53 protein-coding genes (2 of these 53 running past the window's edge) are annotated in these 56,377 nt (G+C 66.6%); 18 read left to right on the top strand and 35 right to left on the bottom strand.

Features of this window, described 5'->3' with window-relative positions; translation table 11 throughout:
• Window positions 1-818: the 5' portion of an LOG family protein gene (locus J2X01_RS08040; RefSeq protein ID WP_374724951.1), read on the bottom strand. It extends 151 nt beyond the left edge of the window; 818 of the gene's 969 nt are visible here — the first part of the coding sequence; it begins with the start codon at window positions 816-818; its stop codon lies beyond the left edge, outside the window.
• A 198-nt stretch (window positions 819-1,016) separates the two neighbouring features.
• Between J2X01_RS08040 and J2X01_RS08035 the strand changes: the two genes are divergently transcribed.
• The 4 genes from J2X01_RS08035 (at window position 1,017) to J2X01_RS08020 (ending at window position 4,318) form a co-directional block, all read left to right on the top strand.
• Entirely contained in the window at window positions 1,017-1,772 is a 756-nt protein-coding gene (locus J2X01_RS08035) for an amino acid ABC transporter ATP-binding protein (protein ID WP_310055361.1), read from the top strand.
• Between the two features lie 79 nt (window positions 1,773-1,851).
• A complete protein-coding gene (locus tag J2X01_RS08030) occupies window positions 1,852-2,739 on the top strand; it encodes a glutamate ABC transporter substrate-binding protein (RefSeq protein WP_310055358.1) in 888 nt (295 codons plus the stop codon).
• Window positions 2,740-2,837: 98 nt separating this feature from the next.
• Window positions 2,838-3,488 (top strand): amino acid ABC transporter permease, encoded by a 651-nt coding sequence (locus tag J2X01_RS08025; RefSeq protein WP_310055356.1) that lies wholly within the window; start codon window positions 2,838-2,840, stop codon window positions 3,486-3,488.
• Complete coding sequence (locus J2X01_RS08020; RefSeq protein WP_310055353.1) at window positions 3,485-4,318, top strand: amino acid ABC transporter permease; 834 nt, start codon at window positions 3,485-3,487, stop codon at window positions 4,316-4,318. The genes J2X01_RS08025 and J2X01_RS08020 overlap by 4 nt, the downstream gene beginning before the upstream one ends.
• Window positions 4,319-4,433: 115 nt before the next feature.
• Here J2X01_RS08020 and dapE read toward each other — a convergent pair whose 3' ends face one another.
• Complete coding sequence (dapE, locus tag J2X01_RS08015) at window positions 4,434-5,588, bottom strand: succinyl-diaminopimelate desuccinylase (RefSeq protein WP_310055351.1); 1,155 nt, start codon at window positions 5,586-5,588, stop codon at window positions 4,434-4,436.
• An 89-nt stretch (window positions 5,589-5,677) separates the two neighbouring features.
• Between dapE and dapD the strand changes: the two genes are divergently transcribed.
• Window positions 5,678-6,688, top strand: a complete 1,011-nt coding sequence (gene dapD / locus J2X01_RS08010; RefSeq protein WP_310055346.1) for a 2,3,4,5-tetrahydropyridine-2,6-dicarboxylate N-succinyltransferase — start codon at window positions 5,678-5,680, stop codon at window positions 6,686-6,688.
• Window positions 6,689-6,756: 68 nt separating this feature from the next.
• Window positions 6,757-7,608 carry a hypothetical protein gene (locus tag J2X01_RS08005; protein WP_374724950.1) on the top strand — a complete coding sequence of 284 codons (852 nt, stop codon included), beginning with the start codon at window positions 6,757-6,759 and terminating at the stop codon, window positions 7,606-7,608.
• Between the two features lie 55 nt (window positions 7,609-7,663).
• Here J2X01_RS08005 and J2X01_RS08000 read toward each other — a convergent pair whose 3' ends face one another.
• The 5 genes from J2X01_RS08000 to fdxA form a co-directional block, all read right to left on the bottom strand.
• Window positions 7,664-8,275 (bottom strand): hypothetical protein, encoded by a 612-nt coding sequence (locus tag J2X01_RS08000; protein WP_310055342.1) that lies wholly within the window; start codon window positions 8,273-8,275, stop codon window positions 7,664-7,666.
• 42 nt (window positions 8,276-8,317) lie between these two features.
• The gene (locus tag J2X01_RS07995) at window positions 8,318-8,977 is read right to left on the bottom strand and encodes a TetR/AcrR family transcriptional regulator (RefSeq protein ID WP_310055340.1); all 660 of its coding nucleotides are present in this window, start codon (window positions 8,975-8,977) and stop codon (window positions 8,318-8,320) included.
• Window positions 8,978-9,156: 179 nt separating this feature from the next.
• Window positions 9,157-10,440 (bottom strand): citrate synthase, encoded by a 1,284-nt coding sequence (locus J2X01_RS07990; protein ID WP_310055337.1) that lies wholly within the window; start codon window positions 10,438-10,440, stop codon window positions 9,157-9,159.
• A 228-nt stretch (window positions 10,441-10,668) separates the two neighbouring features.
• Window positions 10,669-11,817 carry a succinyldiaminopimelate transaminase gene (gene dapC / locus J2X01_RS07985; protein ID WP_310055336.1) on the bottom strand — a complete coding sequence of 383 codons (1,149 nt, stop codon included), beginning with the start codon at window positions 11,815-11,817 and terminating at the stop codon, window positions 10,669-10,671.
• A gap of 12 nt (window positions 11,818-11,829) precedes the next feature.
• Window positions 11,830-12,156, bottom strand: a complete 327-nt coding sequence (gene fdxA / locus J2X01_RS07980) for a ferredoxin (RefSeq protein ID WP_310055334.1) — start codon at window positions 12,154-12,156, stop codon at window positions 11,830-11,832.
• 167 nt (window positions 12,157-12,323) lie between these two features.
• Here fdxA and J2X01_RS07975 point away from each other — a divergent pair, with 167 nt between their 5' ends.
• Entirely contained in the window at window positions 12,324-12,575 is a 252-nt protein-coding gene (locus J2X01_RS07975) for a putative acetyltransferase (RefSeq protein WP_310055332.1), read from the top strand.
• Window positions 12,576-12,864: 289 nt separating this feature from the next.
• Here the strand turns inward: J2X01_RS07975 and J2X01_RS07970 are convergent, their stop codons facing one another.
• From J2X01_RS07970 to typA, 3 genes are all read right to left on the bottom strand, one after another.
• Window positions 12,865-13,674 carry a type IV toxin-antitoxin system AbiEi family antitoxin domain-containing protein gene (locus J2X01_RS07970; RefSeq protein WP_310055329.1) on the bottom strand — a complete coding sequence of 270 codons (810 nt, stop codon included), beginning with the start codon at window positions 13,672-13,674 and terminating at the stop codon, window positions 12,865-12,867.
• Between the two features lie 466 nt (window positions 13,675-14,140).
• Window positions 14,141-14,518, bottom strand: a complete 378-nt coding sequence (locus J2X01_RS07965) for a hypothetical protein (RefSeq protein WP_310055326.1) — start codon at window positions 14,516-14,518, stop codon at window positions 14,141-14,143.
• A 34-nt stretch (window positions 14,519-14,552) separates the two neighbouring features.
• On the bottom strand, window positions 14,553-16,481 hold the full coding sequence (typA, locus tag J2X01_RS07960) for a translational GTPase TypA (protein ID WP_310055321.1): 1,929 nt from the start codon (window positions 16,479-16,481) through the stop codon (window positions 14,553-14,555).
• A gap of 272 nt (window positions 16,482-16,753) precedes the next feature.
• Here typA and J2X01_RS07955 point away from each other — a divergent pair, with 272 nt between their 5' ends.
• On the top strand, window positions 16,754-17,650 hold the full coding sequence (locus J2X01_RS07955; RefSeq protein ID WP_310055318.1) for an SGNH/GDSL hydrolase family protein: 897 nt from the start codon (window positions 16,754-16,756) through the stop codon (window positions 17,648-17,650).
• Window positions 17,651-17,772: 122 nt separating this feature from the next.
• Here the strand turns inward: J2X01_RS07955 and J2X01_RS07950 are convergent, their stop codons facing one another.
• The 5 genes from J2X01_RS07950 to J2X01_RS07930 form a co-directional block, all read right to left on the bottom strand.
• The gene (locus tag J2X01_RS07950; RefSeq protein ID WP_310055315.1) at window positions 17,773-19,491 is read right to left on the bottom strand and encodes an ABC transporter ATP-binding protein; all 1,719 of its coding nucleotides are present in this window, start codon (window positions 19,489-19,491) and stop codon (window positions 17,773-17,775) included.
• Window positions 19,492-19,502: 11 nt separating this feature from the next.
• The gene (locus J2X01_RS07945; RefSeq protein ID WP_310055313.1) at window positions 19,503-20,453 is read right to left on the bottom strand and encodes an ABC transporter permease; all 951 of its coding nucleotides are present in this window, start codon (window positions 20,451-20,453) and stop codon (window positions 19,503-19,505) included.
• Window positions 20,443-21,372: an ABC transporter permease gene (locus J2X01_RS07940; protein ID WP_310055310.1), complete on the bottom strand. Its 930-nt coding sequence runs from the start codon at window positions 21,370-21,372 to the stop codon at window positions 20,443-20,445. The genes J2X01_RS07945 and J2X01_RS07940 overlap by 11 nt, the downstream gene beginning before the upstream one ends.
• Before the next feature lie 139 nt (window positions 21,373-21,511).
• The gene (locus J2X01_RS07935) at window positions 21,512-23,197 is read right to left on the bottom strand and encodes a peptide ABC transporter substrate-binding protein (protein WP_310055307.1); all 1,686 of its coding nucleotides are present in this window, start codon (window positions 23,195-23,197) and stop codon (window positions 21,512-21,514) included.
• Window positions 23,198-23,446: 249 nt separating this feature from the next.
• The gene (locus J2X01_RS07930; protein ID WP_310055304.1) at window positions 23,447-25,276 is read right to left on the bottom strand and encodes an ABC transporter ATP-binding protein; all 1,830 of its coding nucleotides are present in this window, start codon (window positions 25,274-25,276) and stop codon (window positions 23,447-23,449) included.
• A 79-nt stretch (window positions 25,277-25,355) separates the two neighbouring features.
• Between J2X01_RS07930 and J2X01_RS07925 the strand changes: the two genes are divergently transcribed.
• Window positions 25,356-25,985, top strand: coding sequence for a PH domain-containing protein (locus J2X01_RS07925; protein ID WP_310055302.1), 630 nt, complete (start codon window positions 25,356-25,358; stop codon window positions 25,983-25,985).
• Window positions 25,986-26,018: 33 nt separating this feature from the next.
• Here J2X01_RS07925 and J2X01_RS07920 read toward each other — a convergent pair whose 3' ends face one another.
• The 4 genes from J2X01_RS07920 to J2X01_RS07905 all read right to left on the bottom strand — a co-directional run bounded on the left by J2X01_RS07920 (window position 26,019) and on the right by J2X01_RS07905 (window position 31,550).
• The gene (locus tag J2X01_RS07920; RefSeq protein WP_310055300.1) at window positions 26,019-27,116 is read right to left on the bottom strand and encodes an ABC transporter permease; all 1,098 of its coding nucleotides are present in this window, start codon (window positions 27,114-27,116) and stop codon (window positions 26,019-26,021) included.
• Window positions 27,113-28,654: an ABC transporter permease gene (locus tag J2X01_RS07915; RefSeq protein ID WP_310055298.1), complete on the bottom strand. Its 1,542-nt coding sequence runs from the start codon at window positions 28,652-28,654 to the stop codon at window positions 27,113-27,115. The genes J2X01_RS07920 and J2X01_RS07915 overlap by 4 nt, the downstream gene beginning before the upstream one ends.
• Window positions 28,655-28,838: 184 nt before the next feature.
• A complete protein-coding gene (locus tag J2X01_RS07910; protein ID WP_374724949.1) occupies window positions 28,839-30,617 on the bottom strand; it encodes an ABC transporter family substrate-binding protein in 1,779 nt (592 codons plus the stop codon).
• A gap of 504 nt (window positions 30,618-31,121) precedes the next feature.
• Entirely contained in the window at window positions 31,122-31,550 is a 429-nt protein-coding gene (locus J2X01_RS07905) for a hypothetical protein (protein ID WP_310055292.1), read from the bottom strand.
• Between the two features lie 359 nt (window positions 31,551-31,909).
• On the opposite strand from J2X01_RS07905, the gene J2X01_RS07900 reads away from it, so the two are divergent.
• On the top strand, window positions 31,910-32,173 hold the full coding sequence (locus J2X01_RS07900) for a hypothetical protein (protein WP_310055289.1): 264 nt from the start codon (window positions 31,910-31,912) through the stop codon (window positions 32,171-32,173).
• A 98-nt stretch (window positions 32,174-32,271) separates the two neighbouring features.
• Here J2X01_RS07900 and J2X01_RS07895 read toward each other — a convergent pair whose 3' ends face one another.
• Window positions 32,272-32,535 carry a hypothetical protein gene (locus tag J2X01_RS07895; protein WP_310055286.1) on the bottom strand — a complete coding sequence of 88 codons (264 nt, stop codon included), beginning with the start codon at window positions 32,533-32,535 and terminating at the stop codon, window positions 32,272-32,274.
• A gap of 303 nt (window positions 32,536-32,838) precedes the next feature.
• The gene (gene ychF, locus J2X01_RS07890) at window positions 32,839-33,924 is read right to left on the bottom strand and encodes a redox-regulated ATPase YchF (protein WP_310055283.1); all 1,086 of its coding nucleotides are present in this window, start codon (window positions 33,922-33,924) and stop codon (window positions 32,839-32,841) included.
• A gap of 117 nt (window positions 33,925-34,041) precedes the next feature.
• Between ychF and J2X01_RS07885 the strand changes: the two genes are divergently transcribed.
• Window positions 34,042-35,352 (top strand): DNA recombination protein RmuC, encoded by a 1,311-nt coding sequence (locus J2X01_RS07885; RefSeq protein ID WP_310055280.1) that lies wholly within the window; start codon window positions 34,042-34,044, stop codon window positions 35,350-35,352.
• A 21-nt stretch (window positions 35,353-35,373) separates the two neighbouring features.
• Here the strand turns inward: J2X01_RS07885 and J2X01_RS07880 are convergent, their stop codons facing one another.
• The gene (locus J2X01_RS07880; RefSeq protein WP_310055278.1) at window positions 35,374-36,465 is read right to left on the bottom strand and encodes a 4-hydroxy-3-methylbut-2-enyl diphosphate reductase; all 1,092 of its coding nucleotides are present in this window, start codon (window positions 36,463-36,465) and stop codon (window positions 35,374-35,376) included.
• A 30-nt stretch (window positions 36,466-36,495) separates the two neighbouring features.
• Complete coding sequence (locus J2X01_RS07875) at window positions 36,496-37,356, bottom strand: hypothetical protein (protein ID WP_310055275.1); 861 nt, start codon at window positions 37,354-37,356, stop codon at window positions 36,496-36,498.
• Window positions 37,357-37,581: 225 nt separating this feature from the next.
• Here J2X01_RS07875 and xseA point away from each other — a divergent pair, with 225 nt between their 5' ends.
• A complete protein-coding gene (gene xseA / locus J2X01_RS07870) occupies window positions 37,582-38,868 on the top strand; it encodes an exodeoxyribonuclease VII large subunit (protein ID WP_310055273.1) in 1,287 nt (428 codons plus the stop codon).
• Window positions 38,869-38,922: 54 nt separating this feature from the next.
• Window positions 38,923-39,153 (top strand): exodeoxyribonuclease VII small subunit, encoded by a 231-nt coding sequence (locus J2X01_RS07865; RefSeq protein WP_310055271.1) that lies wholly within the window; start codon window positions 38,923-38,925, stop codon window positions 39,151-39,153.
• A 13-nt stretch (window positions 39,154-39,166) separates the two neighbouring features.
• Here J2X01_RS07865 and J2X01_RS07860 read toward each other — a convergent pair whose 3' ends face one another.
• The 9 genes from J2X01_RS07860 to J2X01_RS07820 form a co-directional block, all read right to left on the bottom strand.
• Window positions 39,167-40,021, bottom strand: a complete 855-nt coding sequence (locus tag J2X01_RS07860; protein WP_310055268.1) for a polyphosphate kinase 2 family protein — start codon at window positions 40,019-40,021, stop codon at window positions 39,167-39,169.
• Between the two features lie 77 nt (window positions 40,022-40,098).
• Entirely contained in the window at window positions 40,099-41,319 is a 1,221-nt protein-coding gene (locus tag J2X01_RS07855) for a pyridoxal phosphate-dependent aminotransferase (RefSeq protein WP_310055265.1), read from the bottom strand.
• A gap of 162 nt (window positions 41,320-41,481) precedes the next feature.
• Window positions 41,482-42,444: an ABC transporter substrate-binding protein gene (locus J2X01_RS07850; protein WP_310055262.1), complete on the bottom strand. Its 963-nt coding sequence runs from the start codon at window positions 42,442-42,444 to the stop codon at window positions 41,482-41,484.
• Window positions 42,441-43,187, bottom strand: a complete 747-nt coding sequence (locus J2X01_RS07845; RefSeq protein ID WP_310055259.1) for an ABC transporter permease — start codon at window positions 43,185-43,187, stop codon at window positions 42,441-42,443. The genes J2X01_RS07850 and J2X01_RS07845 overlap by 4 nt, the downstream gene beginning before the upstream one ends.
• Window positions 43,184-43,921, bottom strand: a complete 738-nt coding sequence (locus J2X01_RS07840; RefSeq protein WP_310055256.1) for an ABC transporter permease — start codon at window positions 43,919-43,921, stop codon at window positions 43,184-43,186. Before J2X01_RS07840 ends, J2X01_RS07845 begins: the two co-directional genes overlap by 4 nt.
• Window positions 43,921-45,015, bottom strand: coding sequence for an ABC transporter ATP-binding protein (locus tag J2X01_RS07835; protein WP_310055253.1), 1,095 nt, complete (start codon window positions 45,013-45,015; stop codon window positions 43,921-43,923). The genes J2X01_RS07840 and J2X01_RS07835 overlap by 1 nt, the downstream gene beginning before the upstream one ends.
• 316 nt (window positions 45,016-45,331) lie before the next feature.
• Window positions 45,332-46,570, bottom strand: coding sequence for a ribosome small subunit-dependent GTPase A (rsgA, locus tag J2X01_RS07830; protein WP_310055250.1), 1,239 nt, complete (start codon window positions 46,568-46,570; stop codon window positions 45,332-45,334).
• Window positions 46,571-46,874: 304 nt separating this feature from the next.
• On the bottom strand, window positions 46,875-47,327 hold the full coding sequence (locus tag J2X01_RS07825; RefSeq protein WP_310055247.1) for an NUDIX hydrolase: 453 nt from the start codon (window positions 47,325-47,327) through the stop codon (window positions 46,875-46,877).
• Between the two features lie 46 nt (window positions 47,328-47,373).
• Entirely contained in the window at window positions 47,374-48,312 is a 939-nt protein-coding gene (locus J2X01_RS07820) for an N-acetylglucosamine kinase (RefSeq protein WP_374724948.1), read from the bottom strand.
• Window positions 48,313-48,349: 37 nt separating this feature from the next.
• Here J2X01_RS07820 and J2X01_RS07815 point away from each other — a divergent pair, with 37 nt between their 5' ends.
• A complete protein-coding gene (locus J2X01_RS07815) occupies window positions 48,350-49,402 on the top strand; it encodes a nitronate monooxygenase (protein WP_310055243.1) in 1,053 nt (350 codons plus the stop codon).
• A 38-nt stretch (window positions 49,403-49,440) separates the two neighbouring features.
• Here J2X01_RS07815 and J2X01_RS07810 read toward each other — a convergent pair whose 3' ends face one another.
• Window positions 49,441-50,424 carry a LysR family transcriptional regulator gene (locus J2X01_RS07810; protein WP_310055598.1) on the bottom strand — a complete coding sequence of 328 codons (984 nt, stop codon included), beginning with the start codon at window positions 50,422-50,424 and terminating at the stop codon, window positions 49,441-49,443.
• Window positions 50,425-50,515: 91 nt separating this feature from the next.
• Here J2X01_RS07810 and J2X01_RS07805 point away from each other — a divergent pair, with 91 nt between their 5' ends.
• Window positions 50,516-51,835, top strand: a complete 1,320-nt coding sequence (locus J2X01_RS07805; protein ID WP_310055240.1) for an MFS transporter — start codon at window positions 50,516-50,518, stop codon at window positions 51,833-51,835.
• Here J2X01_RS07805 and J2X01_RS07800 read toward each other — a convergent pair.
• Window positions 51,825-52,988: a trans-sulfuration enzyme family protein gene (locus J2X01_RS07800; RefSeq protein WP_310055239.1), complete on the bottom strand. Its 1,164-nt coding sequence runs from the start codon at window positions 52,986-52,988 to the stop codon at window positions 51,825-51,827. The genes J2X01_RS07805 and J2X01_RS07800 overlap by 11 nt on opposite strands.
• 132 nt (window positions 52,989-53,120) lie before the next feature.
• Here J2X01_RS07800 and J2X01_RS07795 point away from each other — a divergent pair, with 132 nt between their 5' ends.
• Entirely contained in the window at window positions 53,121-53,624 is a 504-nt protein-coding gene (locus J2X01_RS07795; protein ID WP_310055237.1) for an Lrp/AsnC family transcriptional regulator, read from the top strand.
• On the opposite strand, the gene J2X01_RS07790 is transcribed toward J2X01_RS07795, so the two are convergent.
• The gene (locus J2X01_RS07790) at window positions 53,621-54,862 is read right to left on the bottom strand and encodes an MFS transporter (protein WP_310055232.1); all 1,242 of its coding nucleotides are present in this window, start codon (window positions 54,860-54,862) and stop codon (window positions 53,621-53,623) included. The two genes, J2X01_RS07795 and J2X01_RS07790, sit on opposite strands and share 4 nt — an antisense overlap.
• 174 nt (window positions 54,863-55,036) lie before the next feature.
• On the opposite strand from J2X01_RS07790, the gene J2X01_RS07785 reads away from it, so the two are divergent.
• Window positions 55,037-55,534, top strand: a complete 498-nt coding sequence (locus J2X01_RS07785) for an Lrp/AsnC family transcriptional regulator (protein WP_310055230.1) — start codon at window positions 55,037-55,039, stop codon at window positions 55,532-55,534.
• A gap of 84 nt (window positions 55,535-55,618) precedes the next feature.
• Window positions 55,619-56,377, top strand: the 5' portion of a protein-coding gene (corA, locus tag J2X01_RS07780; protein ID WP_310055227.1) for a magnesium/cobalt transporter CorA. The gene runs 237 nt beyond the window's last position; the window shows 759 of its 996 coding nt (coding positions 1-759); it begins with the start codon at window positions 55,619-55,621; its stop codon lies beyond the right edge, outside the window.

Raw genomic sequence — 56,377 nt, 5'->3', positions numbered from 1 at the left:
ATGCCCTCGGCCACCAGCGTGGTCTGGATCCATTCCACCATCGGGCTCCAGAAGGCTGTTCCGATCAGGACGATCGGGAATGAGGTCACCTTCCGGGTCTGGACCAGGACCATCGCCTCGAAGAGTTCGTCCAGGGTCCCGAGGCCGCCCGGCAGCACGATAAACCCCTGGGCGTACTTCACGAACATGGTCTTCCGGGCGAAGAAGTACCGGAAGTTGATCCCCAGGTCCACCCACTGGTTCATCCCCTGCTCGAAGGGCAGTTCGATGCCGAGGCCCACCGACACGCCGTTGCCCTGCACCGCACCCTTGTTGGCTGCCTCCATCGAGCCGGGACCACCGCCGGTGATCACCGCCAGCCCGGCTTCGGCCAGTTGGCGGCCCACGTCCACGGCGAGTTCGTAGTTCGGGCTGCCGGGCAGGGTCCGTGCCGAGCCGAAGACGCTGACCGCCGGGCCCAGGTCGGCCAGCGCTCCGAAGCCTTCCACGAATTCGCTCTGGATCCTCAGGACGCGCCACGGGTCGGTATGGACAAACTGGCCGGGACCCTTCGTGTCCAGCAGGGTCCGGTCCGACATCGTGACCTTGGCGGCCTTGCGCCGCAGCTCCAGCGGGCCCTTGTGCCGGATCCCGGCCGCGGGCGGCGCGTCGCGGGGCTCGCCAGACGACTTGGCGGCGGGCTTTCCCGTGGCTTCTGCGGTTTTCTCACCGGCTGTCTTACCGCCCGTCTTACCGGCCGTTTTACCGGCTGTCTTCCCGGCTGTCTTCCCGGCGGCAGCCGGGCTTTCCTGTTGCTGCGGATCCGTACTCATGCCCACAGGTTAGCGCGGATGTCCGTCCGCGCCGGTCCGGCACGGCCCCGGCGCGCGGCCGCCGGGGCCGGCTCCCCCGGCGGCCGCGCAGGATACCGGCAGCACCCTCAAACAGTCTGACCTGCAGGTATCTCTTGAATCACGATCTCCAGGAAGTGGGAGTGATTGCGGTCATATTCCGGCAATGTTCGCTAGATTCTTCTTATGACTACTCAAGTGCCCGGCGACGCGCTCGTCTCCCTGAACGCCGTCAATAAGCATTACGGCCAGCTGCACGTCCTGAAGGACATCAACCTGAATGTCCGCAAGGGCGAGGTCGTTGTTGTCATCGGACCGTCGGGTTCCGGCAAGTCCACGCTTTGCCGGGCCATCAACCGCCTTGAGACGATCGACGACGGCGTCATCAAGATCGACGGCAAGGTGCTGCCCGAAGAGGGCAAGGAACTCGCCAAACTGCGCGCCGACGTCGGCATGGTCTTCCAGTCGTTCAACCTCTTCGCCCACAAGACGATCCTCGAGAACGTCACGTTGGGGCCCATCAAGGTCAAAGGCATCTCGAAGACCGAAGCCGACAAGGACGCAATGGCGCTGCTGGAGCGCGTCGGCGTCGGGCACCAGGCGCCCAAGCTGCCGGCCCAGCTGTCCGGCGGACAGCAGCAGCGTGTGGCGATCGCCCGCGCCCTGGCCATGAAGCCGAAGGTCATGCTCTTCGATGAGCCCACCTCCGCGCTCGACCCGGAAATGATCAACGAGGTCCTCGACGTCATGATCCAGCTGGCCAAGGAAGGCATGACCATGATCGTGGTCACGCACGAAATGGGCTTCGCCCGGAAGGCCGCGGACCGCGTGGTGTTCATGGACGGCGGCCAGATCGTCGAGGATGCCACGCCCGAAGAGTTCTTCACCAACCCCAAGAGCAGCCGCGCCAAAGACTTCCTCTCCAAGCTGCTGACCCACTAGGTTCCCCCTGACCCACTGAGTTCCCTCCGAGTTCGCACCCTGGCCGCCCGTGTGGCGGCCGTCCAATGAAAGGAATGTCATGAAGGCATTTTTCACCCGAAGGAATTCCCTTCTGGTTGCCGCCTCGGCAGCACTGGCCCTCAGCCTGAGCGCATGTGGCGGCAGCTCGTCCTCCACTAGCACCAACCCTCCTGTTGCCGAGAAGCCAAGCTTTGCTGCCGATTCCACCATGGCCAAGCTTTCATCCGCGGGCAAGATCGTCATCGGCACCAAGTTCGACCAGCCGCTCTTCGGCCAGAAGGGCCTCGACGGCAAGCCGATTGGCTTCGACGTCGAAATCGGCAAGCTGATTGCCGCCAAGCTGGGGATCCCCGCGGACAAGATCGAGTGGGTTGAAACGGTCTCCGCCAACCGCGAACAGTTCATCAAGCAGGGCAAGGTCGACCTCATCGTCGCCACCTACACGATCAACGACAAGCGCAAGACTGAAGTCGACTTCGCCGGCCCGTACTACGAGGCCGGCCAGGCGCTGATGGTGAACAAGGACAACACAACCATCACCAAGCCCGAAGACGTCAGGGGCAAGAACGTCTGCTCCGTGACCGGTTCGACGCCGGCCGCCACGATCGTCGAGAAGTACGGAGCAGTCCTCGTCCCGGCGGCAACCTACTCCGCCTGCCTGGAGCCGCTGCGCAACAAGCAGGTCGAAGCGATCACCACTGACAACGTCATCCTGGCCGGCTTCGTGGCCAAGGAACCGGATGCGTTCAAGCTGGCATCGGATGAGACCTTCACGAAGGAGCCGTACGGCATCGGCCTGAAGCTGGGCGACACGCCCTTCCGCATGTGGATCAACGACCAGCTGGAGGCCGCCGACAAGGACGGTTCCTACGCGAAGGCCTGGGAATCCACTGCCGGCACGGTCATCAAGACCACTCCCGCACTTCCCACGATCGACCGCTACTAGCCAGGTGTGGCGGTTGCCGGGGCACGCGCCCGACGCGGCCCCGGCAACCGCCATTCCCGTCTCCCGCTCCATTCCCGTCAAGGCAGCCTAAGGAACCTATGGACGTCATCATTGAAAACCTCCCCGCATATGTGGACGGTTTTCTCAGAACCCTCTTCCTGTCCGTGGTCTCGGGGATCTTCGCACTGATTTTCGGCACCCTGCTCGCGGCCGCCCGCGTCTCGCCCATCGCCGCACTGCGCGGGTTCAGCATGACGTACGTGGAGATCGTCCGGAACACCCCGCTGACCATCGCGTTCTTCTTCGCCGCCGTGGTCCTGCCCCGGCTCGGCGTGACGTTCCAGCAATTTGAAGTCGCCGCCATCATCGCCCTGAGCGCCTACACCTCGGCCTTCATCGCCGAGGCGGTGCGCTCCGGCGTCAACAGCGTCCCGGTCGGCCAGGCCGAGGCCGCCCGCAGCATCGGCATGAAGTTCAGCCAGGTCCTCTCCCTCATCATTCTTCCGCAGGCCCTGCGCACGGTGATCCCGCCGATGATCAACATCCTCATTGCCCTCGTGAAGAACTCCTCGGTGGCCGGCGCCTTCTACGTACTGGAACTCTTCGGTTACGGCCGCCAGCTCGCGAACGCCAATGGCGACGCGGTGCTGTGGGTCCTCGTCGGCGTCGCCTTCTTCTACCTGCTGATAACCGTCCCGCTTGGCTATGTGGCCACCCTGGTTGAACGAAAGGTGGCGATCGCCCGATGAGCTCGGTCCTCTACGATGTCCCCGGCCCCAAGGCCCGCCGTGTTTCGCTGATCGGCTCCATTGTCGGTGTCGTGGTGATTGCCGGTCTGCTCTGGTGGGCCATCACCATCCTTGCCCAGCAGGGCATATTCGAACCCGAACGCTGGGCTGTCTTCCAGATTCCCGATGTCTGGGTGCTGATCGGCAACGGTATCGGCGCCACGCTCACTGCGGCGGCGGTCGCCGCGGTCATCGCCTTTCCGCTGGGCCTGGTGCTTTGCCTCATGCGGATTTCCGACGTCGCCTGGATCCGGATCCCCACCCGGATCGTGCTGGAATTCCTCCGCGGCATGCCCGTCGTCCTGATGATGTTCTTCGTGCTGCTGGTGTTCGCGACCGGATCGTTCGTCGCCGTCGTCGCCGGCCTGGTGCTCTACAACTCCGCGATCTTCGCAGAGATCATCCGCGCCGGCATCCAGTCCCTGCCGAAGGGCCAGCGTGAAGCGGGCCTCGCGATCGGCCTCACCAGCTTCGCCTCCCGGCGCAGCATCGAACTGCCCCAGGCCATCCGGCGCATGCTGCCCTCCCTCGTCGCGCAGTTGGTGGTGCTGCTGAAGGACACCTCGCTGGGCTACATCGTGTCCTACGAGGAACTGCTGCGCAAAGTGCAGATTATGGCCGACTTCCTCGGCCCGGACTACCTGTTTCCGGTGTTCTTCGTGGCCGCGGCGATCTACATCGCCATTAACTTCTCGGTCTCCCGCCTGGCGATCTGGCTGGAGCGGCGCGGTTCCAAGAAGGCCGCCGGCGGCGTGGTGCACGTGCCCGTCGCCGGGATCCCCGTGAAGTAGCGTCCCGCCGCGCTGTCGGTCAGGGCAAAAGGTCCGGAATCCCTGGCGGGGTTCCGGACCTTTTGTATTGCCTTTTGTGTTGCCAGCTGCATTGCCGGCGGTATCGCCTGCGGCGCTACGCGGTGAGCCAGCTCCGCAGCACGCGCAGGCATTCGCGGACCGCATCGGCCTGGACGTGTTCGTTGTCCTTGTGCGCCAGCAGGGCGTCACCCGGCCCGAAGTTCACCGCCGGGATGCCCAGCTCGCTGAAGCGGGCGACGTCGGTCCAGCCGTATTTCGGCTTCGGCGCGGCGCCCACGGCGGCGACGAAGGAGGCCGCCGCCGGGTGGTTGAGTCCCGGCCGCGCGCCGGCGGCACTGTCGGTGCGGACGACGTCGAAGCCGTCCAACAGGTCCCGCACGTGCTGCTCCGCCTGGTCCGGGGTCTTGTCCGGCGCGAAACGGTAGTTGATTTCCACGACGCAGCGGTCGGGGATGACGTTGCCGGCGGTCCCCCCGTTGACCTTCACGGCGTTGAGGCTTTCCCGGTAGTCCAGGCCGTCCACGGTGATGGTCCGGGGCTCATATGCGGCGAGCCGGGCAAGGATCGGGGCCGCTGCATGGATCGCGTTGCTGCCCATCCAGGCCCGGGCGGAATGCGCGGCTTCACCCACCGTGGTGGCTTCGAAGCGGATCGTGCCGTTGCACCCGCCCTCCACCGTCCCGTCCGTGGGTTCCAGCAGGATCGCGAAGTCCCCGCCCAGCAGGCTGCCGTGGTTCCGGACGAGCCGGCCCAGCCCGCTCTTGACCGCTTCGACTTCCTCATGGTCGTAGAACACGAAGGTGACGTCCTTGTCCGGTTCCGCGCCGCCGTCGAACAGGCCGGCCGCCAGCGCCAGCTGAACCGCGACGCCGCCCTTCATGTCGGTGGCACCGCGGCCGTAGAGGATCCCCTCACCGGGCGCCCCCGAGGGCCAGTAGGAAGGGACGGTCCCGAGCGAGCCTTCCGTGGTCGGCAACGGCACGGTATCCAGGTGGCCGGCAAGGATGACCCGCTCGGCGCGGCCCAGATTCGTGCGGGCAATGATCGAGTCGCCGTCGCGGACCAGCTCCAGCTGGGGGACGGTGCGGAGGGCATGCTCCACGGCGTCGGCCAGTTCGGCCTCCGCACCGGAGACGCTGTAGATGTCGATGAGCGCTGCGGTCAGCAGCGCCACGTCCTGGCGCAGGTCCAGGTGGGCGGCGGCGCGGGGGCGGGTGGTCGTTGGCGCATTCAAATCCGGGGCAGTCACCGTCCCACTTTATCCGCTGGGCTCCCGAAGCGGCCCGAGGCGCTGTCACGGGTTTCGGCGAGCGCGGGCGCCGTCTATAGACTTGGGGCATGACTGAAACCGCTTCTTCCGCTGTGCCCGCAGACTCCCGCTCCGCCTATGGCTACGGCATCGCCACGATCGCCACCGGCAATGGTGCAGCCACCGTCCTGGACGTCTGGTTCCCTGCCCCCGCCCTCGGAACCGCGACGGCGGTCCTCCGCGACGTGGCCAACGCGGACCAGGCCCTGACCGACATCGCCGCGGCCGGAGCCGACGCGGACCGGGGCACCGAACAGAAGGTCGTGTTCGTCCAGATCCGCCTCGACGAGGCACCGGCCGACACCGCCGACGCCTACCTGCGCCTGCACCTGCTCTCGCACCGCCTGGTGCAGCCGAACAGCATCAACCTGGACGGCATTTTCGGCAACCTCCCCAACGTGGTGTGGACCAACTTCGGACCCGCCGCCGTCGAGGGCTTCGAACTGACCCGGGCCCGGCTGCGCAAACGCGGCGCTGTCACCGTCTACGGTGTGGACAAGTTCCCCCGGATGGTCGACTACGTCATCCCCTCCGGCGTGCGGATTGCCGACGCCGACCGGGTCCGCCTCGGCGCGCACCTGGCCGCGGGCACCACGGTCATGCACGAGGGCTTCGTCAACTTCAACGCCGGCACCCTGGGCGCGTCCATGGTGGAAGGCCGCATCTCGGCCGGTGTGGTCGTGGAGGACGGATCCGACGTCGGCGGTGGCGCCTCGATCATGGGGACACTGTCCGGCGGCGGCAAGGAAAAGATCTCCCTGGGCAAGCGGGTGCTGCTGGGCGCCAACTCGGGTGTGGGCATCAGCGTCGGCGACGACTCCGTCGTCGAGGCCGGGCTGTACGTGACGGCCGGCACCCGCGTCCGCGTGGTTGGCGCCAAGGACGCCGACGGCGAAGACACCAGCCAGATCGTCAAGGCCGTTGAGCTCTCCGGCGTCCCCAACCTGCTGTTCCGCCGCAACTCCTCCACCGGTGAAGTTGAGGTCCTCGCCCGCAAGGGACAGACCGTCGAGCTCAACGAGGCCCTGCACGCCAACTAGGCTTGGCTGCGGAAAGCCGAGTATTGGCAGAATGTACCGGGCCGCAAAGGGCCCAAGGGAGTAGTTACGTGGCACGCAGACGCAAGTGGCGCCATCGGATCGTGCTGCTGCTGACCCTGGCCATGGTCGCGGGCGGGATCTACACCGCGGTGGCGTTCGTGCAGCGGTCCGAGGTCCTCATCACTGAACGCTGCACGGCTGTGGGCGCCGGCAGCGCCGAGCTGGCCACGGATCAGGCCGCCAACGCCGGCCTGATCAGCGCCGTGGCCGTCCGCCGGGGCCTCCCGGCCAGGGCCGCGAGCATCGCGCTGGCCACGGCCATGCAGGAGTCCAAACTCCGGAATATCGGCCACGGTGACCAGGCCGGACCGGACTCCCGCGGGCTCTTCCAGCAGCGTCCCACCCAGGGCTGGGGCACCACGGAGCAGGTGATGGACCCCTACCACGCGAGCAACGCGTTCTACGATGCGCTCGTGAAGGTCGCCGGCTACGAAACGCTGGACATAACCGTCGCCGCGCAGCGGGTCCAGCGCTCCGCGTATCCTGACGCCTATGCCCAGCATGAGGCGATGGCCCGCGCTTTCGCCGCGTCGCTGACCGGCCAGACCGCTGCCGACCTCGACTGCACGCTGCGGGACCCGGACACCGCCGGCGATACGGCTGCCACGCAGGAGCGGCTGTCCGAGGATTTTGGCGTCCTTCCGGCGTCCACGGAGGGCAACACCCTCGTGCTGGACGCGGAGGGGACCCAGGCCTGGGCTGTGGCGCACTGGGCGGTTGCCAACGCCAAGGCGCTCTCCATCACGGAAGTCCAGACTGACGGACAGAGCTGGACACGGCAGGCCCGCAACGGCTGGCAGTCCGCCGAGGCACCCGCGGGACAGGTCAGGGTCACGGTCGCCGAGGCACCGAAGGCGTAGCCAGGCCCGTCCGGCGCCTGCCTGTCAGCCCTGCGCCCCCGGGAGCCCGGCGGTGTCAGACCAGCAGGTCGACGACGGGCTGCACATAGCTGCGGAACAGTTCAGGCTGGGACAGCAGATCGGTGCTCATGATGATCTTGTCGGGCTCCAGATACCAGGCCCGTGGCTCGGCGAGGGGCAGTTCGACGATGGTCAGGGTGAAGTCGTTGGCGGAGCGGCCCGCCTCAAGCAGCCGGTCGTCGACCATGTCCTGCAGCAGTTGCACCCCGTCGGCGGCCTCGCGTTCGGCCTCCAGGGCAAGGTACTCGGCGCGGCGTTCCCGCGCCCAGGACAGGGCCGCACCGAAGTGCGCCTGCAGCACGCGCCGGAGGGCCGGCGAATTGCTGAAGGCGCGGAACCCCGGCGGGCCCAGTTCCGGCGACATCTCGGGGTGCGCCTTCAGGAGCTGCTCCCACCAGGCTTCCCATTCAGTCTTGAGGGCGCTGAGCCCGCCCACCTCCGCGATGAGATGGGTGTGGTCGACAGGCCGGATCTTCGGTGCCGCGTGACAAAGCGCCGGGTGCCCCGCGCTGTCCAGGCCGGCGGCGTCGCGGACGTAAAGTGCAATGAGCATAGGACCCGAAGTGTCCATGGTGATCCGCCAGCCCGGCCCGACTGTGTGGTGCATCCGATTGCCTCCTTGGCATGACGTTCGTTTCCAGTGTATTCCTCAGGTTAACGAACGGTAATGGCCGCTGGCGGAGCTGCCCAGTTCGGTGAGATGGGCCTCCAGCACGTCGCGGCACATCTGCGCGGTCATCCATTCGGGCTGCAGCAGGGCGTGCATGGTGAGCCCGTCCAGAGTGGCCAGCAGCCGCTCCGCCTCGGTGACCAGCCGCTGCTGGTCCCTGCCCGCGTCCGTGTTATCGGGGTCGGCCGCCGCCAGGTCCATCACAAGCCGCCCGACGATCGCTGCCACGGCGCGGTGGCTCCGGTCGGCTGCGGGGGCGAGGAAGGGCCTGGTCCGGGCGGCGTTCTTAAACGCCATCCAGACGCAGGAGTCAACGGCGCGTTCCTCATCCAGCGGAAGAAACTCGCCCAGCAGGGTTAACACGTGCTGGTGGTGTTCCGGGGTGCCGGGCCGCGCCTCCGAGCGGCGCTCATCGGCTGCCGTCAACCGGCTGACGATCCGGTCCACGACGACTCCGAAGGAATGCAGCAGGAGTTCCTCGCTGCTGGCGAAGTAGTGCCGCACCGACCCGACCGCGAGCTCCGCCTCGTCGGCGACTTCGCGGAGCGATGCCCGTTCAAGTCCGTCCGCTGCAACGATCCGGAAGACCGCTTCGACCACTTCCTGGCGCCGCAATGCGGCGTCGACAAATTTCGGCATTAGTCTTTTTTAGCACGGATGTGCCCGAACGACGCCGGGCCACACCGGCGGAAGGGCTCCCCCACCTGCGTCGATGTCCACAGGCATTCGTCCAGGGCGCCGTCCCCGGACGCAAAACGACGCCGGCCGCCCACCCCAAAAGGTGCGCGGCCGGCGTCGTACTGCTGTGTCCTAGTGCACTACACCGAAGGGTAGTTGCGCTCCGGCTCACCGATGTAGAGCTGCCGCGGACGGCCGATCTTGGTGTTCGGGTCGCTGATCATTTCGCGCCACTGGGCGATCCACCCGGGCAGCCGGCCGATCGCGAAGAGCACGGTGAACATCTTCTCCGGGAAGCCCATGGCCTTGTAGATCAGGCCGGTGTAGAAGTCCACGTTCGGGTAGAGCTTGCGCTGGATGAAGTAGTCATCGTTCAGGGCCTTCTCTTCCAGGCGCAGGGCGATCTCCAGGAGCTCGTCGTTGCCGCCGAGCTTGGTGAGGATCTCGTGGGCCGTGGCCTTGACGATCTTGGCGCGCGGGTCGTAGTTCTTGTAGACGCGGTGTCCGAAGCCCATGAGGCGGACGCCGTCCTCCTTGTTCTTGACCTTCTCCATGTAGTCCTCGGGCTTGGTGCCGTCGGCCTGGATCTGGCGCAGCATCTTCAGCACGGCCTCGTTGGCGCCGCCGTGGGCGGGGCCGAAGAGGGCGTTGATGCCGGCGGACACGGAGGCGAACAGGTTGGCGTTGGACGAACCGACCAGCCGGACCGTGGAGGTCGAGCAGTTCTGCTCGTGGTCGGCGTGCAGGATCAGGAGCAGGTCCAGCGCCTTGGCGACGACCGGGTCCACTTCGTACTGTTCGGCGGGCAGGCCGAAGCTCAGCCGCAGGAAGTTTTCCACGAGGTTGTGGGAGTTGTCCGGGTAGAGCATGGGCTGGCCGATGCTCTTCTTCAGGGCGTAGGCGGCGATGACCGGCATCTTGGCCAGCAGCCGGTAGGTGGAGACTTCAACCTGCTCGGCGTTGAAGGGATCCAGCGAGTCCTGGTAGAACGTGGACAGCGCGGATACGGCCGAGGACAGCACCGGCATCGGGTGGGCGTCGCGCGGGAAGCCACTGAAGAAGCCCTTCAGCTCCTCGTGCAGCAGGGTGTGGTGACGGATCCGCTGATCGAAGGCTTCCAGCTCGGTGGCGCTCGGCAGGTTGCCGTAGATCAGCAGGTAGGAAACTTCCAGGAAGCTTGAGTGCTGGGCGAGCTGCTCGATCGGGTAGCCACGGTACCGCAGCACACCGGCGTCGCCGTCGATGTAGGTGATGGCGGAGGTGGTCGCTGCCGTGTTCATAAAGCCGGGGTCAAAAGCCACGGCGCCTGTCTGCTTCAGCAGCTTGGAAACGTCGTAGCCTTCGTTTCCTTCTACAACCTGGATGCGCGGGAGTTCGAGCTCGCCGCCGGCATGGCGCAGGGTTGCGCTGGTGGTCTCAGTCATGGAGTCTCCTCTGAGGCCTCGGGGCCTCTGTAGAAAGCTGGTCCAACTTCTGGTGAAGCCGCCCACGGAACCTGTTTTAGATACGGATTCCAACGGCTGCGCTGCCTTCTTGTGGAAAGCCACCATTGATAGTCAGTTAAAAACTACCGGCAGTTTCCGGGTGGCACTAATCCAAGGCCACCCGGAACGGCCCAAAACGCGCCAGTTGTGGCACGTGTCACAGCATTGTTACGGACCTTCGGCCAGACGGGAGGCCGCGGCGTCAATCCGCTCGTCGTTGGCCGTCAGCGCGACGCGGATGAATCCGTTGCCGGCGTCGCCGTAGAACACACCCGGGCCCACGACGATCCCGCGGTCCGCGAGCCGGGCGACCGTGACCCATGTGGCTTCGCCCGCGGTGGCCCACAGGTAAAGTCCGGCCCGGGAGTCGTGGATGGTCAGTCCAAAGCGCTCCAGGGCCGGCACGATCCGTTCCCGGCGCCCGCGGTAGATGTCCTTCTGCGCCAGGACGTGGGCATCGTCGCCAAGGGCAACCCGCATGGCTTCCTGAACCGGGTACGGGACGATCATGCCCGCGTGCTTGCGGCTGTTGACCAGGTTCGCCATGATGGCGGGATCACCGGCGACAAAGGCGGCACGGTAGCCGGCCAGGTTCGACTGCTTGCTCAGCGAGTACACGGCCAGGAGGCCCTGATGCGAGCCCTCCGCCACTTGGGGATCCAGGATGCTGGGCACCGGGGCTCCGCCCCGCTGGACGTCCCATTCGCCCCACCCGAGTTCGGCATAGCACTCGTCCGAGGCCACGACGGCGCCGAGCTCGCGGGCCTGCCGCACGATCCGGCGGAGCGATTCGGCGTCGCGGACGCTTCCGGTGGGGTTCGCCGGGGAGTTGACCCAGACCAGGCGCACCCGGGCCCGGGTGGCGGCGTCGAGCTCATCCAGGTCGTCCGCTGCGATGTGCTCCGCCCCGGCGAACGTGGCCCCGATGTCATAGGTGGGGTAGGCGACGGTGGGGCGGACGACGACGTCGCCGGGCTTGAGACCGAGCAGGAACGGGAGCCACGCCACGAGTTCCTTGGAGCCCACCGTGGGCATGATGGCCTGCGGATCCAGCCCCGGCACACCGCGGCGGCGTTCAAACCAGGCCGCAATCGCTTCCCGCAGCCCGGCTGTGCCGTGGACCGTGGGGTAGCCGGGGGCGTTTGCCGCCGCGCGCAGCGCCTCCTGGACCACCTCGGGGGTGGCGTCCACCGGGGTCCCGATGGACAGGTTCGCGACTCCCCCGGGGTGTTCGGCTGCCCTGGCGATGTACGGCGCCATGGCCTCCCACGGGTAGTCGGGCAGGCTGAGGCCGTAGCTGCGCAGCGCAGATGTCACCGACGCCCCGCCCTAGTTCTCTTGGTTCTGCGGCGGCAAGGCGGCGATCATCGGGTGGTCCGTGTGTGTGTTGCCGACCTTGGCAGCCCCGCCCGGGGCCCCCAGTTCATCGAAGAATTCAACGTTGGCCTTGTAGTAGTCGGCCCATTCCTCGGGGGTGTCATCCTCATAATAGATGGCTTCGACGGGGCAGACCGGCTCGCAGGCACCGCAGTCCACGCACTCGTCGGGGTGGATATACAGGGAACGCTCACCTTCATAGATGCAATCGACGGGGCACTCTTCAATACATGCCTTGTCTTTGACATCTACACACGGCTGCGCGATTACGTACGTCACGTCCCTGGCCTTTCCACGTTGGTTCCGGCGCCAGCCGGATAACTCCTCCCGGCCTGAGCGCCGGGCTGCTGACTACTGAGCCTATTATCTCCCAGCCCGTTCCCGCGAACCTAGCGGGGCGTCACACGGGTCCGAACTGTTGAATCCACCGGACCTAGGATGAAGGGGTGAGTTCCCCGAAGCCGTTGCCCCAAGTCCTCCTCGCTGCCGCTAACCTGGGAACCCGGGTCGTGGTCAGGTACCGGATTGAGGGCGGGCTGACGGATGCCCTGGGTGAGCTGGTGGCACGCACCGGCAGCGGATGCACGATCCGCACCCGCCGCTCCGACGTCGTGGTCCCTTATGCCCTGGTGGTCGCCGCCAAGCAGGTTCCGCCCGCCCCGCCCCGCCGCGCCCCCAGTGGACATGCCCTCCCCTGACCACCACCCCAACGGGACATGCCCTCCCCCGGCCACCACCCCACGGGACACGCCCTCCCCCGGCCACCACCCCACGGGACATGCCCTCCCCTGACTTCCACGGATGGACATAGTGCCACCATGTCCATCCCCCGCCGCGGGCGCCGGACATGTCCGGTGGTCTGGCCAGCAAAAAGTGGACATGTCCCGCGATCCTGGCGGCAACCCCTGGACATTTCCGGTGGAGGCCCGTGAACGCTGGACATGTCCAGCGTTCAGAAGAAGGTATCCCGCGTGCGCATGTCCGGTGCTACGCGGCAGCGGAGAGCTGGCTCAGGGCGTCGCGGACCATGGCGATGAACTCTTCGGGCCGGTTCAGGAGCAGCGGGTAGCTGACGACAAGGGTGGGGATTCCACGACGGGTCGTGACGTTCCACCGGCGACGGTCCTCCTCAAAGCTCGCGCGATCCATGTGGAATCCCGCCCCATCGGTCTCGATGCCGAGCCTGCCGTCGACCATAAGATCGACGTGGCCCATTCCGGGGATGTTGACCTGGGACTCAACATGGAAACCGGCCCTCCGCAGCCAGTAACGGGCCATGCACTCGATGATTGACTGCGATTGCGGGACGATCCTGGCCACTATCCGACGCTGCCTCATGTCGTTGCGGCCGGCCAGACGCTGCCGGAGTTCGGGGAGCGACAGTCCCTTGAGGACAACGGCGGCCTCGGCAATGACGAGACCGTCGAGATCCGGCAGGCATCTCAGGCTTTGCACGACGGTGTCCAGCAGGGTGGGCGGCGCAGCGGACCGATGGCAGACGAATCCTGGATAGCTGCGGCTGTGGGTAACCGAAATATGCGGTTGCGATGGCGATTCAAGAACCCAGAGGCCTCGGAACTGCGCCGCAGTGACACACGCGGGCTCCGCCGGGAGCGATCGGATGGAGACGAGCCCGGCGTCGGCGCCGGGGACCGCGTAAACGCCGCGCGCCACACGGGAGACGGCGCCCCGGGAGAGGGCCGACTGGAGCTGGAAGTCTGAGACGCCGGCTGCAGCGAGGTGTTTGGCGCGGGCGACACCGTCGTAGTTTGAAAGGACTTCAGTGATATTGACCATGCCGACATCGTGACGCCGAACCTGCGGTCCGGGCAGAGCCGAATCCCGCTATGTGCACAAGGGCGTGTCCCTCGCACCGGGCCCGGGAGGGACCTCTTCCACGGTCAACACTGGGCATGTTGCTCTGTGGTCGAGGTGCGAAGAAGGGGCATGCCCTGCCGCCGGCGCGGGCGGTGGGCATAGTGGCATCATGTCCAGCCGAAACCCCGAGGAATGGGCATGTCCCCGGCGAAGGGTTCGTACGAAAAGGAGGCGAAGAAGGGGCATGCCCTGCCGCCGGCGCCAGCTGTGGACATAGTGGCATCATGCCCACCAGCGACCTCAAGAACTGGGCATGTCCCGCCGGGCTGAGTGCGAGGAGTGGGCATGTCCCCTGCGGAGGGTGGAGGGACGGAAGGCGGAGTGCGAGGGGTGGGCATGTCCCTCCGGGCGGTGTGGGCGGCCGGAGTCCGGGACGTCCGCGCGCCTACGCCGGGGACGGGCGGTAGCGCCGGCACCATGCCAGCGTGCCGACCGTGACCACCGCGATGCCGTAGATCCAGAGATTTCCGGCCAGGTCGCCGATGATCAGGCGCTTGCCGTTCGCCAGGGTGGACCACCAGCCTGCGAGCGCGTAGCAGCCCGCGCCGCAGACCGCCGTCGGAAGCGCGGAACGGAACGCCGCGCCGAGCCACAGCTCGACGGCGCCCAGCAGCAGCAGCGCGGCGACGGCACCCCACGGCACGCCGACGCCGGCGACCAGGATGTCCTGCCGGTGCAGCGCCGTGCCCGCCAGGGCAGCAAAAAGAGCTGCCGGCACGGCGGCGGCCAGACCGCCTGCCATACCGGCAGCTCTCTTATTCACAAATGATCCGTTGTTTCAGCGCGGAGCGCGGAAACTAGACCTTCGCGCGGGCGCGGTTGGACTTGGCGCGCTGGTTGGCGTCCAGGATGAGCTTCCGGATCCGGATGGATTCCGGGGTGACCTCGACGCACTCGTCTTCGCGGGCGAATTCGAGTGACTCTTCGAGGGTCAGGTCACGCGGGGGCGTCAGGTTCTCGAAGGTGTCCGAGGAAGCGGCACGCATGTTGGTGAGCTTCTTTTCCTTCGTGATGTTGACGTCCATGTCATCCGCGCGGGAGTTCTCGCCGACGATCTGGCCTTCGTAGACCTCGGAGGTGGGCCGGACGAAGAAGGAGCCGCGCTCCTGCAGGTTGATCATGGCGAACGGCGTCACAACACCGGCGCGGTCGGCGATCATCGAACCGTTGGTGCGGTATTCGATCGGGCCGGCCCAGGGCTCGTAGCCCTCGGAGATGGAAGCTGCGATGCCGGCGCCGCGGGTGTCCGTGAGGAACTTGGTGCGGAAACCGATCAGGCCACGGGCCGGAACGATGAACTCCATGCGGCACCAGCCGGTGCCGTGGTTCGCCATGTTGGTCATGCGGCCCTTGCGGGCAGCCATGAGCTGCGTGACGGCGCCCAGGTACTCTTCGGGCACGTCGATGGTCATGTGCTCCATCGGCTCGTGGACCTTGCCGTCGACGGTCCTGGTGACAACCTGCGGCTTGCCGACGGTCAGCTCGAAGCCTTCGCGGCGCATCTGCTCGACCAGGATGGCCAGCGCGAGCTCGCCACGTCCCTGGACTTCCCAGGCATCCGGGCGCTCGGTCGGGAGCACCTTGAGGGAGACGTTACCGATCAGTTCCTTGTCCAGGCGGTCCTTGACCTGGCGGGCCGTGACCTTGGCGCCCTTGACCCGGCCGGCCAGCGGCGAGGTGTTGATACCGATGGTCATCGAGATGGCCGGGTCGTCAACGGTGATCAGCGGCAGCGGCTGCGGGTTGTCGACGTCGGTCAGGGTCTCACCGATGGTGATTTCCTCGATGCCGGCGACGGCGACGATCTCACCGGGGCCGGCGGACTCGGTCGGGACGCGGTCCAGCGCCTTGGTGGCCAGCAGTTCGGTGATCTTGACGTTCTTCAGTTCGCCGTTGGCACGGGCCCAGGCAACGGTCTGGCCCTTGCGCAGGGTGCCGTTGTAGATACGCAGCAGCGCCAGGCGGCCGAGGAACGGTGAGGCGTCCAGGTTGGTGACGTGTGCCTGCAGGACACCGTTCGGGTTGTAGGTCGGCGCCGGGATGTGCTCGATGATGGCCTTGAACAGCGGCTCGAGGTCCTCGTTGTCGGGAGCCGAACCGTCGGCGGGCTGCTCGAGGGACGCACGGCCAACCTTGGCGGCGGCGTAGACGACCGGGACGTTCAGGATCTTGTCCAGGTCCAGGTCCGGAACTTCGTCGGCGAGGTCGGAGGCCAGGCCCAGGAGCAGGTCCATGGACTCGTGCACGACTTCTTCGATCCGCGCGTCGGGACGGTCGGTCTTGTTGACCAGGAGGATCACCGGCAGGTGGGCGGCAAGGGCCTTACGGAGGACGAAGCGGGTCTGGGGCAGCGGGCCCTCAGAAGCGTCCACGAGGAGGACGACGCCGTCGACCATCGACAGGCCGCGCTCGACCTCGCCACCGAAGTCGGCGTGGCCGGGGGTGTCAATGACGTTGATGGTGATGGTCTCGCCCTCGGAGGACGGTCCGTTGTAGGCCACGGTGGTGTTCTTGGCCAGGATGGTGATGCCCTTTTCACGCTCGAGGTCACCGGAGTCCATGACTCGGTCTTCGAGGTGGTTGTGGGCGGCAAAGGAGTTGGTCTGCTTGAGCATGGCGTCGACCAGGGTGGTCTTGCCGTGGTCAACGTGGGCCACGATCGCGACGTTGCGCAGGTCACTGCGCGATGCAGTGGCTACCGCGGTGTTGGTGGTGGTTTCAGACATGCGTTATTGCTCGATTCAGTGGTGAAGTCAGCTGTTGTATCGCGACATTTCCAACCGGAACGCACGACGGTTACGCCCCTTTGGCACAGGGCACCTTCATCCATTCTAAACGCTAGGGCTTTTATTGGCCTAAAATCGCTCGATCCCCGCAGGCCGGCCGGTGTAGTCACGGCGGGAGATCGGCGCTTCAATGTGAGTAATATCACTGTCTTTTCCGGCGTGCATGCCCCATCATTGCTGGGACAGCAGCAGCAGCCGACCGGGAGACTTACATGCGCAACGCCCCGGCCCTGGCCCGCTTGATCGCACCGATGATCGCCGCAGGCATCCTTGTCGGCGGCTGCGCACAGACTCCCCCGGCGCGCACTGCCGACGCCGGCGCGTCCACTGTTTACGGCCTCACCGGCCCGGGCGCTCCCGCAGCTGCAGGAGCGCCCGGCGAGCCAGTGGCGGCGGGCTCCCCGGGCCACCGCAAAGTTCCTCAGGGGACCGACCCTGGAAGCCTGCCGGCGGGCAGCATCTACCGTAACCCCGGCAGCGGCCGCAACGAGGTGGTCGTGGAAGACATCGCCCGGACGGCTGTGCTGATCGGCGATTCCCAGTCCGAGCCCGCCATTTCCTGGCCGCGGAAAGCACTGGCCAGCCTGGGCTATGCGGTCCACTTCTGCGGCCGCGGCGGCACGGGCTTTGTCGCATCCAACGGCGCAACCGGCAACTATCCCGACGCCCTGCAGCGCGGCGACTGGCTGCTCCCCTACGGTTCGCCGCCGCTGGTCGTTATTGAGGGCGGCGGCAACGACGCGTCCCGCGGCGCAACCGACCGGCAGATTGCGGACAACGCCGAGCGGCTGATCGCCAGCGTCCGGCTACGCTACCCCGGGGCACGGCTGGCAATGGTCGGGACACTGGCCCGCGCCGCCGCCGACGGCGGCGGCCGCCGCACCGAGGTCGACGCGCTCCTGGGGGCCGTGGCAGCGCGGCATTCCATTCCCTTTGTGGGCGTCGGGGACTGGCTGACGCGCTACAACCTCACGAATTCGATGGCCGACGGCGTCCACATGGACCCGGCGGGGCACGCCGCACTGGCCGGACTGCTGGCCCAGCGGCTGGCCTCCTTCGGCCTCCAGGCCCCGGGCCCGCGGCCTGCGGAGTCAGCGGCCAACGGCTGAAGGCAGCGGCCAACGGCTGGTAGCCGCACGTTTGTTCAACGCCAGGAGCCGGCGCCCGCCCCGGGGGCGGACACCGGCTCCGGTGTCCTGCAGCTGATTCCAGTCAGCTCACTGCTGGCAGCTCAGGCGACTTCCGGCGGCAGCATCAGGCGCGCACCCGGGATGGCGTGGAGCAGTGCCTGGGTGTAGTCCCGCTGCGGGGCGTCGAAGACGTCATCGGTGGAGCCCGTCTCAACCAGCTTGCCCTTCTCCATGACGCACACGTGGTCGGCGATCTGCCGGACCACCGCGAGGTCGTGGGTGATGAACAGGTAGGTCAGGCCCAGCCGGGACTGCAGTTCGGCCAGCAGGTTCAGCACCTGCGCCTGCACCAGGACGTCCAGTGCGGACACGGCCTCGTCGCAGATGATCACTTCGGGGTCCAGCGCCAGGGCACGCGCGATCGCGACGCGCTGGCGCTGCCCGCCGGAGAGTTCGTTCGGGTACCGCTGCATGGTGGACTGCGGCAGCGACACCTGGTCCAGCAGTTCGCGGACCTTCTTCTCGCGGCTCGCCTTGTCCCCGATCTTGTGTACCCGCAGTGGCTCCTCAATGGTCCGGTAGATGTTGTACATCGGGTCCAGGGAGCCGTAGGGGTCCTGGAAGATCGGCTGCACCCGGCGGCGGAAAGCGAAGATCTCCTTGCTGTTCAGCGCGGAGGTGTCAACGCCGTCGAAGATGATCTTGCCCGACGTCGGTTCCAGCAGGTTCAACACCATCTGCGCCACGGTGGACTTGCCGGAACCCGACTCGCCCACGATCGCCGTCGTCGTTCCGCGCTTGACGTTGAAGGAGACGTCGTCGACGGCGGTGAAGTCGGTCGACTTGCCGAACCCGGCACGCAGCTTGAAGACCTTGCTCAGGTTCTGGACCTGCAGCACGTCTTTCGTCATCGCCGGTTCCACGGCCGCGGCCCCGGCGGGGGCCAGCACCTCGGTCGTCGAGACGCCAAGCTCCTTGGCCGCCTGGATGCGCCGTGACGCCAGCGACGGCGCCGAGGCAACCAGCCGCTGGGTGTAGGGGTGCTGCGGGTTTTGCAGCAGTTCCAGGGACGGACCGGCCTCGACGACGTTGCCCCGGTACATGACCACGACCTTGTCAGCACGCTCGGCGGCCAGGCCGAGGTCGTGCGTGATGAGCAGCACGGAAGTCCCCAGTTCCGAGGTCATCCGTTCAAGATGATCCAGGATCTGGCGCTGCACCGTGACATCCAGGGCCGACGTCGGCTCATCGGCGATGAGCAGGCGCGGCTGGCAGGACAAGCCGATGGCGATCAGTGCGCGCTGGCGCATGCCGCCGGAGAATTCATGCGGGTACTGCTTTGCCCGCCGGGCAGCGTCCGGCAGGCCGGCCTGGGCCAGGACCTGGGCGACGTCGTCCGGGCCGCTGGGGCGGCCGTTGGCCTTCAGCGTCTCCTTGACCTGGTCGCCGATCTTCCAGACCGGGTTCAGGTTGGACATCGGGTCCTGCGGGACCATGCCGATGGTGTTGCCGCGCAATTCGATCATGCGCTTTTCGGAAGCCTGCGCGATGTCTTCGCCGTCGAGCAGGATCTGCCCTCCGGCGACGCGGCCGTTGCCCGGCAGCAGGCCAATCGCGGCCAGCGCCGTCGTTGACTTGCCGGATCCGGACTCGCCCACAATGGCGACCGTCTCGCCGGGCATGATGGCCAGGTGTGCGTTGCGCACAGCCTGGACCTCGCCGCTGCCGGTCTTGAACGAGATCGCAAGATCGCGGATCTCCAGCAAGGGCAGGTCTGCCAGGGTTCCGGCCTCTTGAATCGTGACGTCGGAAGTTGTCATGTTTGCCTCCTTCATCGCTGACGGCTCTTCGGATCGAGGGCATCCCGGAGGGCATCGCCCAACATGATGAAGCTCAATACTGTGATGGACAGGGCTGTTGCCGGGTAAAGCAGCACAGCCGGGTTGGTGCGGATGGAGGACTGCGCGGCAGAGATGTCGTTGCCCCAGGACATCACGGAGCCCGGCATACCGATGCCGAGGAACGACAGCGTGGCTTCCGCGACGATGAAGACGCCGAGTTCCATGGTCGCGAGCACGATGATCGGTGCCAGCGCGTTCGGGAGCACATGGCTGAGAAGGGATCCCATTTTGGAGACACCCAGCGACCGGGCCGCCGTGACGAAGTCGGCGTTGCGCACCTCGATGACGGCGCCGCGGGTAATGCGGGCCATCTGCGGCCAGCCGAGCACCACAAGGACGAGGACCACTGTCCCGACTCCGCGGTTTTCACGCATCAGCGGAAGCTGGGTGAGGACCAAGGCACCGAGGACGATGGGCAGGGCGAAGAAAATGTCGCCGAGGCGGGCGAAGAATGTATCCACCCAGCCGCCGAAGAAGCCGGCCAGGGCGCCGAAGGTGACGCCGATGATCAGCACGGAAATCACGGAGAACACACCCACCATCAGCGATGCCTGGGTGCCGTGGATGATGCGCGAGTAAATGTCGCAGCCCTGGAAGGTGAAACCGAGGGGGTGCCCTTCAGTGGGTGCCCCGTTCGAGTTCGCGAGCTCGCAGCCGTTGTCCGGTGCAACCTGGGTGAAGAGCCCGGGGAAAACTGCCACCACGATGATCAGCGCGATCATGACCGCGGAAATGATGAAGAGCGGACGACGGCGGAGCTTGCGCCAGGCGTCTGCCCAAAGGCTCAGCGGGGCCTCGTCAACCTTGACGGCATCCGTCGCCAGCAGAGGGGTCTCCTCGACCGGGGCAACAAAGTGCTCGAATTTTCGATTAGTTTTCATAGCGGATCCTCGGGTCAAGCCAGGCATACAGCAGATCGACCAGCAAGTTGGCGAGCACGAAGACCAGCACCAGGACGCTCACAATGGCGACCACGGTGGGGCCTTCACTTCGGAGAATGGCCTGATACAGCTTCTGGCCAACACCGGGGACATTGAAGATGGCCTCGGTCACGATCGCGCCGCCCATGAGGGCGCCCAGGCTCGCGCCGAGGTACGTGACCACGGGAATCAGCGAGTTGCGCAGGACGTGGGTCGTCACCACCTGGCGACGGGCCAGGCCCTTGGCGGTGGCGGTGCGGACGTAGTCGGCGTTCATGTTCTCGATGACGGATGCCCGCGTCAGGCGCAGCACGTAGGCGAAGGACACCATGCCGAGGACGATCGCCGGAAGGATCAGGCTTCCCCAGGTGACGTTTGAGCCGACCGTGGGTTTGGCCCACCCCAGCTGGACACCGATCAGCAGCTGCAGCGCGAAACCGAGCACGAAGGTCGGAATGGCGATCACGACCAGCGACAGCACGAGGACAGTGCTGTCGAAGAAGCCGCCCTTGCGCAGACCGGCGACGAGGCCGAAGGCGATGCCGAACACGCCCTGGATGATGAGCGCTTCAATGGCGAGCATGGCCGTGACGGGGAACACGCGGGCCAGGGTGTCGGCAATCGGCTGGCCGGTGAAGTCGACACCAAGGTTGAAGGTGAAGAGGTTCTTGAGGAACAGCCCGTACTGGACCCAGAACGGCTCGTCCAGGTTGTACTGCTGGCGCAGCTGCGCGATGACCGCCTCGCTCGGCGGGCGGTCGCCGAAGAGCGCACGGATGGGGTCGCCCGGAAGGGCGAAGACCATGAAGTAGACGAGCAGGGTGGTTCCGAGGAAGACCGGAATGACCTGCAGCAGGCGCCGGAGGATGAACTGGATCACAGCAGCGCCTCCGGTGAGTTTGTGGAACGAAGGGGAATCATGGGGGACAGCTTCCTGCCGGTTTCAAGCATATGGGGGTCCGGCAAGGCCGGACCCCCAAGCTCTAGTGATGTGTGAATAAGTTTCAGGAACTCAGGAACTACTTGGCCGTGATGGCCCAGTACTGCAGAACGCCGTTCCAGCCGGAGTCAACGTTGCTGACATTCTGGCTCCAGACAGCCTGCCGTGCGGAGTACCACAGCGGCAGGTTGGGGAGGTCCTTGAACAGGACCTCCTGCGCCTGGGTGAACTTCTTGTTGGCGTCGTCCGTGGACTTGGCGCCCAGGCCTTCGGTGAGAAGCTGGTCGAACTCAGGGTTCGAGTAGCCCTCATAGTTGGCGCTGGCGCCGGTCTTCAGGAGCGGGCCCAGGAAGTTGTACAGCGACGGGTAGTCGGCCTGCCAGCCGGCGCGGGTCAGGCCTGGCAGTTCCTTGGCCGTGCGCAGCGTCAGGATTTCGGCGAACTTGGCGAACGGCTGGCCTTCGGCCTTGATTCCCAGGTTGTTCTTGAAGTTGTTGGCAACGGCGTCGATCCATTCCTTGTTGCCGCCATCAGTGTTGTACGCGAGCAGCAGGGTCTTGTCTGCGGGCCACGGGCTGATGGCGTCAGCCTGGGTCCAGAGGTCCTTCGCCTTGGCGGCGTCGAACTTCAGGACCTCGGAACCGGCGACGTTGTCGTTGTAGCCGTCAACAGCCGGGGAGGTGAAATCCTTGGCCGGGATGCGGGTGCCGGAGAAGATGACCTTGGTAATCTCATCGCGGTTGATCGCCATGGAGAGTGCCTGGCGGCGCAGCTTGCCCGCTTCGCCCTGGAACTCGGGCAGGTAGCCCGGGATGTTCAGGGTGGAGTTGCCGGCGTACGGCTTGTTCAGGTTGTTCTCCGGGAAGTCCATGGTGTAGGTCTTCAGGGCATTCGTGGGCAGAACGTCCGTGACGTCCAGGTTGTTGGCCTGGATGTCCGTGTAGGCCGGGGCCGGATCGGTGTAGAACTTGAAGGTCACGCCGCCGTTCTTGGCCTCACGGGAACCCTTGTAGTCAGCGTTCTTGACCAGGGCGATCTGGCTGTCGTGCTGCCAGGCGCCTTCCTTCTCCATCTTGTACGGGCCGTTGCCGATCGGGTTCTCGCCGTATTTCTTCGGGTCCTTGATGGCGTCGGCGGGCAGCGGCATGAATGCCGAGTAGCCCAGGCGCAGCGGCCAGTCGGCCTCCGGCTGCGTCAGCTTGACCGTGATCGTGGAATCGTCCGCCAGTACGAGGCCGGAGAGGGTCTCGGCGGTGGGGGCGGGAACCTCGGTTTCCTTGCCGTCCGCGCCTGTCTGCTTCGTGGTGGCACTGACGGCGTCATAACCTTCGACGGACTCAAAGAAGCTGCTGTTGCCCTGCGCGTTGGTGCTCAGTGCCGCAAAGTTCCAGGCATCAACAAAGCTCTTGGCGGTGACTTCCTCGCCGTTGGTGAACTTTGTGCCCTTCTTGACCTTGATGGTGTAGTTCTGGCCGTCCGGGGATTCGATGGACTCGGCCAGGGCGTTTACCGACTTGCCGCTGGGATCGTAGCTGGTCAGTCCCTCAAAAAGGAGTTCGACGACGCGGCCGCCGTAGACTTCGTTCGTGTTGGCCGGCATCAGGGGGTGCTGCGGTTCGTTGCTGTACGCGGTAATGACCTTGTTGGGGTCGCCGGCAGCCTGGCTGGCACCGCTTGAGGTGCCGCCCCCGGCACCGCATCCGGTCAGGGCGAGAGCGGCGATGGCCACCATGCCCAGTGCTTTGGAAGTGCGCGAAAAACGCATTCCGCCTCCTATTAGTTGTGGGAGTTAGTGAGGAAAGACTTATGCTTCCCAGCAGGCAGACACAGAGATATCCCTGTGACGTGGCCTACATGCACGAGTAGCCTAACCCCGGAATGTCCAGATATTGGAACTCTGTTGCCAAACCGTGACCGAACAATATTGTGGCCGGTGGCGTAAAGGGCAATGTATTTCAGGTCACATCCTACCGGCTGGTAATATTCGCCGCACGGTGAACACGGTTAAAGCTGCTTAACCCGTTCCGGCCTCGAGCAGCTGGGCGCGCAACTCGCGGCGCTCACGTTGTTTTTCCGGATCCGGCAGCGGCACCGCGGCGAGAAGCCGCTGGGTATAGGGCTCCTGCGGATTGCGCAGAATCTGGTCCCGGGAGCCCTGTTCCACGATCCGGCCGCGCTGCATCACGCAGATCCGGTCCGCCAGCACGTCCACCACGGCGAGGTCGTGAGTGACGAAGAGGCAGGCAAACCCGAGCTCCTTCTGCAGGTTCTGGAACAGGTCGAGCACCCTGGCCTGCACGGACACGTCCAGGGCCGAGGTGGGTTCGTCGGCCACCATCAGTTTCGGTTTGAGCGAGAGTGCCCGCGCGATGCCGACACGCTGTTTTTGGCCGCCGGAGAGCTCGTGCGGGTAACGGTTGCGGTAGTTCCGCGGGAGTTCCACCTGGTCCAGCAGCACCTCGATCCGCTTCTGCAGCTCGACGCCCTTCGCCACCCCCGCGAGGTACATCGGCTCCCCGATGCTCTCGCCGATCGGAAGCCTCGGGTTCAGCGACGACGACGGGTCCTGGAACACCATGCCCACGAGGCGCCGCATCTCGTGAAGCTGCCGGCCGTTCTTCTTGGCGTCGGAAATGTCCCGGCCGACCACCTTCATGGTGCCGGCCGCGACCGGCAGCAGCCCGACGGCGGCGCGGCCGATCGTGGTCTTGCCCGAGCCTGACTCCCCCACCAGCCCGACAACCTGTCCCGGATAGATCACCAGGTTGGCCCCTTCCACCGCCCGGAAGGCGGGCACGCGGCCCTGCTTCGGGTATTCGATGGCCACATCCTTGAGTTCCAGTACCGGCTGGCCGTGCGGCTTTGCGGCTTCCACGGCCGCCAGGGCCTCGGCGTTTTCACGCTCGCGCCGGAGGAGCTGTTCTTCCGGGATGGAGGTGAGCTCGGCGTGGGTGGCTGCCGCGAGGGCTGCGGTGACGTCCACTTCCTCGGCCGAGTCCGCGCCGCCCTGGCCCAAGTGCGGAACGGCGGCCAGCAGGGCTTTCGTGTATTCGTGCTGCGGATTGTGGAAAATCTCAGCTGCCGTTCCGGTTTCCACGATCACGCCGCGGCGCATGACGGCGATCCGGTCGGCCAGGTCGGCCACGACGCCCATGTCGTGGGTGATCAGGACGATGGCGCTGTCCAGCTTGTTCCGCAGGTTGCGCATGAGGTCCAGGATTTCGGCTTGGACCGTCACGTCGAGGGCCGTTGTGGGTTCGTCGGCAATGAGCAGCTTGGGGTCGCAGGACAGGGACTGCGCGATCATGGCGCGCTGCCGCTGCCCGCCGGAGAGCTGGTGGGGGTAGGACCGGAAGGCCTTCTCCGGATCCGGCAGCTCCACGAGCTCGAGCATGCGCAGGGCGCGCAGCCGGGCTTCGTCGGGAGAGACTTCGCTGTGCAGCCGCACGGTCTCCACGATCTGTGCGCCCACGGTGTAGACCGGGTTCAGGGCAGTCATCGGCTCCTGGAAAATTACTGCCACTTCTTTGCCCCGGACCGCCCGGATGTTGGCCTCGTTCGTCCCCAGCAGCTCCTGTCCTGTGAGCTTGACACTTCCACTCACACGGCTGTTACTGGGTAACAGCCCCAGCAGCGCCATCGAACTGGCGCTCTTGCCCGAGCCGGACTCCCCCACGATCGCCAGCACTTCACCGGCACTCACTTCATAGTTCAGGCCGATTGCGGCCGGCACCCATTTCTTGTCCACGCCGAAGTCGACGCTGAGGTCGCGGACCTCGAGTACGGGTTCGCTCTTGCCCGACGCAGCGGTAGCGGCCGGGTCGAGGGTGATGAAGTCAGTCATGATGGGGCTTTCCTTCCACCCGGGCCGCCGGTCCACCGGGGATTAGTGCTGCGGCTCGGAATACTGAATTATTAAGGGCATGAGCTCTGCGCCGCATGCCGGTACCGTTGAAGTCTTCAAGGCCCGGGCGAACGCCTGGTTCGCCTGGCTGTCCTGGTCGGTTGCCGCGCTGGGCATCGTGGTCACGGTGATCAGTGCCGGACCCGGGGCGCTGGCCGGAATAGCACCGCTGCTGCTCATCGCGTTCCTTGGCTGGCAGCTGTTCTGGATGCCCTCCGTCGTGGTGCATGACGGCGGCGTCACCCTGGAGAACCCGTTCCGGTCCGTCCTGGTGCCCTGGGAAGCGCTGGTGCATGTCGATACCCGCTTTGCCCTCACCCTGGTCACGGCCCACAAGAGCTACGCGGCCTGGGCCGCGCCGGCGCCCGGAATCTGGGGCGGGCGCCATGCCCAGCCGGACGACCTCCGGGGACTGCCGGCAACAACCTATGGTCCCGGCAGGTCCGTGCGGCCGGGGGATCTCAAGACCACGGACTCCGGCCAGGCCGCCCGGCTCGTGCGGGCGCGCTGGCATGAACTGGTGGAAAGCGGTGCGCTCGCGGCAGGCGATGCGGCCACCACGGCGGTGAAAGTGAGCTACCGCTGGGCGGCGGCCGGCGCCGTCGTACTGTTGCTGGCGGCCAGCATCTGGACGATCGCCGCCCGGTAGCTCGGCCGCACAGGCACTGCGGGGGGCAGGCATCTAGTCGTCCTTGGTTCCGTCGAACGCGGTGATGGGTGACGCTTCGACGGGATGCCCGCCGGTGTCCTTGGCTTTTTTGGCGTTGAATTTCTTCTGCCGCGGATCGAACGCGTCCCGCAGGCCGTCGCCGATGAAGTTGATGCTCAGGCAGATCAGCACGATGAACAGGCCGGGGAACCAGAACAGCCACGGCCGGGTGGCGAAGGCCTCCTGGTTCTGCGAGATCAGCAGGCCCAGGGAGGTGTCGGGCGATTTCACGCCGACGCCGAGGTAGCTCAGTGCGGTCTCCAGGAGGATCGCGGCGGACATGGTCAGCGTGACGTTCACGATGAGCACGCCTACGGCGTTGGGCAGGATGTGTTTGAAAATGATCCTGGCGTTGGACGCGCCGGAGATCCTGGCGGCGTCAACGAACTCGCGTTCGCGCAGGGTCAGGAACTCGCCGCGGACCAACCGCGCCAGGCCGACCCAGCTGACGAGGCCCAGGAAGACGCCCAGCACGAGTATCCCGTTGGAGTTGGCGAACCCGGAAAACCAGCTGCCTTCATCCCGGCGCCCGGCGATCTGTGCCACAACAGCCGCCAGGAGCAGAACGGGGACGATGATGATGACGTCGGTGATGCGCATCAGCACTGCTTCCACCCAGCCACGGAAGTACCCCGCCAGGCCGCCGATCACGGCCCCGAGGATGCCGGCGATGGCGCCTATCAGGACCATGATGGTGATCGACTGCTGCGCCCCGCGCATGGTCATCGCGAACAGGTCACGGCCGATCCGGTCCTGGCCGAAGGGGTGTTCGCCCCACGCCGGAGGCAACAGCCCCGCCGTCGGGGCGCCGTCGTTCACGAGCGGTGAGACGTCCAGATGGTTGTACTTCCACCACCCGGGGATGCCGGCAAAACCGACTGAGGTGAAGGCCATGATGAAAATCAGTGCGAACACGGCCAGGCCGATCAGCGCACCGGTGTGGCCGAAGAACCGTTTGCGGACAATCTGGCCCTGGCTGAGCCCTGCCGATTCCGGCTCAGCCGCCCCCGTGCCCGCGTCACGCAGCGCACGGTTCGCCACGATCTCTTCCTCCTGGGTTGGCTGGCTCATGCTTTGATCCTTACGCGCGGGTCGAGTGCGGAGTACGCAAGGTCCGCAATCAGGTTGAAGACCATGGCGGTGACGGCGACGCACAGGAAGACGCCCATGACCGGGTTCGGGTCGATGTGGGTGATGCCATCCAGGAACAGGAAGCCCATGCCCCGGACCGAGAACACGCTCTCCGTGATGACCGCGCCGCCGATCAGCGCACCGATATCGAACGCGACAATGGTGGCGATCGGGATCAGCGCGTTCCGGAACGCATGGCCCATGACGACCGACCGTTCCGAGAGACCCTTGGCCCGTGCGGTGCGGATGTAGTCCATGTTCATGATTTCCAGCATCGATGAACGTGTGAAGCGTGTGTAGCTTGCCAGTGACACGAGGATGAGGGCCACAGTCGGCAGGATCAGGTGGGTAAATGTGTCAGTTCCCAGCACCCAGAAATCGCCCTCGATATTCGGGGTGCCGGCGCCGATAGTGGCAATCGGCCGCCCGCGGACGCGGCTGTTGCTGAAATACGACGGCCAGGCCTGCATGAAGCGGTCCATCACCACCATGCCGCCGACGAGGAAGGCGGTGATCCCCGCCGCGCGCATCGACTGCCCCCGATCGTAGCCGCCCATGAAATACCCGACGGCGATCCCCACCCCTACAGTGGCGACCGCCAGCAGCGCGATCATAAGGGCCGTGGCCTGGTTGAGCAGTGGCTGCACGGCGAAGTAGGCCACGACGCCGATGCCCACCACGATGAGCGATGACTGCAGGGCCCGGCGGTTCTTCAGGCCAGCGACGAGCACCGTCACCGCGAACGCGAGGCCGACACCGGCGATGGCAATCACCACAGGTCCGAGACCCGGGTTCCTGAACCACTGGGTGATCGAAAAGTAGATCAGTACGACCGTGACGGCGGCAAATACCGTTCCGCCGGTAATGAGGCGTCGCCTGAGCTCGCCTCCTACCGCGACCGCGACCACCAGGCCTGCGATGGCGCCGATTCCCAGCGCCACGGGGATGGGTATTTCCGGGTTCCGCAGGAAATCGTTGAAGCCGATGGCGCCGTACTCCTTCAGGAGCACCGCGACCCAGAAGATCGGCAGCGAGAAGAAAAGGAACGCCATGAACGTGACGCCGTAGTCCAAGGCGCTGTACTGGCGCAGGGCCGTGACGATGCCCAGCGTGATGCCGATCAGGATGGCGAGGATGGTTGCGCCAGTGACCAGGGTCAGCGTCTGCACCAGCGCGATTCCCAGCGCTTCGGTGATCGGCTGGCCGGAAACGCTCTCCCCGAGATCACAGGAATTGGCGAACGGAATGAGGCACTGCGCGGCCCCGCCAAGCCATTTGAAATACCGCACGGGTGCAGGGGTGTCGAGGTCCAGCAGTTCAGTGCGCGCATCCATCAGCTGTTGTTTGTTGGGGGCGTTGCTCGCCCGCAAATCGGCCAGCGGGTCACCTGACGACGCTGTCAGGAGATAGACGAGGAAGGATGCTCCCAGAAGTATGAGCGCGGCCGTGACGAGCCGCCTGACGATATAGGTCACCATTGTGAATAAGCCTCAGGATCCAGGTCCGGGATCAATCCGGGCCCATTGCAGAATCACGCCGGGCCCGGGGGTCTTCTGGACGCCTGGGAGCCGGCAAGGTACCGGTGGGATAGTCGAAAGGCGCCGGGGCCATGGTTCTCGGCCCCGGCGCCCCCGCTAGGCGATGCGCTCGCTCAGCGTCGGATCACTTCCGCGACCAATCCCAGACATTCCACCACACGCCCGTCTGGTTCGGCATGGCGGTCACGCCGCTGATCTGGTCAGAGGATGCCTTCACATCCGGCGACTGGAACAGCGGAACACCGTAGGCGGACTGCCAGATGCTCGCATCGATCTTCGTCTGAAGTTCATCCTGCTTGGCTTTGTCCGTCGTAACGATCAGCTCGTCCATCGCCTTGTCCGCATCAGAGTCGGAGAAGACGTTGAAATTCGATCCACCCCCGGTCTTGAAGATCTGAGGAGTTCCTGAGACCCCGACACCCGAGTTGATCCAGCCGAAGATCGTGGCGTCGTAGGATCCGTCGCCCAGGCTCGAGCTCCAGTCCGCTTTCCCCAGACCGCCGTCGACGATCTTGAAACCGGCTTTGGTGGCGGACTCGCGGATCAGTGAGTAGGCGTCGACCCGGTTCGGGTTGTCCTTGTTGTACATGATGCGGATCTCCGGGGTGGCGCCGTTGAGGAGCTTCTTGGCGCCGTCGATGTCGACATCCTGGTACAGCGACGATCCGTTCTTTGCAGCAGAGTCAGCGTAAGCAGCCTGGGCCGGCACAAAGATCTGCGAATCGAGCGGCTTGGCCTCCGGATCGATCTTCTTGATAATTTTGTCCACGATGTCCTTGCGGGGCACCGTCTTCAGGAAAGCTTCGCGGACGCTCTGCTCTGCCAACGGGCCAGAGAAGTTCAGGTCAAGGTGATCGTAAGAGAGCTGGTTGCCCACGAGCAGATTGACACCGCTGAGCGCCTTGAGCTGGTCCACAGTGTCGGCCGACGCCTGCGGGTTGATGATGTCCACTTCGCCGTTCTTGAGGGCCTGCACCTGTGCCGGCGCTGCACCGATTGTCCGGACGACGATCTCGTCCAGCTTGGGGGTCGGGCCCCAGTTGTAGTCCTTGTTGCGGACCAAAGTCACGGACTGTTCCGGGACCACCGACTTGATGATGTAAGGACCATTTGAGAGGTACAGGTTGGGATCACTCGGCAGCGTCTTCGACTCAAACCCGGTGCTCCAGAAATCAGCCACAGCCATCAGTTCGGCGTTGGCAGGCTGCGGTGACGTGCTGTCTCCGCGCTTGATGCCTTTGAGCAGATCGACCAGTGCCTGTGCATCCTTCAAGCCGGCCTGTTTTGCAACCACATGGGCGGGGATGTCAACGCCGCCGTTACCGGGGAAGCTGTACGCCAGTTCCCAGTCCGCAAAGGGCTTGGAATACTTGAGCGTCAGGCTCCGCCCATCGGATCCCAGCTCGGGGAAGTCCGTCAGGTTCAGTCCGGACGTGTCGGCCGCTGTCTTGAAGTAGGTGGTGCCGGTCTTGGCCTCGGCATCATCGTAGTATCCGGAGCCCGATGCCCAGGAAAGCAGTAGATCGGCGGCGCTCACCTGCGTCCCGTCGGACCATTTGACGCCCTCGTTGACTGTGTATTTGACCGTCAGCGGATTGTCCGAGAGCTTCTCGTACTTGCCGAACTTTTCGTTTCTGACGATGTTCAGTTTGTCGTCGATGTAGATGAAGCTCGAGTGGGTGGCGTAGCCGATGTGTCCGTTGACGTCTGAGTTGCCGTCAGCGGTCCCCGGGTTGAAGCTACTGAAACCGTTCGTTTCGGCAACGGCGACAGAGCCGCCTTGTTGCCCTCCTGCCGCAGCAGTGGTCGGGGTTGTCCCGCCGCCGTTGCCTGCACAGGCGCTGAGGGCGAGGGCAGCTGCTGCTGCCACGCCCACTGCTTTGGAAATACGACCGAATCGCATTCCGCCTCCTTGTATCTGTGTGTGGATGAGACCGAGGCCGTAGGCGCCGGGCAGACGTCCACACTCCCCCAGCGGCAGTGTGGCCCGTCTCACATGGGATGAAGCGTAAACCCCAAAATCAGCGTACGGTACGGAAAGTTGACCAGCCGTAAAGTTCGTTACAGAGCTGCAACAATCGACGAATGCTCCCCGGTCGATTTCCGCCGCGACTATTGACGCCCAGCCCGCCCCACGCTAATGTTTTTGGGCACAGAAAAGCCCCGACTCTGCAATCGGGGCCTCTCCAGTTAATCCTTAATTACTTGATGAATTCATAATGCCGTCACACGTTGAAGCGGAACTCCACCACGTTCCGTCGCCGAATAACCTCTGCTTCACCACGACAGACCCCGAGACGAGACGTTTGCGTAGCGAACCTCGGAACGCCGGATTCGTCTCGGGAACACGCGCCGGGCGGGGGTCGAGTCGGCGATGTGTGCGTGGGCCCGTCAGGATTTCGTCGACCTAGGCCCGCTCTGCCAGCCGTTTGATCGTGACGATCGCCTCCAACCACATGCCGCGCATGTCGTCGGCCCACTCGTCGGGCACCTCGAGCTCGACGACGAGAGTCGTCACCCCGTCGGTCTCGCTGAACGAGTAGCTATCGTGCAGCCCGACGGCGGGCCCTTCGCGGTTCTCGACGTCGTTCTGGATATCGCCGAGATAGCGGATCGACACCAACTCGTGGGGCCAATTCTCGACGATGGTGCCGAAGAGACCGCTCGCCGTGGCGTCGTCGTTCGGGCCGAGGAAGCGGATCTCGTCGCCCTCGTTCCAGCCGTGCTGCGCGGAAGCGTCGACATCGACGCTTCGAAGATTCTCGGGTACCGATACATGGTGGTTCGGCTCGCCCAGACGATCTTCCCCATGTCCGGTTCCAGCAGTCAGGCCCATGGTTCTGTCACTCGAACATTGGCCAGTCATTCCTTGCGCGACAAAGTGCTGGCGGCATCATCATTTTGACTTGGCAACCGGTCGCAGAAAGCGCATGGCCGCCATGAACATGTGTTCTTAGCGGCCATCGCAAGGTCTCAGGAAGGCCAGGAACTACACGTTGAATCGGGACTCCACCACGTTCCTTCAGGAGGACCCCATCATCACGGCGGATCGAAGGATGAAGACCGAGGCAGGCTCCAAGCGACTGTTGCGGGAACAAGGGCTGCCGGCGCACCGTCGCACCCTCAGCCCCATCGCACTCCGTCCAGTTCCGAGCCCAGGCCGGCGGCGCGGGATTTGTACCTTTCGGGGCAGCCTTGGCGGCATTGGCCCCCGGTGCCGAACTCGACGAGCAAGCCACCCGGATGCACCGCCAGCTCCAGGAACCGCTCATCGAGACGCTCACAGAACTCGGGGTTCCCGATCCCGAATCACTGGCCGAAATGATCAACTCCGTCGTCCACGCCGGCACCCGCATGCTCGAATCCGGCCAAACGCCGGGCCAAGTCCACTCCCACCTCAAGACGCTGCTCGGGCCCTTCGTGGCAGAACGCCAAGCCGCCGAAGCCACCGGAAGTTAGGTTCCACGCCATCGAACTCCGGGCCAGGTTGATTTCCCCACGCAGGAGACCATGACCGGCCCGAATGCTCGCCGGTACGAGTTGACCCAACGGGCGCCCTAGGCTGTCACCTTGTTTGCCAGCTCGTGCTTCACCGGGGTGATCTCCACGGGCAGGTTTGGCCTGACGTTGTTGTCGAACCAGGCGTCGTGCTGCGCCGCTGCCTCCCAAATTTCCACAACGGTCATTCCGCCTTCGCTTTCATAGGCGTAATGGGCATTGAATCCGGGGGTGGCCACGAGCTTGTCCCTGAGGGCCGCAGCGATGCCTTCGTATTGTTCCCGGGTCAGGCCGGGTACAAGGTTTTGGACCAGAACAGTCATGGCGGACTCCTTCATAGGCGACTGCCGGCCGGGCGGACGGGTCCCACGGACAGAGCCGGCACAGCCGAAGCCTACGCCGGTGGCGGCTGCCGCGACAGGGCTGAGTGCTGCCCCGCTGGGCTGCGCCGACACGTCGAAGACCGGTGGCCACAACCAGGAAGTTGCCCACCGGCACGTGAGGACGAGTCCGATCCGGTCCGACGCCGGCGGCAACATGTGGACTAGGCGGGCGGTCGCAAAAGCGATAGCCGCCAAGAACACGTGTTCTTGGCGGCTATCGCCACGGTCTCAGAAGCTCAGGAACTACACGTTGAAGCGGAACTCCACAACGTCGCCGTCGGCCATAATGTATTCCTTGCCCTCGATCCGGACCTTGCCGCGGGACTTCGCCTCCGCCATGGACCCGGCTTCGATCAGATCCTCGAACGAGACGACTTCGGCCTTGATGAATCCGCGCTGGAAATCGGAGTGGATCACGCCGGCCGCCTGCGGGGCCGTGTCGCCCTGGTGGATGGTCCATGCCCGGGTTTCTTTCGGGCCCGCGGTCAGGTAGGTCTGCAGCCCGAGCGTGTGGAAGCCGACGCGGGCCAGCTGATCAAGTCCGGACTCATCCTGGCCGTTCATCTCCAGCATTTCGCGGGCCTCTTCCTCGTCGAGCTCCACGAGGTCGGATTCGAGCTTGGCGTCGAGGAAGATGGCATCGGCCGGGGCCACCATGGCGCGCAGTTCTTCCTGCTTCTCCGGGCTGCCCAGAATGCCTTCGTCCGCATTGAAGACGTAGATGACAGGCTTGGCGGTCAGGAGGCTGAGCTCGCGGAGGTGCTCCATCTCCAGCTTGTCCCGCTTGACCGAGGAGAAGATGGTGTCGCCACGTTCCAGCACGGCCTGGGCTGCTTTGATGGCAGCCAGTTCGGCGGCTTCCCGCTTCTTGATCTTGACTTCTTTTTCGATCCGCGGGATGGCGTTTTCGATGGTCTGCAGGTCAGCGAGGATCAGCTCGGTGTTGATGATCTCCATGTCCGAGCGGGGATCCACCTTGCCGTCGACGTGGATGACGTCGGGGTCATCGAACACGCGCACCACCTGGGCGATGGCCTCGGCCTCGCGGATGTTGGCGAGGAACTTGTTGCCCAGCCCTTCGCCCTCAGACGCACCTTTGACGATCCCGGCGATGTCCACGAAGGACACGGGCGCGGGCAGCAGCCGCTGCGATCCGAAGACAGCGGCCAGCTTGGCGAGCCGCGGGTCGGGCAGGTTGACGACGCCGACGTTCGGCTCGATCGTGGCGAACGGATAGTTCGCTGCGAGCACCTGGTTGCGGGTCAGTGCGTTGAAAAGGGTTGATTTGCCGACGTTGGGCAGTCCGACGATGCCAATAGTAAGAGCCACGAGTACTAATTCTACCCGCTGCGGCGCGGGTCCCCCGCGACGGCCCGGCGGGCGCCGGGTGCGACGCCTGCCGGGCGTCGGCCGGAAACTGTCGCAGGGGCATGTCAGAGTGAAGGCATGGACGCTTTTGCACTGATTCTTTCCCTTCTCATGCTGCTCATCGGCGCGGTCGCCGGCGCCGCCGCGGTCTATCTGCTGGTCCGTCGGCGCACGCTCGCGGTGGAGCAGGACTTCGACGCCGTGTCGGGCCGACTGTCGGAGGTCAGCGCGCAGTTCGCCGCGGCCGACGCCGAGCGGCGGCTGCTCGCCACCCAGAACCGCGAACTCGGCGAGTCCCGGAACCAGGACGGCAGCGTGCTGCGCGCCCTGGCGCCGGTGGCGGAGAAGCTCACAGCGGTCCAGCAGCAGGTGTCGCTGCTGGAGCGCGACCGGCTGGAGCAGTACGGGCAGTTGGCCCAGCAGCTGCAGGAGGCCCGGCTGTCCGACGAACAGCTGCTGCGCTCAACCCATGCGCTGGAGTCCGCGCTGCGGTCCAACAGTGCCCGCGGCCAGTGGGGCGAAGTCCAGTTGCGCCGTGTGGTCGAGGCGGCTGGGATGCTGCGCCACGTCGATTTCCACGAGCAGGTGCACAGCGGGCAGCAGCACGGTGCCGCGGACACCAGCGTCCGGCCCGACCTCGTCGTGCAGCTTCCCGGCCAGAAGCAGCTGGTGGTCGACGCCAAGGTACCGCTCGCGTCCTACCTGGCGGCGCAGGAGCTGGGGGCGTCCGCCGGCGGGCAGCTGCACGCGCAGTCCCCGGTCGGGCAGCAGGCCCATCTGCTGGCCCATGCCAAGGCCCTAAAGGCGCATGTGGACGCGCTGAGCAGCAAGAAGTACTGGGACATTCCGGGGAACTCCCCGGAACTTGTGGTCTGCTTCCTGCCGGCCGAGTCGATTCTGGCGGCCGCCCTGGCCGCGGACCCGGCGCTGCTGGACTACTCCCTGTCCAGGAATGTGGTGCTGGCCTCCCCCTCGACCCTGCTGGCGGTCCTGAAGTCTGTGGCCTTCACCTGGCGCCAGGACGTCCTGACGGACAGCGCACGGGAGCTTTTCGAGCTTGCCCACCAGCTCTATGAGCGGATGGGGACCCTCGGTGAGAACGTCAGCAAGCTCGGCACCTCGCTCAAGACGTCGGTGGACCGCTACAACTCCATGGTGGGAACGCTGGAGGCCCGGGTGCTGCCGACCGCACGGAAGCTCAATTCCCTGGATGCGGCCGGGCTGGCCACGCCGGCGGCCGTGGAGGTCACGCCGCGTTCCGTTGCAGCCCCGGAGCTCCAGCCCGGGCACGGCACGGCGATCGGGCCCGGCCGCCGGGCAGCGGACGGGTCCCTGAATGATTCTGCCGAAGACGATGCAGCCGGAGAGGACAGGGAGTCCGCGGCCTAAATATCGGCCCCGCGAGGGTGCCTAGGAACTCTGCGCGGGGCGTGCCCCGCGGCCCCCGAGGGCGCGGGTGACATCGCCGGCCTGCTTCAGCGTGGCGCGGAGCTCCTTCGGCAGCGAGAAGAGCAGGTCCTCCTCGGCCGTGACGACCTCCTCCACGGAACCGTAGCCGTAGTCGGCCAGCAGCCGCAGGACGTCCTTGACCAGGACTTCCGGGACCGAGGCACCCGAGGTCACACCAACCGTGGCCACACCCTCGAACCAGGATTCGTCCACCTCATTGGCGAAATCCACGCGGTAGGAGGCCTTCGCGCCGTACTCCAGCGCGACTTCCACGAGCCGGACTGAGTTCGACGAGTTGGCGGATCCGACCACAATCACGAGGTCGGCCTGTGGCGAGATCTTCTTGATGGCCACCTGGCGGTTGGTGGTCGCGTAGCAAATGTCGTCGCTGGGCGGATCCTGCAGGGTCGGAAACCGTTCCTTGAGGAGCCGGACCGTTTCCATGGTCTCGTCGACGCTGAGGGTGGTCTGGGACAGCCAGATTACCTTCTCCGGGTCCCGGACCGTGACCTTGTCGACCTCATGCGGGCCGTTGATGATCTGGATGTGTTCGGGGGCCTCGCCGGCCGTCCCCTCGACTTCCTCGTGGCCGTCGTGGCCGATCAGCAGGATGTCGAAGTCGTCCTTCGCGAAGCGCACCGCCTCCTTGTGCACCTTGGTCACCAGCGGGCAGGTGGCGTCGATGGTCCGCAGCCCCCGGTCCTCGGCGGACTGCACCACGGCGGGTGAGACACCGTGCGCGGAGAAGATCACCAGGGCACCCTCGGGGACCTCGTCGGTCTCGTCCACGAAGATGGCGCCCTTTTCCTCCAGCGAGCTGACAACATGCACGTTGTGGACGATCTGTTTGCGGACGTAGACCGGCGGACCGTAGTGCTCCAGGGCTTTTTCCACCGCAATGACCGCACGGTCGACGCCGGCGCAGTAACCGCGCGGGGCTGCGAGCAGGACCCGTTTCGGGCCGGAGACAGCGGCCGCCGCCAGCACTTCCGCCGGCGTACGCCGCCGGCGGGGAACGGTGGGCATCGGAATGGAAACAGCAGTGGAGGTCATCCCCCAATGCTACCGGTGTTGAACGGGCTGCTACCGTGACCCGGCCGCAGGCACACGGCGGCGCCCGCCGACGAGGCGCAGCACGAGTCCGGCTGCCAGCAGCACGCCGCCAACCACGGCGGCCACCAGGATCCACTGCGCGAAACTTGCGCTGGCGGCCGCGACGAACTCGCTCTTGAAGATCTCCGCCACTTCGTTGCCGCTGCGGGTACGCGTCACGGCACCCCCGGCAGCGTCTGCGGCCAGCGTCCAGCCGCCGGCCAGCACCAGGACTCCGAGTCCGATACCGGCCAGGACGGCCCAACGCCGCCGGGCGGCGACGAAGGCAAGTGCGAAGGCGATGAGGGCGCCGGCGGCCAGGGCGTAGCCCATCGGCGCAAAGGCGGACACCCGGTCGAGGATCTGCCGGTGCTCGGGCTGTCCCAGCGTGATCAGCAGCTGGTCGGGGGCCTCCAGCGGCAGGGTGGTGGCATCCGCCACTTGCTTCGCCACGAGGGCGATGAGGGGCGCAAGGTCCAGCGTGAGCGAGGTGGCGCTCTCGGCCTCGGCCGGCAGCGTCCCGGGGGCGGCGAAATTCAGCCGGTGGCTCTTGCGCAGGGTTTCGGTCCAGGCATCGGGGTAGCCGGGCATGGTCGTCAGGGACCGGGCCGCGCTCTCCAGGATGGGCGTGACCAGTCCGGTCAGCGCTGCGGGGATCCGCTCGGCGCCGAGACTCCCGACGGCGGCCGCCGCCAGCCGCTGCTGAAACACCGGGTCCTTGCCCAGCGGGGCGGTGAATGCCACGAAGCCATCCTCCTGGACAATGTTCCGGTCCACCCACATGGCAGGAACGGCGACCGCCGCCAGGACAAGCCCGATGAGTACCGCTACGGCCGAGACAAAAGTGCGCACGAAATTCCTCGTTGGTTGATGGGTAGTGCCATCCTACGGGGGCAGCCTGCGGAACGATAAAGTCGGCCCCCGATGATAGAGCTATGGATAGAGTTGAAACCGACAAGTTCGGGTTGTCGGCCCGCCGCCCCTCCTGACGCGTAAGCGCCGGGGGCCCAGGCTGACAGCCCCCGGCAAAGGACACCAACCATATGCACAAGGCAATCTCCGCCCCGGGGCACCGGCATGTCTGAGGGCCTCGCCGCAGCCACCACGGTTCCGGGCACGGCGGCGGAAACCAGCCCGGACAACCCCTGGCCGCTGCAGCTGCTGTCCCAGAAACTCAAGATGCACATCGACCGTGCGCCGTCCGCGTGGGTCGAGGGCCAGGTCATCGAATTGAACCGGCGCGGAACCAACGCCTACCTGACGTTGCGGGACATCGACGCGGAGATTTCCCTCCCCGCCTCGGTCTGGACGAAGGTGCTGGACCGGCAGGAAACCCCGCTGGAGCGCGGCTCCCGGGTCGTGGCCCTGATCAAGGCGGAATTCTGGCTCAAGACGGGCCGGCTGAACATGTCCGTGAAGGACATCCGGCCCGTGGGTCTCGGGGATCTGCTGGCCAGGATCGAACGGCTGCGCCACGCCCTGGCTGCTGAAGGGCTGTTCTCCGACGCCCGCAAGAAGCGCTTGCCCCTGCTCCCCCACCGGATCGGCCTGATCACCGGCCGCGACTCCGACGCCAAAAAGGATGTGCTGCGAAACGCGGCCCTGCGCTGGCCCGCCGTCGAATTCGAAATCCGTGAAGTGGCCGTCCAGGGCAACACCGCCGTCGCGCAGGTCATCGCCGCGCTGCGCGAGCTCGATGCGCACCCCGACGTGGACGTGATCGTGATCGCCCGCGGCGGCGGCGCCCTGGAGGATCTGCTGCCGTTCAGCAGCGAGGAACTCATCCGGGCGGTCTCCGGCGCCGCCACTCCGGTGGTGAGCGCGATCGGCCACGAGGCGGACCGGCCGATTCTTGACGATGTCGCGGACCTGCGTGCCTCCACGCCGACCGACGCCGCCAAGCGGATCGTCCCGGACGTTGTGGAAGAGCTCGCGCGCGTGCGGCAGGCCCGGGACCAGCTCCGGCGTGGTGTTACCCGTCTGGTGGAACGCGAATCGGACCGCCTGGCCACGCTGCGCTCCCGGCCCGTCCTGGCTTCCCCCGAAGTCATCGTCAGCGTCCGTCACGACGACGTCGAACGGCTCAAGGGCCGCTCACAGGCAGCCGTCACCACCGCCGTCGCCCGGGCCGCCGACCAACTGGTGCATCTCAAGGCCCAGGTCCGTGCGCTCTCGCCGCAAAAGACCCTGGACCGCGGTTATGCCGTGGTCCAGCTTGCCGACGGCGGCCCGGTTCCCGGCACCGGCCGGGACGTGGTGCGGCACCCTGACCAGGCGCCGTCGGGCACCTCCCTGTCCGTCCGCGTGGCCGGTGGCCGGTTCACCGCGGAGTCGACCGGCGGCCAGGAACCCGCCGAAGACTGACAAGACCTCCCACCCGAACCATCCGTCCTGCGGGACCAGCAAGGAGCAGCAGCAATGACAGCAGAAGCAAAGCCCAACGCCGACGTCGAGGGCCTGAACTACGAGGCGGCCCGTGAGCAGCTTGTCGGCGTCGTCAGCAGGCTCGAGGCCGGCGGGGCAAGCCTCGAGGAGTCACTGGCGCTCTGGGAGCGCGGCGAGGCGCTGGCCAAACACTGCGAACAGTGGCTCGAAGGTGCCCGCAAACGTCTGGCGGCGGCGCGCGAGCAGTCCTCCCAGGACGGCTGACCGGCGCCGTCGGTCAGGAACGCTCGACCAGTTCCCGTTCCATCGCGACGTCAATGTCCGGAACCGGCCACTGCAACCGCAGGCCCTCCAGCGCGTCCAGCATCAGCTGCTGGACCGCGATCCGGGCGTACCACTTCTTGTTGGCCGGTACGACGTACCACGGGACCGCCTCGGTCGCCGTCTTCTCGAAGGCTTTCTGGTAGGCGTCCATGTAGTCGTTCCAGAAGGCTCGTTCTTTGATGTCGTTGCTGCTGTACTTCCACAGTTTGGACGGATCGTCGAGGCGTGCCAGCAGCCGTTCCTTCTGCTCGTCCCGGCTGATGTGGAGCATGACCTTGACGATCTTCGTGCCGGCGGCCGCCTGCCTGGACTCGAATTCATTGATCGCGGTATACCGGCGCTCCAGCTCCTTCGGATCTGCCCAGTGGTGGACCCGGTGGATCAGCACGTCCTCGTAGTGGGACCGGTCAAAGACCCCCACCATTCCGGCCGCAGGCGCTTCCTTCTCGATTCGCCAGAGGAAGTCGTACGACTTCTCCTCCGGCGTGGGTGCCTTGAAGGACTTCATTTGAACCCCTTGAGGGTTCATGGCGCCCATGACGTGGGAAACGATCCCGCCCTTCCCGGCCGTATCCATGGCCTGCAGGATCAGCAGGATGCGCTTGGTGCCGCCCAACCGGGACTCGGCGAACAGCTGTTCCTGTAGCAGGGCGAGGTTGTCGTCCAGCTCGGCGAGCAGCACCTCGCCGTCGCTCTTGTCTCCGTTGTAGCCCGGGGTGGCATCCGGATCCGCGTCCTTCAGGTTGAAGCCTTCCCCCACTTTCAGGGTTTCAGAGGGTCGCTCCTTGAAATTCACGATGTCTGCCATCGCAAGCCTCTTTCCTGTCGAGGCAGCCTCCGTTCGGAGGGCAGGACAACCGTCCGTGCCGCGCTGCTGTGCTCAGGCTAGTTCCCCTTGTACCGGCTCAGGAAGTCCGCCATGCGGTTGATTGCCTCTTCGAGGTCCTTCACCAACGGCAGGGTGACCATCCGGAAATGGTCCGGGCGGACCCAGTTGAAGGCCCGGCCGTGGGAGACGAGAATCTTCTGCTCACGCAGCAGGTCCAGGACGAACTTCTCGTCGTCGCGGATGCGGTAAACCTCGGGATCCAGCTTCGGGAAGAGGTACATGGCGCCCCGGGCCTGCTGGGTACTGACCCCGGGAATGGCATTGAGCATGTCGTAGGCCTTGTTTCGCTGCTCGAGCAGGCGCCCGCCCGGCAGGATCAGGTCGTTGATGCTCTGGTACCCGCCGAGCGCCGTCTGGATTGCGTGCTGGGCGGGGACGTTGGCGCACAGGCGCATGTTCGCGAGCAGGTTGATGCCCTCGAGGTAGTCCGCTGCGTCCTTCTTCGGCCCGGAAATGGCCATCCACCCGGCCCGGTATCCGCAGACGCGGTAGGCCTTGGACAGGCCGCTGAACGTCAGGCACAGGACGGCGTCGCCCGTGAGGCTGGCCACGTTCACGTGGACCGCGTCCTCGTAGAGTATTTTCTCGTAGATCTCGTCGGCGAAGAGGACCAGGCCGTGCTTCTCGGCCAGGGCGACGATCTTCTTGAGGGTGTCCTCGGGATAGACGGCCCCGGTCGGGTTGTTGGGGTTGATCACCACGATGCCCTTGGTGCGCGGGGTGATCTTGGCCTCCAGGTCCTCCAGGTCCGGTTGCCAGCCCGAGTCCTCGTCGCACAGGTAGTGCACGGGCCGTCCGCCGGCCAGCGCAACGGAGGCGGTCCAGAGCGGGTAGTCCGGGGTGGGGATCAGGACCTCGTCGCCGTCGTCGAGCAGCGCCATCAGGGACATCGTGATGAGCTCGCTGACGCCGTTGCCCAGATAGATGTCGTCGACGTGGATGTTCTGGATGCCGCGGGTCTGGTAGTACTGCGAGACGGCCGTCCGGGCGGAGAAGATGCCGCGGGAATCGCTGTAGCCCTGGGCATGCGGCAGGTGGCGGATCATGTCCACCAGGATCGCGTCCGGCGCTTCAAATCCGAACGGTGCCGGGTTCCCGATGTTCAGTTTGAGGATGCGGTGACCCTCTGCCTCCATCTGCTGGGCGGCCTGAAGAATCGGTCCACGGATGTCGTAAAGGACATTATGAAGCTTGGTGGACTGCTTGAATTCTGCCATTCATCAAATATGCCATATGGCGGATGTACTTCCGCTGAGATCTCGCTCACGGGGTGTCCGGCCGTCACAGCCGGGAAACGCCCGTCGGCGGCCGCCGGGCTCCCCGTGAACCGGAGGAGTCCGGCGGCCGCCGACGGTGTCAGCTTGGGCGGGCGGCGCCCCTTACTGGACGAGTCCCTTGTCCTTGAGCCACGCGGCTGCAGCGTCCTTGGGGTTCTGCTTCTGGCTGCCGCTGACGGCCCGGTTGAGGTTGATCAGGTCCTCGGTGGTGAGAACCTTGGACACTGCGTTCAGGGTCTCCTTCGCCTTGTCAGTCATCTTGGCTGTGTTGTACAGCGGGAGGACCTGCTGGGCGATGAAGTTGTTCTTCGGGTCCTCGAGCACCACGAGATCGTTGTCCGCGATGGACGGGGTGGTGGTGTAGATGTCGGCCACCTGGACCTGGTCGGAGAGCAGGGCCTTGAGCGTCACGGCGCCGCCGCCGTCACTGAACGGCTCCAGCTTCTTGGGCACGCAGTTGTAGTTCTTCGCCAGGCCCGGCAGCCCGTAGGCACGTTCGGCGAACGTCGCCGGGGCGCCGACGACGAACTCGCTGCAGACCTTCGCCATGTCTTCGATCGACTTCAGCTGGTGCTTCTCCGCGGTGGCTTTCGTGACCACCATCGCGTCCTTGTCCTCGGCCTTGGAGGCCTCCAGCACGGCCAGTCCTTCCGGGAGTTTGCCCGGCAGTGCCTTATAGATGTCCTCGGCCGAGACCTCGGTGGCGTCCTTGTTGACGTGCAGCAGCAGGTTTCCGCTGTAGTCGGGGATGACGTCCACCGATCCGTCCTGCACGGCCTTGAAGTAGACCTCGCGTGAGCCGATGTTGGGCTTGGTGCTCGCCGTCACGCCGGCGCCGTTGAGTGCTCCGGCATAGACCTCGGCGATGATCTGGCTCTCCGGGAAATCGGCCGACCCGATCACGAGGGCAGCGCCCGAACCGGAGGTGGTTCCGCCCGTCGCGGGTGCGGTGGAGAGCGGATCGGATGAGCCTCCGCAGGCGGACAGTGCCATGGCCAGGCCGACGCCGGCGGCCAGGCCGCCGAATGCGCGTCTGCCGAATGCTCGTTGGCGGGTTTCCTTCATGACGTACCTCCTTGAACAACAGTCCCCGCGGTTACGGGGTCTGTGAGATCAACCGCAGCCTGCTGGCTCCGGTTTGGCTGGGAAGAGGCTCCCTGGGACAGGAAGAGCCTCTGGATGAGGGCCAGGACAAGGTCGACGGTGATGGCCAGTCCGGCGATCAGCAGGGACCCGCCCAGCATCTGGGGGAAGTCGGACAGCACGAGCCCGTCGAACAGGTATCTGCCGAGGCCGCCGAGGTTGATGTACGCCACCACCGAGACTGTGGCGATGGCCTGGAGCACTCCGGTCCGGAACCCGCCGAACATGACGGGCAGCGCATTGGGGAACTCGGCTCGGAAGAGCACCTGCAGTTCAGTCATGCCCATGGCCCGCGCAGCGTCGACGACGTTCCGGTCCACGCTGGCGATGCCGGCGTAGGTGCCAGCCAGCAGCGGGGGGACGGTCAGGATCACGAGGGCCCAGATCGGCGGCATCAGTCCGATGCCGGCGAGCAGGACGAAAAGCGTGAGCAGCCCCAGGGTGGGAAGGGCCCGAAGGGCACCGGCGACGGCCACGGCGGCTACCCGCCCGCGGCCGGTGTGCCCCACGTACAGGCCAATCGGGACGGCGATGGCGGTGGCGATCAGCATGACCAGGCCCGTGTACAGCAGGTGCTCGGCCAGCCGGGCCGGGATGCCGTCACTGCCGGACCATTGTTCCGGATTGGCGAGCCAGGCGAAGGTGTCGGTGACAACGTTGCTCATGAGCCACCGCCGGTTGTCTGCGCGTCGGAAAGCCGCAGCGCGGCGGCTGCAGGACCGGTCCTGGCCTGACCGGCGCCGGAATCGGTGCCGGCGCCGGTGGTCGCTGCGCGGGTCCAGGGGGTCAGCAGCCGCTCGAGCAGGACCAGCACGGCGTCCATCAGCAGCGCGAGGATGAGGATGGCGATGATGCCCACCACCACTTCGGTGACGAAATCACGCTGCAGGCCCGAGGTGAAGAGCATTCCGAGGTTGCCGATGCCGAGCAGGGCCGCGACGCTGACGAGCGAGATGTTGCTGACCGAGACCACCCGCAGGCCGGCGAAAAGTACCGGCAGGGACAGCGGCAGATCGATCTGCAGGAAGCGTGCCAACGGCTTGAACCCCATGGCGACGGCGGCCTGCCGGAGGTCCTCGTCCACCGAGTCAAAGGCGTCCAGGGTGGCGCGCACCAGGAGGGCGACGGCGTAGATCGTCAGCGCCACGACCACGTTGACGGGATCGAGGATCCGGGTTCCCAGGATGGTCGGCAGGATGATGAACAGCGCCAGCGACGGGATCGTATAGAGCAGCGAGGAACCGGTCAGGACCACCGACCGCAGGCCTCTGCTCTGCCGGGCGACCTGGGCCAGCGGGACGGCGATCAGGACCCCGAACACCATCGGCAGGATGGCCAGGGCAAGGTGCTGGCCGGCGAGGCTGAAGACCTCCGCGCTGTTGGCCAGGAACCACTCCATCAGAGCACGCCCTGGCGGACCCGGCGGTCCGACTCGATCACGGCGAGGACTTCCCCGGCGGTGATGACGCCGGCCACCCGGCCGTCCGCGTCCACGGCGACGCCGAAACCGGAGGGCGAGGAGAGCGCCGCGTCGAGGGCGCGGCGGAGTGTGTCGCCCTTCCGGAAGAGGGATCCGCCGGGAACCGTCGCGGGGCCCTTGCCCGGGCCCGACCAGCCGAGCGGGCGAAGGTCATCGTCGACCACCAGCTGCCACTCGCCCGCGGCGTTGCCGTCATGTTCCAGTTCAGCGGGCGTGATGGTCCGGGCCCGGTGCACGGTGATGCCGTCGGACGGGCTGAAGCCGAGGTGCCGGAAGCCGCGGTCCCGGCCCACGAAGGACGCCACAAAGTCGTTGGCCGGGGCTCGCAGGATTTCCTCGGGGGCGGCGTACTGCGCCAGTTTGCCGCCGAGGCCGAAGACTGCCACCTTGTCCCCCAGGACGGTGGCCTCGTCAATGTCGTGGGTGACGAAGACGATGGTCTTGGCCAGGTCCCGCTGGAGCCGGAGGAGTTCCTGCTGGAGTTCGTCGCGGACCACGGGGTCCACGGCGCTGAAGGGCTCGTCCATCAGCAGCACGGGTGGGTCTGCGGCGAGCGCCCGGGCCACTCCCACGCGCTGCTGCTGGCCTCCGGACAACTGTGAGGGGTACCGTTTGCCGAGCGCTGAGGCCAGCCCGACGACGTCGAGCAGTTCCTGCGCACGCTTCCGCGCCTCCGCTTTGGGCACGCCGTTCAGCCGCGGCACGGTGGCGATGTTGTCCAGCACGGAACGGTGCGGCATCAACCCGGAGGACTGCATCACGTAGCCCATGGACCGGCGCAGTGTCGCGGCCGGCACTGAGGTGACCTCCTGCCCGCCGACGGTGATAGTCCCGGAAGTCGGCTCGACCATGCGGTTGATCATCCGCAGCGAGGTGGTCTTGCCGCAGCCCGAGGGGCCGACGAAAACCGTGATGGCGCCCTTGTCGATGGACATGGTCAGGTCGTCTACGGCAGCCTGCCCGCTCTGGTACTGCTTGGTGACGCTCTGGAACTCGATCATGGCTTCAGCCATCTCCGGGGCTTACCTAACTGTTGGCGGCAACAACGGACGGTCCAGCCAACTGATCATAGACACGCTGATTTTTGACTGTAAAGCACGTAAAACTCAGCCTAACCAGCGCGGCTGACAATGTCAGGGATATCGCCGGGGGCGCTGTGGCTGACGTACTGATTCGCAGGGCCGGCGATTTTGGATGGGTGCCGCGCGGAAAACTTTCCCCGCAGCACCCGTCCACCGCCCCGCGGCGGACCTGGACATGCAACGCGGGGTCATTTCGCGCCCATTCCGGCGGGGGCGGAATGGGCCGCAACTGACCCCGCGTTGCTTATTAGCATTCCGCCGCCCGATCGGCCGGTCCGCCGGCGCCCCCTTTGGGCCTGCCCCGGCCCTTCCGGCCGCCGCCCTTCGCACCATGGTTGGCAGCAGCCTCGTGGCTGTCCCGTTCGGCAGCGCGCTGGCTCTTGCCGCCGGCCGATATCTTCTGGTGCCACTCCCGTGCGTAGGCGCGGCGGGCGGCAGCATCGTGCCGTCGCGCCAGGGCAGCGAGTTCACGCTGGAGTTTCAAGTAGCTCGCCCAGCGCCGGTCATCGAGGGATCCGTCCAGGAGTGCGGCCTGCACGGCGCAGCCGGGCTCGCGGCCGTGGGCGCAGTCGGAGAACCGGCACTGCCGGAAGAGTTCCTCAAGATCGCCGAACATCTCGGTCATCCCGCCGTCGGCGTCGAACAGGCCGAAGCCGCGCACCCCGGGGGTGTCCGTCAGCACGGCACCGCCCGGCAGAGGCACGAGCTCCCGGGAGGTGGTGGTGTGTTTGCCCTTTCCGTCGCCGGCCCGGACTGCCCCGGTTTCCTGGACCTCGATGCCGGCGAGTGCGTTGATGAGGGTTGATTTGCCGGACCCCGAGGGACCCAGCAGCACGAGCGTGCCGCCGGGCGGCAGATGGCCCAGCAGTTCGTCGAGACCGTCGCCCTGTTCCGCGGAGGTGGTGACCACCGCGACGCCGCCGGCCTGGCGCATCACCGTGCCGACGACGTCGTCCGCCAGATCGGCGAGGTCCGCCTTGGTGATGATGACAAGCGGAGAGGCGCCCGAGTCCCAGGCCGCGACGAGGGTGCGTTCGAGCCGGTTGTGGGTGAGTGGCCGGTCCACGGGCACCACGATGCCGACGATGTCCACGTTTGCGGCGAGGACCTGCGACTCCGAAGAGGCTTCAAAGGCGCGTTTGCGGCTCAGTTCCGAGTGCCGCGGCAAGATGCCCGCGATGGCGGGCTCCCCAGCGGCAGTGGATCCGAGCCAGACCCAGTCCCCGGTGGCGGGCAGCTCCCCGCTGCCGGGGTAGGGCAGATGGAGGATCATGTTGTGGGCGGCGACCAGGACCAGGTTGCGGTCCACGCGGACGATCCGGCCCGCGCCGGTGCCGCCCGGCTGGGGGTGGGCCGCGAAGTGTTCGGCGACGGCGTCGGTGAAGCCGTAGTCCGCCGGACCGGCGGGAAGGTTGTTGGCGGTGGTGGTGAGTGGGACGCCGGACGCGCCCGTGGACGCAGCTGGATGTGCAGAAGTAGCAGTCAACGAAAACCCTTTGATGGGGCCCCGGGGCACGTGCCGCTCTGCCGGTGGAAGCCGGCAGCTGAAAGGCTAGTGGGTGCGGGTGGCCGGGGCAGGAGAGATGGTTTGGCTGATGGTGGCGCCCTGGGCGCGCAGGAATTCCGCAGTCATCGTCTCCACCTCCCCGTTTCTCGCGTGCTGTTCCGGCTTCTGAACCCGCTATGGCCGGGTGCCGGCCGGCCGGGACATCCCGGCGGCTTTTTTAGGATAGATCGGGCCTGCGGGCCCTGGCTAGGGACCGTCGGGGAAGTATTCCGTTGGAAAGTCGTCAGGCGAGTCTGCCGTCCAGCGGCCGTTCGCGGTAGAGCCGCAGCGCAGCGTCGACCAGGGAGACTTTGTTCAGCCCGGCGACGTCACCCAGCGGAATCCAGGCCGCGTGCGTGGTGCTGCCGTTCACCTCGTGCCGCAGCTCCCCGCCGGTGATGGTCGCCTCGTAGATGAGCCGCAGGGACTGGAAGTCGCGTTCGCCGCCGTCGATCCGGATCTCCGCGGGCCAGTGCCCGACGTCGATCCCCAGCATCGTGCCGACCTCCGCGTGGTACCCGGTTTCCTCATGGATCTCCCGGCGGCAGCCGTCCACGGGGTGCTCGCCCAGGTCCAGCCCACCGCCCGGCAGGGTCCACCCTTCCTTGCCGCCCTGCTTCCAGTACGCCAGCAGGATGGCGCCGTCGCGGATGATGACCGCGTAGGCAGCGGGGCGGGTGTCGAAGTTAAGGCTCATCCCTCCAGCGTAGTGGCGCCTGGCAGCGGAGTCGCCGCGGGCCAAGTCAGCCCTGCTCGGCCACGAGTTGGAGCACGCCAAAGACAGGGTCCCGGTCCAGGACGCGGACGTCGGTGATTCCCGCGGCGGCCAGGGTTGAGCGGAAGGATTCCTGCAGGCGGGGAACGTTCATGCCGAGGCCGCTGCCCAGGATCACCGGGCCGTCGATGCCGAGCTGCCGGACCGTCTGGAGTGCCAGTGCCGCGAGATCACGTCCGGCCTGGTCCACGAGTTCCCGGCTGGCGGTGTGGCCTGCGGCGGCAGCATCGACCACCAGCCGGGCCCGCTCAGCCCAGTAACGGCGCCCGGTGTCCGGTGAATGGAAGAGCGCGATCAGCTTGTTGGGGTCAGCCACACCGCACGAGGCCAGCAGCGCCGTCGTCAGCTCGTCCGGTGCCAGCCCCTGGTTCATCCGGCGCAGGCTGTGGCGGACCGCCTCACGGCCCAGCCAGTATCCGCTGCCTTCGTCGCCCAGCAGGTATCCCCAGCCGCCGGCACGGGCTTCCTCGCCGCGGCTGTTCCGGCCCCAGGCGGCCGAGCCCGTTCCGCCAATGACGGCAACGCCGGTGCTCGCGCCTCCGGCCGCCAGCAGCAGCCGCGAATCGTGGACCACGGTAATCCTGGCGCCCGGGACGTGCGGGGCAATCAGTGCGGTGAGGGCCGCGGCGTCGGCGTCGGTATCGATGCCGCCGGCTCCCGCGTAGACCTGGGCGACCGTTCCGCCGCCGATCCGTGCGAAGAGCTCCGCGAGGTGCAGGGCCGCTTCCTCCCGGCTGACGTTCTGCACGTTCGAGCTGCCGACGGACTCATCGGCCACGGCCCGGCCGTCCTCGAAGCGGACTCCCCGGGTCTTGGTCCCGCCGATGTCGAGGCCGATCACCGCACCGGCAGCGGTGGTGGACGAGGGGCCGGAGTCCGCCGCCGGCGGGATGTCAGAATGGGTCACCAGAACAGACTACTGAATCCGTCTCCAGGAGTGACCCATGCCGCACGCCCTCTTTGGCACCCGCATCATTGCCGCCCCCATGGCCGGCGGGACGTCCACGCCTGGCTTCGTGACGGCAGTGCATCAGGCCGGCGGCCTGGGCTTCCTCGCCGCGGGATATAAAAGCGTGGACGCCATGCGGGCAGAGATCGGCGCCGCACGGGCCTCCGGGGCACGATTCGGCATGAATCTCTTCGTCTCTGATGCTGCCCAGCTGCCACCCTCCAAGGCCGTGCGGGCCCAGCTTGAGGAGTACCGGGGCCGGCTGGCAGCGGATGCGTTGCGGTACGGCGTGGAGGTCCCGCCGCTGCGGCTCGACGACGACGACCACTGGCAGGGCAAGGTCGAGGCGCTCTTGGCTGATCCGGTGGAACTGGTCAGTTTCACTTTTGGGCTGCCCGGCGCCGATGTGGTGCGTGCGTTCCAGCAGGCGGGTTCGGCGGTGCTGGTCACTGTCACCACAGTCGCCGAGGCGCTTGAGGCGGCCGGGCAGGGCGCGGATGCGCTGGTGGTGCAACATGCGAGCGCCGGTGGCCACAGTGCCGCCTTCCAGGCGCGGACCGTGCACGCCTCGCGGGAAGGCAGCCACGTTGACAGCGGGCCGGGCACGACGGCGGAGCTGCTCGCCCGGGTGCGGTCCGCCGTCGGGCTCCCGCTGCTTGCCGCCGGCGGGGTGATGGACCGGTCCGGGCTGGACGAGGTGCTGGCCGCGGGGGCACAGGCGGCACAGCTGGGCACGGCGTTCCTCCGCACGGACGAAAGTGGCGCCCGGCAGCTGTACAAGGACGCCCTCGCCAGCCCGCACTTCACGGAGACCGTACTGACGAGGGCTTTCACCGGACGTCCGGCCCGTGCGCTGGTCAACGAGTTTGTCCGGGACCACCCCGATGCGCCGGAGGCCTACCCTGCCGTGCACCATCTCACTGCCCCGCTGCGCGCGGCCGCGGCCGCCGCCGGGGATCCGGAGCGGCTGAACCTCTGGGCCGGCACGGGCTGGCAGCGGGCGCGGACCGGTTCCGTGGCGGAGGTCATGGCGGAGCTGCTGGGCTGACCGCCACATCGCCTGGTCGCTCCGGCACATCGCCGAAGTCAGCTGCCGGAGCGGCCGCGGACGAAGCCGGCCAGGAGTGCCGGGCCCTCGCTGAGCACCAGCTCCCGGAACAGCCGCACCGGGTCCGGCTCGGCGTCCGCTCCCCCACGCCGTTCCCGCCACGCCAGGCCGATCTCCCGGAAGGCAAGGCCTGAATCCAGGGCGAGCTCCACCCAGCCGAGGTCTCCGGGCTGCGCCGGGGTGTGGCGGCCGGGGGCCAGCCCGCCGGGCGGGAGGATGCTCACTCCCAGTCCAGCCGAGACGAGGCCTCTGGCGGTGTGGGAGTCCTGGCTCTCGAAAGCGATGCGCGGGCGAAAGCCAGCCTCGCGGAACAGTGCGTCCGTCAACGAGCGCAAGCCGTAGCCGGGGCCCATCGCAACGAACGGGTCCCGCCGGATGTCCGCCAGGTGTGCCCGGCGGCGGCCGGCCAGGGGATGCCGGTGGTGGACGACCAGCCGCAGCGGTTCCCGGTAGAGGGCTGCCGAGGAGATCAGCCGGGTCGGCGCCGCGATGGGCGCGGTCAGTGCCAGGTCCGCGTCGCCGGCGGCCAGCTCGGCCAGGCAGCCGTCCCGGGCGCCCTGGCTGAGGTCGAAGGCCGGCTGGGGATGCCGGCTGCGGAAGGCGCTGATCAGCAGCGGCAGCATCTCCTCGCCGAAGGTGTGCTGGAAGGACACCGCGATCCGGCCCCGCACCACCTCTGATTCGTGCCGGACCAGGTCCAGCCCGGTCTGGAACTCGCCAAGCGCAGTCTCGATGTGTGGCAGCAGCGCCTTGGCGGCGGGGGTCAGCCGCACGCCTCGTCCGTCGCGGATCAGCAGTTCCGTCCCGATGATGCTGCTGGCCCGGGCGATGCCCCGGCTGACCGTCGACTGCGGCAGCCCCAGCACCTCGGCGGCCGCGGTGATGTGCTGCGTCCGCCCGAGCTCGGCCAGCAGGGGCAGCAGCGGCAGCAGTTGGACCAGCTGTTTGTGCTCCACGTCCATGGTCCACCGTCCAAATCGTTCCATATTCGCTATGGATTCTATGTGAATCATGCATTGGAAGCATGCCTTGACTGGAGCCTACTCTGGAAGGATGCCACGACTTCCGCTGCTCCGCCGCCCTGATTCCGCCGGAAAGGTCCCTTCGGCCCCCGCGCCCGGGGCGGAGCCCGGCGTCGTTGCAGCTGCCTGGCCGGGGCATCCGAAGGGGTCCGCGGCCTACCAGAAGATTCTCGCGGGGCTGGCGTTCGCCGGCGTCGCCACCTTCGCCCAGCTGTACTCCACCCAGGCGGTACTGCCGATGATGGCCGCGGAGCTGCAGGTCACGGCCGCCGACGCAGCACTCACCATCTCGCTGGCCACCGTGGGGCTGGCCCTGACGGTGCTGCCGTGGTCCTTCCTGGCCGACCGCATCGGCAGGGTACGGGCGATGACGTGGGGCATCTCGGCCGCCACGGTGCTGGGGCTTCTGGTCCCGCTGGCCTCCAGCTTCCCGATGCTGCTCGGCCTGCGGATGCTCGAGGGCATGGCACTGGGCGGCATCCCCGCCATCGCCATCGCCTACCTCAACGAGGAGGTCAACAGGGCCCACGCAGCGCTGGCGGCCGGAACCTACGTCGCCGGCACCACCCTGGGCGGGCTGGCCGGCCGGCTGCTGGCCGGCTTCGTCGGCGAACTGTGGGGGTGGCGGGCGGCGGCCCTCTCAGTCTCGATCCTGGCTGCCGTGGCCGCGGGCCTGTTTTTGGTCCTGATCCCGCGGGCCCGGGGCTTCACGGCCGCGCCAGCCGGCGGCTTCCGCGGGGCGCTCCGGACGCTGGCGGGCCACGGCCGGAATCCACGGCTGCTCGCCCTGTATGTCCAGGCGTTCCTGCTGATGGGCGGTTTCGTGGCGGTCTACAACTACCTTGGCTTCCGGCTCTCCGGGGAACCGTTCAGCCTGCCGGCCACCGTCATCAGCCTGATCTTCCTGGCCTACCTCTCCGGAACGGTGACCTCCCGCTGGGCCGGTGGGCTGACGGAGCGGTTCGGGCGGCGCACAGTGCTGATCGCGGGGACGGTGCTGATGGTAGCGGGCCTGTCCCTGACGCTGACGGCACTGCTGCCGCTTATCATGGCGGGCCTGCTGCTGTTCACCGGCGGATTTTTCGCGGCGCACAGCATCGGCGCCGGCTGGACCGGTGTGATCGCGGCGACCGGCCGGGCACAGGCCGCGTCGCTCTACAACCTCGCTTATTACCTCGGCTCCAGCGTCATCGGCTGGGCCGGAGGGCTGGTTTTCCAGTGGCTGGGCTGGACCGCGCTGGCGCTGGCCGTGATCGGGCTGGCCTGCACGACGGCGGTGATCACCGCCGTCGTGCATCCTGCCCGGCCCGCCCCGGCGGCCGGGGCTCCGGCAACGGGCGTCAGCGCGTAGCTTCGATGGCCTGCACGAGGTCGGCCACGATGTCGGACGGGTCTTCCAGGCCCACCGACACCCGCAGCAGGCTGGCATGCGGCCTGGCATCGGCGGCAACCGGCCGGTGGGTCAGCCCCGCCGGGTGCTGGATCAGGGTGTCGATGCCGCCGAGTGAGACCGCGTGCGTGATCATGCCGACGGCGGCGGGGATCCGTTCGGCGTGCTCGGCACTGCCCACCTCGAAGGCGAGGAGCGAGCCGGGACCGGACATTTGCGTCCCGATCAGCCTCTGCGGATCGCACTCGGGCAGCCCCGGGTAGTAGACGCGCAGGACGAGACCGTGCCCGGCCAGGGCGACGGCGACCTTCTGCGCGCTGGCCTGCTGCGCGCGCACCCGGACCGGCAGTGTGGCCAGGCCGCGGTGCAGCAGATAGGCTGGCCAGGGCGTGAGGATGCCGCCGGTGACGGCCCGGATCTGGCGCAGCCTGGTGGTCCATTCGGGAGCCGCGGCCACCACGCCGCCCATGGCATCGCCGTGTCCGCCGAGGAACTTGGTGGCGCTGTGCAGCACCATCGCGGCACCGTGCCGGAAAGGGCGCTGGAGGACCGGGCTGGCGAAGGTGTTGTCCACCAGCAATGGGACACCGTCTGCGGCCGCGGCAACGCCGGCGATATCGACGAGCTCCAGGCTCGGGTTGGCCGGCGTCTCCAGGATCACCAGGCCGGTATCGGGGCGGAGCGCGGCGTGCACGCCCGCCGGGGTCGTGAACGTGACGTCGTTGCCGAGCACGCCCGAGGCCAGCAGGTAGTCGCTTCCGCCGTACAGCGGCCGCACCGCGACCACGTGTTTCTTGCCGGTGGCGACGACGGCGAGCAGCACGGCGCTGAGCGCCGCCATGCCGGTGGCGAACGCTACAGCCTCCGTGGTGTCTTCGAGCACGGCAACGCCCTCCTCGAACCGTGCCACGGTGGGATTCCAGAGCCGCTGGTAGACGGTGCTCTGGCCTTCCCGGTGGGTCCCGCCTGTGGCCATGTGCTCATAAGCGAGACCGCCGTCGTGCACGGAGGGAAGCGGCGCGGTGGTGGACAGATCGATCGGTACGGCGTGGACGCCCAGTTCAGTGAGGCCGTTGCGGCCGGCGTGGACCGCCAGCGAGTCTTGAGAAAGCACTTTGCTCCTTATGAATATTCACCGTTGAATTCCGCAAGTATCTGGCAATAATTCGGGGTTTTGTAGGGCCCACGAATGGAAGTGCCGGTATGCGCCGTTTATGATGAACTGACAACACTTCAAGGAGGAACCGTGAGTAGCAGTGCGAAGAATCTTCGGCCGGGAGGGGCCGGCGAGCCGCTGGACGCGATCGACGAGCGCCTGCTCGCGGCACTCGTCGCCGACGCCCGGATCTCCAACAAGCAGCTGGCCGAGCTGGTCGGCATCGCGCCGTCCACCGCCCTGATGCGCACCCGGGCACTGTCGGAGCGCGGGATCATCCAGGGTTTTGAAGCGAAATTGAGTCTGTCCGCGATCGGCCGCTCCGTGCAGGCCCTCATCGCGGTGAGGCTCCGCGCCCACGACCGCGAGCAGATCGACCGCTTTACGTCCCGGGTCCCGAAGCTCCCGGCCGTGCTCTCGACCTTCCACACGTCGGGCTCCGTGGACTATCTGCTGCACATCGCTGTCGCCACCACCGAGGACCTCCGCGACTGGGTGCTGGACAATCTGGCCACCGATCCGGTCGTGGGCCATACCGAAACGACCCTCGTGTTCGACCACATCCAGGGCAACCAGGGCCCGCTGCCGGACTAGGCCCGACGGCGCAGCGCCCCGCGCAGCGTGATGACGGCAAGGGTGCCCGCCGCCATCGAACACAGCACGACGAAGCCGGCGACTGCCGGCTGCAGGCCGACCACCCCGGCGGCGAGCCCCAGCCCGATCACGGGAAAGGCGCTGCCGAGATACGTGATGACGTAGACGGTGCTGATGATCTGCGCGTGCCGGGCGGCCTCGACCTTGCCGGCCACGTCGTTGAAGACGGTCCGGAAGGACACACCCTGTCCAAATCCGGCGGTTATGCTCGCGAGGATCAGCAGCCACGGGCTGCTCCAGGCGGCAGCCGCCGCGATCAGCAGCACCGACACGGCCAGCATGCCCAGTCCGATCGGCACGACGAAGCGTCCCCGCACGGCGACCAGCTGGCTGAGTGCGGAGGACCCGAGAGTCAGTCCCGCCAGCAGTCCGATCAGCGGACGCGAATCGGCGTGGACGATCTGCGCGAAATAGCCCGGCGCCAGCGAAAGGCAAAACCCGAACACGGTGAAGCTGAGGAACCCCACCGCGGACGCCAGCCAGAACGCGCCGCGCGCCTCCCGGGACACGGAGGGCCGGCGCGGCGCCAGCACGCTCAGCGGCTGCGGACCCGAGACCGAGGTGATGGCCGGGCGGGCCTTGAGCAGGTACAGCGGGACCAGCAGCGCGGCCAGGGCCAGGGAATGCAGGTAATACGGCGTGGATGTGGGCCCCGGCAGCAGTGAGAGCACTCCCCCGATCGCCGGACCGGCCGCCACCCCGCCGGCGGACGCCAGCAGGGTGAACCGCGAGGCCCACTCGGGACGGCTGGGCAGCAACTCGCGCAGCGCCGCCGAACTGGCGCCCGTGGCGAAGGCCACCGCAATGCCCTGCAGGGCCCGGCCGGCACACAGCGTGAACAGGCTGTCCGCCGTGGCAAAGACGGAGCCGCCGGCAAGCCCGACCAGCACGGCGAGCACCAGGGCGGCCCGGCGCCCAATGTGGTCGGACCAGTGGCCGGCCAGGACCAGGGTCGCCACCAGCGCCAGGACGTACATGGAGAAAGCCACCGTCACATCGAGCGCGGTAATGCCGAGTTTGGCCTGCAGCAGCGGGTAGAGCGGCGTGGCGAGATTCGCGCCGACCAGCAGCGTGAAGATCACGACGCCGGCCATCACCAGCCGTGCGGTGATGGAAGCATCCCAGCCCCAGCCGTCTGCCGTGGCCGGGCGCATGCGAAGTTCGCTGAAGACAGTCATGTCCGTGCCCTTGCGTGGAAGCGGGCCGCGTGTTCCCTGTGATGGGGGAACCGCCAGCCCGCGAAGATTTGATAGGTCAAGAATGCGGGATTGCTGCTCTCAGCGGCCAAATTCCATGCCAAAATTGATCAAAACAGTCAATCAGCCGCCGCCTGAATGAACCGGAGTGACGATTTGAACAGTCTTGACCCCACCGACCTGAAGATTCTGCTGGAACTGATCCGGGATCCGCGGATCCAGATTGGCGAACTCAGCGAGGCCTTGGGCATCGCCCGCAACACCGCGCAGTCCCGGGTGCGGCGCATGCAGCGTTCCGGGTTGCTGCACGACGGCGGCCGTGAAATCGACCTCGAAGCGGTCGGTTACGACGTCGTCGCCTTCGTCACGATCGAGGTCAACCACCGGGAACTCGACGGGGTGGTGGGCGCCCTGCGCCTGATCGCACAGGTCCTGGAAGTCCATGAGATCTCCGGCCGCGGCGATGTGTGGTGCCGCGTGGTGGCCACGGACACACACAACCTGCAGGCCGCCCTGCGCTCCATTCTCCGGATCAGGGGCGTCATCCGGACGGAGACCGTCCTGGCCCTGCACACGCATATCCAGTACCGCACCGAACCGCTGATCAGCCGGCTGGCCCAGGGCAGCTCCTTGGCCCCCGCACGGCCGAGGTGATCCCCCGGTCCGTCCCGCCGGCTGCGCAGCCCAGCCGCCGGCCGGCTGCACGGACCCGGCCGGGGAAGACTGGATAATGAGCCCGTGACTATCATCGATAACGCCGTCTACGTCGACGGCGTCCGCAGCGCCGAGCCGCAGAACCTCGAGCAGACCTTTGAGACCCTGAGCCAGTACGGCGGGATGGCGTGGATCGGCCTCTACCGGCCGACAGAGGACGAAATGGCCGCGGTCGCGGCGGAGTTCGGGCTGCACAGCCTGGCCGTGGAAGACGCCATTTCGGCCCACCAGCGCCCCAAACTCGAACGCTACGACGACGTCCTCTTCACGGTGCTGCGGCCCGCGCGGTACCTGGACGCGACCGAAACCGTGGAATTCGGCGAACTGCACGTGTTCACCGGCAGGAACTTCGTGGTCACCGTCCGGCACGCCGAAACCGGCGGCGTGGCGCAGGTGCGTCGAAAAATGGAGCGGCACCCCGACCTCCTGTGCCACGGGCCGGAGGCCGTGCTCTACGCCCTGATGGACCAGGTGGTGGACGACTACCAACCCGTCGTCGCGGGGCTGGAGAACGACATCGACGAGATCGAGGACCAACTGTTCAGCGGTGACTCCACGGTCTCCCGGCGGATCTACGAACTGGCCCGCGAAGTCATCCAGTTCCAGCGCGCCATCCATCCGCTCCCTGCCATGGTCCAGCTGCTCCGGCGCGGCTTCGAAAAGTATGAGGTGAAACCCGAACTCCAGCACAACCTCCGCGACGTCGAAGACCATGTGGAGCGGCTGATCTCCCGCGCGGATTCCTTCCGGGACCTCCTGCAGAACGCCCTTACCCTCGACGGC

It is taken from the genome of Arthrobacter ginsengisoli (assembly GCF_031456935.1).
Classification (GTDB): Bacteria; Actinomycetota; Actinomycetes; order Actinomycetales; family Micrococcaceae; genus Arthrobacter; species Arthrobacter ginsengisoli.
The sequence above is the reverse complement of the archived record's forward strand: the minus strand, read 5'-3'. Positions and strand labels throughout refer to the sequence as shown.

What these genes read in the sequence shown, in the direction of transcription:
- J2X01_RS08035 (WP_310055361.1), top strand. Translation starts at nt 1,017, where the DNA reads ATGACTACTCAAGTGCCCGGCGACGCGCTCGTCTCCCTGAACGCCGTC.
- J2X01_RS08030 (WP_310055358.1), top strand. Translation starts at nt 1,852, where the DNA reads ATGAAGGCATTTTTCACCCGAAGGAATTCCCTTCTGGTTGCCGCCTCG.
- J2X01_RS08025 (WP_310055356.1), top strand. Translation starts at nt 2,838, where the DNA reads ATGGACGTCATCATTGAAAACCTCCCCGCATATGTGGACGGTTTTCTC.
- J2X01_RS08020 (WP_310055353.1), top strand. Translation starts at nt 3,485, where the DNA reads ATGAGCTCGGTCCTCTACGATGTCCCCGGCCCCAAGGCCCGCCGTGTT.
- dapD (WP_310055346.1), top strand. Translation starts at nt 5,678, where the DNA reads ATGACTGAAACCGCTTCTTCCGCTGTGCCCGCAGACTCCCGCTCCGCC.
- J2X01_RS08000 (WP_310055342.1), bottom strand. Translation starts at nt 8,275, where the DNA reads ATGCACCACACAGTCGGGCCGGGCTGGCGGATCACCATGGACACTTCG.
- J2X01_RS07995 (WP_310055340.1), bottom strand. Translation starts at nt 8,977, where the DNA reads ATGCCGAAATTTGTCGACGCCGCATTGCGGCGCCAGGAAGTGGTCGAA.
- J2X01_RS07990 (WP_310055337.1), bottom strand. Translation starts at nt 10,440, where the DNA reads ATGACTGAGACCACCAGCGCAACCCTGCGCCATGCCGGCGGCGAGCTC.
- J2X01_RS07970 (WP_310055329.1), bottom strand. Translation starts at nt 13,674, where the DNA reads ATGGTCAATATCACTGAAGTCCTTTCAAACTACGACGGTGTCGCCCGC.
- typA (WP_310055321.1), bottom strand. Translation starts at nt 16,481, where the DNA reads ATGTCTGAAACCACCACCAACACCGCGGTAGCCACTGCATCGCGCAGT.
- J2X01_RS07955 (WP_310055318.1), top strand. Translation starts at nt 16,754, where the DNA reads ATGCGCAACGCCCCGGCCCTGGCCCGCTTGATCGCACCGATGATCGCC.
- J2X01_RS07950 (WP_310055315.1), bottom strand. Translation starts at nt 19,491, where the DNA reads ATGACAACTTCCGACGTCACGATTCAAGAGGCCGGAACCCTGGCAGAC.
- J2X01_RS07945 (WP_310055313.1), bottom strand. Translation starts at nt 20,453, where the DNA reads ATGAAAACTAATCGAAAATTCGAGCACTTTGTTGCCCCGGTCGAGGAG.
- J2X01_RS07935 (WP_310055307.1), bottom strand. Translation starts at nt 23,197, where the DNA reads ATGCGTTTTTCGCGCACTTCCAAAGCACTGGGCATGGTGGCCATCGCC.
- J2X01_RS07930 (WP_310055304.1), bottom strand. Translation starts at nt 25,276, where the DNA reads ATGACTGACTTCATCACCCTCGACCCGGCCGCTACCGCTGCGTCGGGC.
- J2X01_RS07925 (WP_310055302.1), top strand. Translation starts at nt 25,356, where the DNA reads ATGAGCTCTGCGCCGCATGCCGGTACCGTTGAAGTCTTCAAGGCCCGG.
- J2X01_RS07920 (WP_310055300.1), bottom strand. Translation starts at nt 27,116, where the DNA reads ATGAGCCAGCCAACCCAGGAGGAAGAGATCGTGGCGAACCGTGCGCTG.
- J2X01_RS07915 (WP_310055298.1), bottom strand. Translation starts at nt 28,654, where the DNA reads ATGGTGACCTATATCGTCAGGCGGCTCGTCACGGCCGCGCTCATACTT.
- J2X01_RS07910 (WP_374724949.1), bottom strand. Translation starts at nt 30,617, where the DNA reads ATGCGATTCGGTCGTATTTCCAAAGCAGTGGGCGTGGCAGCAGCAGCT.
- J2X01_RS07905 (WP_310055292.1), bottom strand. Translation starts at nt 31,550, where the DNA reads ATGGGCCTGACTGCTGGAACCGGACATGGGGAAGATCGTCTGGGCGAG.
- J2X01_RS07895 (WP_310055286.1), bottom strand. Translation starts at nt 32,535, where the DNA reads ATGACTGTTCTGGTCCAAAACCTTGTACCCGGCCTGACCCGGGAACAA.
- J2X01_RS07885 (WP_310055280.1), top strand. Translation starts at nt 34,042, where the DNA reads ATGGACGCTTTTGCACTGATTCTTTCCCTTCTCATGCTGCTCATCGGC.
- J2X01_RS07880 (WP_310055278.1), bottom strand. Translation starts at nt 36,465, where the DNA reads ATGACCTCCACTGCTGTTTCCATTCCGATGCCCACCGTTCCCCGCCGG.
- xseA (WP_310055273.1), top strand. Translation starts at nt 37,582, where the DNA reads ATGTCTGAGGGCCTCGCCGCAGCCACCACGGTTCCGGGCACGGCGGCG.
- J2X01_RS07865 (WP_310055271.1), top strand. Translation starts at nt 38,923, where the DNA reads ATGACAGCAGAAGCAAAGCCCAACGCCGACGTCGAGGGCCTGAACTAC.
- J2X01_RS07860 (WP_310055268.1), bottom strand. Translation starts at nt 40,021, where the DNA reads ATGGCAGACATCGTGAATTTCAAGGAGCGACCCTCTGAAACCCTGAAA.
- J2X01_RS07855 (WP_310055265.1), bottom strand. Translation starts at nt 41,319, where the DNA reads ATGGCAGAATTCAAGCAGTCCACCAAGCTTCATAATGTCCTTTACGAC.
- J2X01_RS07850 (WP_310055262.1), bottom strand. Translation starts at nt 42,444, where the DNA reads ATGAAGGAAACCCGCCAACGAGCATTCGGCAGACGCGCATTCGGCGGC.
- J2X01_RS07845 (WP_310055259.1), bottom strand. Translation starts at nt 43,187, where the DNA reads ATGAGCAACGTTGTCACCGACACCTTCGCCTGGCTCGCCAATCCGGAA.
- J2X01_RS07840 (WP_310055256.1), bottom strand. Translation starts at nt 43,921, where the DNA reads ATGGAGTGGTTCCTGGCCAACAGCGCGGAGGTCTTCAGCCTCGCCGGC.
- J2X01_RS07835 (WP_310055253.1), bottom strand. Translation starts at nt 45,015, where the DNA reads ATGGCTGAAGCCATGATCGAGTTCCAGAGCGTCACCAAGCAGTACCAG.
- J2X01_RS07825 (WP_310055247.1), bottom strand. Translation starts at nt 47,327, where the DNA reads ATGAGCCTTAACTTCGACACCCGCCCCGCTGCCTACGCGGTCATCATC.
- J2X01_RS07815 (WP_310055243.1), top strand. Translation starts at nt 48,350, where the DNA reads ATGCCGCACGCCCTCTTTGGCACCCGCATCATTGCCGCCCCCATGGCC.
- J2X01_RS07810 (WP_310055598.1), bottom strand. Translation starts at nt 50,424, where the DNA reads ATGGACGTGGAGCACAAACAGCTGGTCCAACTGCTGCCGCTGCTGCCC.
- J2X01_RS07805 (WP_310055240.1), top strand. Translation starts at nt 50,516, where the DNA reads ATGCCACGACTTCCGCTGCTCCGCCGCCCTGATTCCGCCGGAAAGGTC.
- J2X01_RS07790 (WP_310055232.1), bottom strand. Translation starts at nt 54,862, where the DNA reads ATGACTGTCTTCAGCGAACTTCGCATGCGCCCGGCCACGGCAGACGGC.